Source organism: Streptomyces sp. NPDC126503 (genome assembly GCF_040302405.1).
Classification (GTDB): Bacteria; Actinomycetota; Actinomycetes; order Streptomycetales; family Streptomycetaceae; genus Streptomyces; species Streptomyces gulbargensis.
The window spans coordinates 113,409-170,041 of record NZ_JBEORS010000003.1; the positions used below are offsets into that span (position 1 = coordinate 113,409).

48 protein-coding genes and 1 pseudogene (2 of these 49 cut by a window edge) are annotated in these 56,633 nt (G+C 73.3%); 26 read left to right on the forward strand and 23 right to left on the reverse strand.

Features of this window, described 5'->3' with window-relative positions:
* From ABTY40_RS05685 to ABTY40_RS05700, 4 genes are all read right to left on the reverse strand, one after another.
* Positions 1-1,004: the 5' portion of a lysine N(6)-hydroxylase/L-ornithine N(5)-oxygenase family protein gene (locus tag ABTY40_RS05685; protein ID WP_352058329.1), read on the reverse strand. Its footprint begins 397 nt before the window's first position; the window shows 1,004 of its 1,401 coding nt (coding positions 1-1,004); the start codon lies at positions 1,002-1,004; its stop codon lies beyond the left edge, outside the window.
* A gap of 133 nt (positions 1,005-1,137) precedes the next feature.
* The gene (locus ABTY40_RS05690) at positions 1,138-1,812 is read right to left on the reverse strand and encodes a LysE family translocator (protein ID WP_352058330.1); all 675 of its coding nucleotides are present in this window, start codon (positions 1,810-1,812) and stop codon (positions 1,138-1,140) included.
* Positions 1,809-2,126, reverse strand: coding sequence for a chorismate mutase (locus ABTY40_RS05695; protein WP_352058331.1), 318 nt, complete (start codon positions 2,124-2,126; stop codon positions 1,809-1,811). Before ABTY40_RS05695 ends, ABTY40_RS05690 begins: the two co-directional genes overlap by 4 nt.
* Positions 2,127-2,231: 105 nt before the next feature.
* Entirely contained in the window at positions 2,232-3,470 is a 1,239-nt protein-coding gene (locus ABTY40_RS05700) for an MFS transporter (RefSeq protein WP_352058332.1), read from the reverse strand.
* 272 nt (positions 3,471-3,742) lie between these two features.
* Here ABTY40_RS05700 and ABTY40_RS05705 point away from each other — a divergent pair, with 272 nt between their 5' ends.
* From ABTY40_RS05705 to ABTY40_RS05715, 3 genes are all read left to right on the forward strand, one after another.
* A complete protein-coding gene (locus ABTY40_RS05705; RefSeq protein ID WP_352058333.1) occupies positions 3,743-4,723 on the forward strand; it encodes an Lrp/AsnC family transcriptional regulator in 981 nt (326 codons plus the stop codon).
* A 192-nt stretch (positions 4,724-4,915) separates the two neighbouring features.
* Positions 4,916-6,214 (forward strand): M20/M25/M40 family metallo-hydrolase, encoded by a 1,299-nt coding sequence (locus ABTY40_RS05710; RefSeq protein ID WP_352058334.1) that lies wholly within the window; start codon positions 4,916-4,918, stop codon positions 6,212-6,214.
* A gap of 245 nt (positions 6,215-6,459) precedes the next feature.
* Complete coding sequence (locus ABTY40_RS05715) at positions 6,460-7,779, forward strand: phospholipase D-like domain-containing protein (RefSeq protein WP_352058335.1); 1,320 nt, start codon at positions 6,460-6,462, stop codon at positions 7,777-7,779.
* A gap of 461 nt (positions 7,780-8,240) precedes the next feature.
* Here ABTY40_RS05715 and ABTY40_RS05720 read toward each other — a convergent pair whose 3' ends face one another.
* Positions 8,241-8,597 carry an STAS domain-containing protein gene (locus tag ABTY40_RS05720; RefSeq protein ID WP_352058336.1) on the reverse strand — a complete coding sequence of 119 codons (357 nt, stop codon included), beginning with the start codon at positions 8,595-8,597 and terminating at the stop codon, positions 8,241-8,243.
* The gene (locus tag ABTY40_RS05725; protein WP_352058337.1) at positions 8,594-9,922 is read right to left on the reverse strand and encodes a PP2C family protein-serine/threonine phosphatase; all 1,329 of its coding nucleotides are present in this window, start codon (positions 9,920-9,922) and stop codon (positions 8,594-8,596) included. Before ABTY40_RS05725 ends, ABTY40_RS05720 begins: the two co-directional genes overlap by 4 nt.
* Before the next feature lie 266 nt (positions 9,923-10,188).
* Here ABTY40_RS05725 and ABTY40_RS05730 point away from each other — a divergent pair, with 266 nt between their 5' ends.
* From ABTY40_RS05730 to ABTY40_RS05745, 4 genes are all read left to right on the forward strand, one after another.
* On the forward strand, positions 10,189-14,295 hold the full coding sequence (locus ABTY40_RS05730) for a SpoIIE family protein phosphatase (protein WP_352058338.1): 4,107 nt from the start codon (positions 10,189-10,191) through the stop codon (positions 14,293-14,295).
* Positions 14,295-14,591: an STAS domain-containing protein gene (locus ABTY40_RS05735; RefSeq protein WP_352058339.1), complete on the forward strand. Its 297-nt coding sequence runs from the start codon at positions 14,295-14,297 to the stop codon at positions 14,589-14,591. Before ABTY40_RS05730 ends, ABTY40_RS05735 begins: the two co-directional genes overlap by 1 nt.
* Positions 14,592-14,632: 41 nt before the next feature.
* Positions 14,633-15,541: an MEDS domain-containing protein gene (locus ABTY40_RS05740; protein ID WP_352058340.1), complete on the forward strand. Its 909-nt coding sequence runs from the start codon at positions 14,633-14,635 to the stop codon at positions 15,539-15,541.
* A gap of 118 nt (positions 15,542-15,659) precedes the next feature.
* Entirely contained in the window at positions 15,660-16,532 is an 873-nt protein-coding gene (locus tag ABTY40_RS05745) for an SCO4651 family lipoprotein (protein WP_352058341.1), read from the forward strand.
* A gap of 547 nt (positions 16,533-17,079) precedes the next feature.
* Here the strand turns inward: ABTY40_RS05745 and ABTY40_RS05750 are convergent.
* Together ABTY40_RS05750 and ABTY40_RS05755 are read right to left on the reverse strand one after the other, a co-directional pair.
* Positions 17,080-17,553, reverse strand: coding sequence for an ATP-binding protein (locus ABTY40_RS05750; protein WP_352058342.1), 474 nt, complete (start codon positions 17,551-17,553; stop codon positions 17,080-17,082).
* A gap of 415 nt (positions 17,554-17,968) precedes the next feature.
* Positions 17,969-18,787 (reverse strand): annotated as a pseudogene (locus tag ABTY40_RS05755) (class I SAM-dependent methyltransferase); the annotation flags it as partial.
* 343 nt (positions 18,788-19,130) lie between these two features.
* Here ABTY40_RS05755 and ABTY40_RS05760 point away from each other — a divergent pair.
* From ABTY40_RS05760 to ABTY40_RS05770, 3 genes are all read left to right on the forward strand, one after another.
* A complete protein-coding gene (locus ABTY40_RS05760; protein WP_352058343.1) occupies positions 19,131-19,412 on the forward strand; it encodes an STAS domain-containing protein in 282 nt (93 codons plus the stop codon).
* Entirely contained in the window at positions 19,409-20,344 is a 936-nt protein-coding gene (locus ABTY40_RS05765; RefSeq protein ID WP_352058344.1) for an anti-sigma factor RsbA family regulatory protein, read from the forward strand. Before ABTY40_RS05760 ends, ABTY40_RS05765 begins: the two co-directional genes overlap by 4 nt.
* A gap of 537 nt (positions 20,345-20,881) precedes the next feature.
* Positions 20,882-22,249 (forward strand): MFS transporter, encoded by a 1,368-nt coding sequence (locus tag ABTY40_RS05770; protein ID WP_352058345.1) that lies wholly within the window; start codon positions 20,882-20,884, stop codon positions 22,247-22,249.
* Between the two features lie 68 nt (positions 22,250-22,317).
* Here ABTY40_RS05770 and ABTY40_RS05775 read toward each other — a convergent pair whose 3' ends face one another.
* The 6 genes from ABTY40_RS05775 to ABTY40_RS05800 all read right to left on the reverse strand — a co-directional run bounded on the left by ABTY40_RS05775 (position 22,318) and on the right by ABTY40_RS05800 (position 29,180).
* Complete coding sequence (locus ABTY40_RS05775; protein WP_352058346.1) at positions 22,318-24,288, reverse strand: helix-turn-helix domain-containing protein; 1,971 nt, start codon at positions 24,286-24,288, stop codon at positions 22,318-22,320.
* A 95-nt stretch (positions 24,289-24,383) separates the two neighbouring features.
* Positions 24,384-25,220, reverse strand: coding sequence for a 3-hydroxybutyrate dehydrogenase (locus tag ABTY40_RS05780; RefSeq protein WP_352058347.1), 837 nt, complete (start codon positions 25,218-25,220; stop codon positions 24,384-24,386).
* A gap of 55 nt (positions 25,221-25,275) precedes the next feature.
* Complete coding sequence (locus ABTY40_RS05785) at positions 25,276-25,758, reverse strand: NUDIX hydrolase (RefSeq protein ID WP_352058348.1); 483 nt, start codon at positions 25,756-25,758, stop codon at positions 25,276-25,278.
* Between the two features lie 178 nt (positions 25,759-25,936).
* Positions 25,937-27,607, reverse strand: coding sequence for an apolipoprotein N-acyltransferase (gene lnt, locus ABTY40_RS05790; RefSeq protein WP_352058349.1), 1,671 nt, complete (start codon positions 27,605-27,607; stop codon positions 25,937-25,939).
* Positions 27,608-27,695: 88 nt separating this feature from the next.
* Positions 27,696-28,325 carry a hypothetical protein gene (locus ABTY40_RS05795; RefSeq protein ID WP_352058350.1) on the reverse strand — a complete coding sequence of 210 codons (630 nt, stop codon included), beginning with the start codon at positions 28,323-28,325 and terminating at the stop codon, positions 27,696-27,698.
* 54 nt (positions 28,326-28,379) lie between these two features.
* Positions 28,380-29,180 (reverse strand): glutamate racemase, encoded by an 801-nt coding sequence (locus ABTY40_RS05800; RefSeq protein ID WP_345284490.1) that lies wholly within the window; start codon positions 29,178-29,180, stop codon positions 28,380-28,382.
* A gap of 58 nt (positions 29,181-29,238) precedes the next feature.
* On the opposite strand from ABTY40_RS05800, the gene ABTY40_RS05805 reads away from it, so the two are divergent.
* The 5 genes from ABTY40_RS05805 (at position 29,239) to ABTY40_RS05825 (ending at position 35,685) form a co-directional block, all read left to right on the forward strand.
* Positions 29,239-30,417: a glycosyltransferase gene (locus ABTY40_RS05805; protein ID WP_352058351.1), complete on the forward strand. Its 1,179-nt coding sequence runs from the start codon at positions 29,239-29,241 to the stop codon at positions 30,415-30,417.
* Between the two features lie 328 nt (positions 30,418-30,745).
* Positions 30,746-31,270 carry a DUF6643 family protein gene (locus ABTY40_RS05810; protein WP_352058352.1) on the forward strand — a complete coding sequence of 175 codons (525 nt, stop codon included), beginning with the start codon at positions 30,746-30,748 and terminating at the stop codon, positions 31,268-31,270.
* Positions 31,271-31,434: 164 nt separating this feature from the next.
* Positions 31,435-32,259, forward strand: a complete 825-nt coding sequence (locus ABTY40_RS05815; RefSeq protein ID WP_352058353.1) for an MOSC domain-containing protein — start codon at positions 31,435-31,437, stop codon at positions 32,257-32,259.
* 116 nt (positions 32,260-32,375) lie between these two features.
* Positions 32,376-32,984, forward strand: coding sequence for an Rv1733c family protein (locus tag ABTY40_RS05820; RefSeq protein WP_352058354.1), 609 nt, complete (start codon positions 32,376-32,378; stop codon positions 32,982-32,984).
* A 253-nt stretch (positions 32,985-33,237) separates the two neighbouring features.
* Positions 33,238-35,685 (forward strand): right-handed parallel beta-helix repeat-containing protein, encoded by a 2,448-nt coding sequence (locus ABTY40_RS05825; protein WP_352058355.1) that lies wholly within the window; start codon positions 33,238-33,240, stop codon positions 35,683-35,685.
* An 18-nt stretch (positions 35,686-35,703) separates the two neighbouring features.
* Here ABTY40_RS05825 and ABTY40_RS05830 read toward each other — a convergent pair whose 3' ends face one another.
* Positions 35,704-38,187 (reverse strand): hypothetical protein, encoded by a 2,484-nt coding sequence (locus ABTY40_RS05830; RefSeq protein ID WP_352058356.1) that lies wholly within the window; start codon positions 38,185-38,187, stop codon positions 35,704-35,706.
* A gap of 133 nt (positions 38,188-38,320) precedes the next feature.
* Here ABTY40_RS05830 and ABTY40_RS05835 point away from each other — a divergent pair, with 133 nt between their 5' ends.
* Positions 38,321-39,148: a DeoR/GlpR family DNA-binding transcription regulator gene (locus ABTY40_RS05835; protein ID WP_352058357.1), complete on the forward strand. Its 828-nt coding sequence runs from the start codon at positions 38,321-38,323 to the stop codon at positions 39,146-39,148.
* Positions 39,145-39,582, forward strand: coding sequence for an SRPBCC family protein (locus ABTY40_RS05840; protein WP_352058358.1), 438 nt, complete (start codon positions 39,145-39,147; stop codon positions 39,580-39,582). The genes ABTY40_RS05835 and ABTY40_RS05840 overlap by 4 nt, the downstream gene beginning before the upstream one ends.
* A 630-nt stretch (positions 39,583-40,212) precedes the next feature.
* Here ABTY40_RS05840 and ABTY40_RS05845 read toward each other — a convergent pair.
* Positions 40,213-40,746 (reverse strand): flavoprotein, encoded by a 534-nt coding sequence (locus ABTY40_RS05845; protein ID WP_352058359.1) that lies wholly within the window; start codon positions 40,744-40,746, stop codon positions 40,213-40,215.
* A 396-nt stretch (positions 40,747-41,142) separates the two neighbouring features.
* Complete coding sequence (cds1, locus tag ABTY40_RS05850; protein WP_352058547.1) at positions 41,143-42,276, reverse strand: L-cysteine desulfhydrase Cds1; 1,134 nt, start codon at positions 42,274-42,276, stop codon at positions 41,143-41,145.
* A 215-nt stretch (positions 42,277-42,491) separates the two neighbouring features.
* Here cds1 and ABTY40_RS05855 point away from each other — a divergent pair, with 215 nt between their 5' ends.
* From ABTY40_RS05855 to ABTY40_RS05865, 3 genes are all read left to right on the forward strand, one after another.
* Positions 42,492-42,818 (forward strand): hypothetical protein, encoded by a 327-nt coding sequence (locus ABTY40_RS05855; RefSeq protein ID WP_345284514.1) that lies wholly within the window; start codon positions 42,492-42,494, stop codon positions 42,816-42,818.
* A 317-nt stretch (positions 42,819-43,135) separates the two neighbouring features.
* Positions 43,136-43,774, forward strand: coding sequence for an ATP-binding protein (locus ABTY40_RS05860; RefSeq protein ID WP_352058360.1), 639 nt, complete (start codon positions 43,136-43,138; stop codon positions 43,772-43,774).
* 79 nt (positions 43,775-43,853) lie between these two features.
* The gene (locus tag ABTY40_RS05865) at positions 43,854-44,456 is read left to right on the forward strand and encodes a GNAT family N-acetyltransferase (protein WP_352058361.1); all 603 of its coding nucleotides are present in this window, start codon (positions 43,854-43,856) and stop codon (positions 44,454-44,456) included.
* A gap of 50 nt (positions 44,457-44,506) precedes the next feature.
* On the opposite strand, the gene ABTY40_RS05870 is transcribed toward ABTY40_RS05865, so the two are convergent.
* The gene (locus ABTY40_RS05870) at positions 44,507-45,271 is read right to left on the reverse strand and encodes an SAM-dependent methyltransferase (protein WP_352058362.1); all 765 of its coding nucleotides are present in this window, start codon (positions 45,269-45,271) and stop codon (positions 44,507-44,509) included.
* Positions 45,272-45,551: 280 nt separating this feature from the next.
* On the opposite strand from ABTY40_RS05870, the gene ABTY40_RS05875 reads away from it, so the two are divergent.
* Both ABTY40_RS05875 and ABTY40_RS05880 read left to right on the forward strand, forming a co-directional pair.
* A complete protein-coding gene (locus tag ABTY40_RS05875; RefSeq protein ID WP_352058363.1) occupies positions 45,552-46,040 on the forward strand; it encodes an SRPBCC domain-containing protein in 489 nt (162 codons plus the stop codon).
* A 57-nt stretch (positions 46,041-46,097) separates the two neighbouring features.
* The gene (locus ABTY40_RS05880) at positions 46,098-46,409 is read left to right on the forward strand and encodes a DUF6332 family protein (protein WP_352058364.1); all 312 of its coding nucleotides are present in this window, start codon (positions 46,098-46,100) and stop codon (positions 46,407-46,409) included.
* Positions 46,410-46,473: 64 nt separating this feature from the next.
* On the opposite strand, the gene ABTY40_RS05885 is transcribed toward ABTY40_RS05880, so the two are convergent.
* The 3 genes from ABTY40_RS05885 to ABTY40_RS05895 all read right to left on the reverse strand — a co-directional run bounded on the left by ABTY40_RS05885 (position 46,474) and on the right by ABTY40_RS05895 (position 49,839).
* Positions 46,474-47,244, reverse strand: a complete 771-nt coding sequence (locus ABTY40_RS05885) for a hypothetical protein (protein ID WP_352058365.1) — start codon at positions 47,242-47,244, stop codon at positions 46,474-46,476.
* Positions 47,228-48,463, reverse strand: coding sequence for a hypothetical protein (locus ABTY40_RS05890; protein WP_352058366.1), 1,236 nt, complete (start codon positions 48,461-48,463; stop codon positions 47,228-47,230). The genes ABTY40_RS05885 and ABTY40_RS05890 overlap by 17 nt, the downstream gene beginning before the upstream one ends.
* A 143-nt stretch (positions 48,464-48,606) precedes the next feature.
* Positions 48,607-49,839, reverse strand: coding sequence for an ROK family protein (locus ABTY40_RS05895; protein ID WP_352058367.1), 1,233 nt, complete (start codon positions 49,837-49,839; stop codon positions 48,607-48,609).
* Between the two features lie 161 nt (positions 49,840-50,000).
* Here ABTY40_RS05895 and ABTY40_RS05900 point away from each other — a divergent pair, with 161 nt between their 5' ends.
* Positions 50,001-51,236 (forward strand): MFS transporter, encoded by a 1,236-nt coding sequence (locus tag ABTY40_RS05900; protein WP_352058368.1) that lies wholly within the window; start codon positions 50,001-50,003, stop codon positions 51,234-51,236.
* Positions 51,237-51,383: 147 nt separating this feature from the next.
* Entirely contained in the window at positions 51,384-52,151 is a 768-nt protein-coding gene (locus tag ABTY40_RS05905) for a maleylpyruvate isomerase family mycothiol-dependent enzyme (RefSeq protein ID WP_352058548.1), read from the forward strand.
* Positions 52,152-52,289: 138 nt separating this feature from the next.
* Here ABTY40_RS05905 and ABTY40_RS05910 read toward each other — a convergent pair whose 3' ends face one another.
* Complete coding sequence (locus ABTY40_RS05910; protein ID WP_352058369.1) at positions 52,290-52,787, reverse strand: hypothetical protein; 498 nt, start codon at positions 52,785-52,787, stop codon at positions 52,290-52,292.
* A gap of 431 nt (positions 52,788-53,218) precedes the next feature.
* Positions 53,219-54,571: a geranylgeranyl reductase family protein gene (locus tag ABTY40_RS05915; RefSeq protein ID WP_352058549.1), complete on the reverse strand. Its 1,353-nt coding sequence runs from the start codon at positions 54,569-54,571 to the stop codon at positions 53,219-53,221.
* Between the two features lie 346 nt (positions 54,572-54,917).
* On the opposite strand from ABTY40_RS05915, the gene ABTY40_RS05920 reads away from it, so the two are divergent.
* Both ABTY40_RS05920 and ABTY40_RS05925 read left to right on the forward strand, forming a co-directional pair.
* On the forward strand, positions 54,918-56,282 hold the full coding sequence (locus tag ABTY40_RS05920) for a dipeptidase (RefSeq protein ID WP_352058370.1): 1,365 nt from the start codon (positions 54,918-54,920) through the stop codon (positions 56,280-56,282).
* Positions 56,283-56,391: 109 nt separating this feature from the next.
* Positions 56,392-56,633: the 5' portion of an MBL fold metallo-hydrolase gene (locus tag ABTY40_RS05925; RefSeq protein ID WP_352058371.1), read on the forward strand. It continues 475 nt past the right edge of the window; the window shows 242 of its 717 coding nt (coding positions 1-242); the start codon lies at positions 56,392-56,394; its stop codon lies off the right edge, out of view.

Below are 56,633 nucleotides of genomic sequence, written 5' to 3' on the forward strand. Positions count from 1 at the left end.
GAGGAGTATCCGGTCGCGAGGATCACGGTGTCCACCACGGCGGTGTGCTCCTCGCCCGGCTCGATCCCGCTGAGCAGAGCCTCGTAGCCCGAGTCCAGCCGGCCGAGCCGTTCGAGCCGGCAGCCGGGCAGGACCGCGTGGCCGAACGCGGTGTCCTCCAGGTAGTCCAGCTCGTACAGGCGGCGGTAGATGTCGGACAGCAGGTCCTCGCTGACGCCGTCGCTCGTGTAGCGCAGGACGTCGAGCAACCGGGCCCGGACCGGCGGCCCCGCGCGGTGGAAGCGCTGCACCGCCCCGGGGGTGTACCAGTCGTTGCTGAAGGCCGAGTCGTCGAGCGGGGGCAGGCCGATCCGGCCGGTGGCCCACATCAGTTCCGACGGCAGCGCCCCGGGCGCGGAGAGCAGGTGGTGCACGATCTCGGCGGCGCTCTGGCCGCCGCCGACCACCAGGACCCGCGCTCCCCCGGTACGGCGCGGCGCCTTCAGGAAGTCGTGGGCGTGCAGGACGTCCGGGCCGAGGAAGGGGCGCGTGTGCGCCGGCACATGGGGGCGTTGGCCGTGTCCGAGTACGAGGTTGCGGGCCCGCCAGGTCGTGTCGGGGGTGTGGATCCGGAAGCCCTCGGGGACACGCTCGACGGCGTGGACGTCCTGGCCGAAGTGGACCGACCCGACCCGGTCGGCGGCCCAGGCGAAGTACTGCTCGAACTCCTTGCGGTGGACGGCGCTGCGGGAGCTGACCAGGAAGCGGTGGATGCGGCCGGTGGTGACCAGGTAGTTGAGGAAGGAGTGCGGATTCGTCGGCGAGGAGAGGCTGACGAGGTCTTTCCAGGGAGAGACCTGGAGCTTGGCTCCGGGGAGCATGAGGCCGGGGTGCCACCGCATCGCGGTGTCACGTTCCAGAACGGCGAGGCTGAGTCCGGGAATCTCGGTGGCGAGGGCGGCGAGGCTGAGGTTGGAAGGGCCACAGCCCACGGCTATGACGTCGTACAGGGGGTGTGCGGACACGTTCCCCTCCGATCCGAAGGTGCGCTGGCGGGCGGCTCGGCACGACGGTGTGCCGAGTCGCTGCGGTGATGCGGTGTGCATGCGGGCAGTGCGGTGTCTCGGTGGGCGAGAGGTCGAACCGCTGACTCCTCGGTCAGGAAGTCAGGACGATGACGAGGGCCAGGGCGATGAGGACCAGGCCGGTCGCGGCATGGAGCGCGCGTCGCGCGGCGGGACGCCGGAAGAAGGCCTGGAAGGAGCCGACCGCGAGGGAGACGGCGGTGAACCAGAGGAGCACCATGAGGACGGTGACCACGCCCAGCAGGGTCTTGTCCGCCCACGTCGAACGGTCCGTCAGGAACTGCGGCAGCAGCGCGACGAGGAACACGATCGACTTCGGGTTGAGCACGTTGGTGATGAGGCCCTGGCGGAAGGCCGCCCACCGTACGTCGTTCCGCCCGGAACCGGACCGGGTACCCGAACCGGCGTCGCGCTCGGTACCGCTGTCGCCGTCGACGAGCGCACCGGCGTCCGTCGTGCGGGCCGCGAGCAGGGAACGTACACCGAGGTAGCAGAGGTACGCGGCGCCCGCCAGGGTGATCACCCGGAACACCGTGGGTGAGGCGGCGAGCGCGGCACCGACGCCCACGACGGCGGCGACGGTGTTGACCGCCATGCCCGCCGCGACACCGGCCGCCGCCCCCAGTCCCGCCGGCCGGCCGCGGAGCGCGGCGAAGCGGCTGACGAGGGCGAAGTCGGGCCCCGGTGACATGGCACCGAGCAGGGCCACGCCGGCGTAGGCCGCCACCACCTCGAAACCGATCATCATGCGCGGCGCTCCCCCGCTGCCTCGTCGGCGGTGCTCCGACGGGCGCCCGGCAGAGCACCACGGCAGGTGGTGAGCACGAGATGCGCCAGGGCCGTACCGGCGGAGCCGAGGAGGTCGGTGTAGCGGCCGATGACCTCGTTCTCGCGGCTGAGCTGGGTGCGCGGTCCGCCGACGTCGAGGCGGATCCGCTGGATGCGGCGGGAGTGCTCGCGCCTCTCGGCCACGAGCCGGCTGATCTCCGTGTCGATGGTGTCGATCCGGGAGCGCAGGGCCGTGATGTCGTCCTGCGCCTCGGTGGTCAGGTCGAGGGGCATGGGTGTCTCCGATGCGAGTACGGCTGGCGGGCGGGGGCGGAAGAGTCGCCGGAGAGGGACGGCAGGAGGGTGCTCTTGGCGTGCGGGTGCCGTCGGACCGGTGGGTCAGGCGCCGAGCGGACGGTTGCCCGGTGGTACCAGGGCGGGCCGGTCCGGGGCCAGGCGGAAGCGTGCGACGAGGAAGGTGAGCGCGCACAGCAGGGTGATGTAGGCGGGGAAGGCCACACCGGGGGCGTGGTCAGTGGCCCACACGCTGACGTACGGCGCCGTGCCTCCGAAGGCGGCGACGGTCGCCGCGTACGGCAGTCCGATGCCGGTGCCCCGGGCGCCCTTCGGGAACAGTTCCGCCATCACGAGCGCCGCCGTGGCACCGTAGCCGCTGAAGAGGAGCAGGCCGGCGATCTCGGCGCCGAGCAGGCCGCCGAAGGACACGCCGGCGAGGGCGTGGAGCGGGATGCACGCGAGGGCGAAGCCGCCCGAGAAGGTCATCACCATCCGTCGCGGTCCGATGCGGTCGGCGAGGACGCCGACGAACGGCAGTGCGGCCAGGAGGACGACTTGGGCGATGGTCGTGGCGAGCAGCGCGCTGCCCCGGTCGACGCCCGCCTGCGCGGCGGCGTGAGCGGGCAGGCCGACGATCCAGGTGTAGTAGACGACGGTGGCGCCCGCGGTGATGCCGCACAGGGTGAGCGCCGCACCGGCGTTGCGCCTCAGCGGCGCGAACATGCCTTCGCCTGTGGCGGTTCCACGGGCCTCCGGGGCGAGGGTCTCGTTCATCCCGCGCCGCAGTACCGCGAGCAGCAGGGCGGCGACGCCGCCGACGAGGAACGGGATCCGCCAGCCCCAGGACGACATCGCGTCCGCGTCCAGGACGAGGGCGAGGAGCGCGCCGAGTCCGGAGGCGAGGAGGGTGCCGGCGAGGTTGCCGATGTAGAGGAAGCTGGAGTAGAGGCCCTTGCGTCCCGGGGGAGCGGACTCCACGAGATAGGCTGCGGCAGCAGCGAACTCTCCGCCGGCGGAAAGGCCTTGGGCGAGACGGGCCGTGACGAGGAGGACGGGTGCCAGGACCCCGATGGTGCCGTGGTCGGGCGTCAGGCCGATGAGGAGGCTGCCCGCTGCCATCAGCGCGATCGACAGGAGCATGGCCGTGCGCCGGCCGCGCCGGTCGCTGAGCGCCCCCATCAGCAGTCCGCCCACGGGGCGGGCCACGAAGCCGACCGCGAAGACCGCCAGCGAGGAGAGCAGTGCCGTGCCGGCGCTTCCCGCGACGAAGAACTGCGCCGCGAAGAACGGGGCCATCAGCGCGTAGACGTTCCAGTCGTACCACTCCAGGGCGTTGCCCACGGTCGCGGCGAGGAGATTGCGTCTGCCGGGCGCCGTGCGGGTCGTACCTAAGTCACCGCCATGGCCCGCGGGAGTGTCCGTCGGGTCTTTCCTCGCTGGTGGGACAGGTCCGGCCCCCATGCGCGTCGTCTGTTCCACAGTTTCCCCCTCAGCACTGTGCGTTACGTCGCCCACTCTGACAGTGTTGAATTGAACCGTCAAGTGAGTAGCGTTCATTGCGTGATTCAGACATCATGGAGACACATATGACGGGTAACGACAATGCCAGGGACATGGATCGGCGTATCGCCGCCGCCCTCCAACTCCACGGTCGCGCCCCCTGGGACCAGATCGCGCAAGTCCTCGACCTCCCCGAGCGCACCACCGCACGGCGGGGCCAGCGGATGCTCGAAACCGGGCAGGTCCGTGTGGTCGGACTGCTCGACACCCAGCTGATCGGCCGGCCCGCCCCCGTACTGCTGCGGCTGCGCGTCGAGACCGGGCACGCCTGGAACATCGCCGAGACCTTCTGTCGCCTCACCGAGACCCGGACGGTGCTGGCGCTCCTGGGCACCTTCGACCACTTCGTGGAGGTCATCCCCGAGAGCCACGACAGCCTGCGCACCCTGCTCTTCGACGGAATGCCGCCCCAGGTCCGCAGTTCCTCGTCCCACCCGGTCCTGCGCTTCTACACCGGCAGCCACGAATGGAACACCGGCACGCTCACCGCCGCCGAGGAATCGGCCCTGCGCCAGCCTTCCCGCGCCCCCTTCGGAGCACGGCGCGGTGAGGTGCGCCCGCACCCCGACGAGCTGCGGATGGCCGAGCTCCTCGCCCAGGACGGCCGCATGTCCACCACCCGGCTGGCCGCCGAACTCGGCGTCAGCCAGGCCACCGCCTCCCGCCGGCTCTCCTCGCTCCTCGAACAGGACGTCATCCGGGTCCGCGCGGACGTCGCCCCCTCGCTCTTCGGGCTCACCACCGAGGCACTGCTGTGGCTGAACGTCGACTACCGCCATCTGGACACCGTGGGACGCACCCTGGCGGAACGGCCCGAGGTCATCACCCTCGTCTCGATCACCGGTGAATACCAGATCTGCGCCCACGTCGCGGTCCGCGATCCCTACCACCTCCAGGACTTCCTCACCGGCGTGGTCGGCAACCTCGACGGGGTCGGCGAGATCGACGTGACCGTGCTCCTCGAGGTCTTCAAGCGCGGCGGGTTCACGGTCGCCGCCCCGAAGGACCGGGCGGACGCAAGCCCGGACGCCTGACCGACCGCCGATCGGGGCATGCCACCCGCGACGCGCCGCCCATCGCCGTGCCCGTTCCCGTACGACTCCGGCGAAAACCACCCCTCACGCGCCGGAGCAGCCCAACGTACGAGTGCGGCGCCCTCGAACTCCGCTCCTGCCACCCCGTACCGACCCGTACCGACGAACCACCACCCGAAGGAGAAACGGAACATGACCTCCCCCGAGGAGCCCTCCGCCTCGCGCGTCGTGCAGTACTGCTCCGAGCTGATAAGCATCGACACCACGGTCGGCCACCAGCCGGAGCGGAAGGCCGCGGAGTACGTCGCCGAGCGGCTCGCCGGGGTGGGCCTGGAACCGCTGATGCTCGAAGGCGCCCCCGGACGCACCAACGTCATCGCCCGTATGCCGGGCCGCGAGCCCGGACTCGCCCCGCTGCTCGTCCACGGCCACCTCGACGTCGTCCCCGCCGACCCCGCGGACTGGAGCGTCCACCCCTTTTCCGGTGAGATACGCGACGGCTACGTCTGGGGACGCGGGGCCGTGGACATGAAGGACATGATCGCGATGATCCTCGACGTCGTGACCACGATGCGCGCTGCCGGCCAGACCCCCCGCCGCGACGTGATCCTCGCGTTCGTCGCCGACGAGGAGGACGGCGGCACCCACGGCGCCGCATGGCTCACCGAGCAGCACCCCCACCTCTTCGCGGACTGCGAGACCGCGATCGGCGAAGTCGGCGGCTTCAGCGTGCCCTCCCCCTCCGGCCCCCTCTACTTACTGGAGACAGCGCAGAAGGGCGCCTTCACCCTGGAACTGACCGCGAACGGTCTCGCCGGGCACGGCTCCATGCTCAACGAACGCAACGCCGTCCAGAGCCTCGCCCGCACCGTCGCGGCCATCGCCGACCATCCCTTCCCCCTCCTCCTCACACCCACGACCCGCGAGTTCCTCGACCGGCTCGGCGAAGCCTTCGGCCTGAGCGACACCCGGAACGACCCGGAGCAGGCGCTGGCAGCCGTCGGGGAGATCGGCAGAATCATCGGGGCCACCCTGCGCCACACCGCCACCCCCGTCGCCCTCAACGCCGGCGGCGCCCCCAACGTCATACCGGCGCACGCCCACGCCCGCATCGACTGTCGTAGCGTGCCCGGCCATGAGGAGGAATTCCTCGCCGAACTGCGCCGCCTGATCCCACCGGGGATCACCTCGGAGGTGGTACCTCGCGGAAGCGGTCACGAGTACGCCCTCGACGAGAACCTCGCCGGCACCATCACCGCCGCCCTCCTGGCCGAGGACCCCACCGCCCAGCTCGTCCCGTTCTGCATGTCCTCGGCGACCGACGCCCGCCACTTCTCACGCCTCGGCATCCGCTGCTACGGCTTCGTCCCCCTCCGCCTGCCCCCCGGCGGAGACTTCGTCTCCATGTTCCACGGCATCGACGAACGCGTCGCCGTCGACTCCCTGACCTTCGGCACCCGAGTCCTCCACCGCTTCCTCAGCACGTACTGAGCCCGCCCACGCCCACCGACGACGGCCTCCCATCGGGACAGCGCGGGGCGCACGGACCGCTCGACGACCACTTCCCCCGGGGCGCATGAGCGTTCCCTGGGGAGCGGTCGGTCCCGACCCTGTCCTGACGCCCGCGCGGACGAGAACGGTGACGGCATCGTCACCACCACCGAGGGGCTGCCGGCCCACAACCTTTCGCCGCGCGCAGAAGTCGTACCCGTGTCTCATATCCGGAAGGGATCTCCATGCGTACCCGACACAAGGCGCGCCCCGTCGCCCTGGCAGCGGCGTTCCTGGCGTCCGTGTTCACCGTATCCGCCACACCCGCGGGCGCCGAGACCGCGCCTGCGACGGCGGGGGTGACCACGCAGGCCGTCTTCAACAACCCGATCGGCACCGTGGCTGAACAGCGGGCCATCGTCGACAAGCAGATCGAGCTGATCGGCGGCGCTCCGGCCGGTTCGCTGATCCGCCTGTCGTACTACTACCTCAACGACCCGGACCTCACTGACGCCCTGATCGCCGCACACGACCGGGGCGTGCGCGTACAGGCGATCTTTGACGAGAAGGCGCTGCACGAGGAGTACGCGCCGATCTACAGCCGGCTGGCGGAGAAGCTGGGATCCGACCCGGCCGGGCCGTCCTTCCTCATGACCTGCGGCACCGGCCGCGGCTGCGTCGGCACCCGCGTGAACAACGGCGTGGTGGCCATCAACCACAACAAGTTCATGCTGTTCACCGAAACGCAGGGCACCGAACGGGTCGTCGTGCAGTCCTCGGCGAACCTGCACGCGGGGCGCGACGGCCGTCTGGGATGGAACAACGCTCTCGTGCTCGCCGGCAATGACGCCGTCTACGACGCTTACGAGGGCTACTTCGAGGATCTTCGCGCGCGGATTCCGAACAACGACTACTACAAGACCGGCCGTCCGCCACTCGCCTCGGGCAACGCGAAGATCCACTTCTTCCCGCGCGCCGAAGCGCCGGGGAAGGACTTCTACGGCGATGCCGGCGAAGACACCATCGCGACCATCCTCAACAACGTCCAGTGTCACGGCAACTCCATGGTCGGCACCACCGATACACACCGCACCCGCATTCGCGTCAGCATGACCGCCTTCGCCCGCCCTTACCTCGCGTCGAAACTCAACGAGCTGGATGCCGCCGGCTGCTACGTAGAGGTCGCGCTGACCTACTCGCCGCCGAAGGACGACGGTAAGTACAGCTTCGCGGAGGACTCCCTCAACCGACTGCTCGCGAAGACGAGCAGCCCTTACGGCGGCGTCATCACCAAGTACTACTGCGGCCAGGACTCCACCTGGATCCATGACAAGTTCCTGCTGATCGAGGGTAAGTACTACAACACCCCGGACCGCAAGATCGTGTGGACCGGCAGCCACAACCTCACCACCAACTCCCTGCGCCAGAGCGACGAAACCTTGCTCCAGCTCGAGGCCCCCGCCATCCACGACGCCTACGTCACGCAGTACAACAAGCTGCGAGCCGCGACCACCCACCAGCCGGCCAACGGCACTCCCATCGCCTGCCCGCGCACCCCGGTGTAGACCGGAAGCAGTCGTCGGCCATCGCTGACGGCAGCCGATCCGGAAGCGCCCCGGAAGCCGAAGTCGAAGATCCGCAGTGGGAGTGACATCCCGGCCAGAGGCAGCGGCCGGTGTGCGGACGGCGGGTCGTCGCGATTCACGGACGTCCCGCCCTCCGGGCCGTTCGGCCTTCTTCGCGGGCGCATGGACCAGGCCACAGCCGAGACGAGGCAGTCCGTCGCCGGGCGGGCCAGAACTGCAACAGATACTGCTCTACGCCCTCACCGGTGCCTTCCAGCTCCGACAGCGCCGCTGCCGCGGCGCGGCCGCGGCAACTGGCCCACCACTGGAGGATTCGATCTCCGCCTCGGCCTGTTCGTCGCAGCCGCCGGAGCCCGCCGCCGGCGGGACAGCGTCCCACACTGGCACACCGTAGAACCGGCAGAGCTCCTCCACCGTGCCACCGTTCACGTAGTGCCCACTCAGGACGGCTGGCGCGCGACGGCCTGTTCGACGGTGGGCTGGAACGTGAAGATCTGGTCGAGTCCGACGACCTGGAAGACCCGCATGAGGTCGGCGTTGAGTCCGGCCAGCGTCAGACGGGATCCGCCCCTCTGTGCGTGCTGGTAGGCGATCACCAGCACGGTGATGCCGGTGGAGTCGCAGTAGGTGAGGTCGGTGAGGTCGAACACCACGGAGTCGTCGGGGCCGAAGGATGTCTCCTCGATGGCCCTGGTGACCTCCGGCGCGGTGTGGTAGTCGAGTTCGCCGGTCACCTTCAGCAGGGTGGTGCCCGTCGGGTGGGTGGATCGAGTGATGGTGAGGGTGTGGTCGGTCACCGGTTCTCCTGAGCTGGCGAGGGGTTGCGCGGGGAGGGAACGGACAGGGCGAGCAGCGCTGTGTCGTCGCTGACTCCGGTGCCGAGATCCGTGAAGAGCGTGTGCACCGAGGCGAGCAGGCCGTCGGCTCCCTGGGCGCGACGGCCGGACAGGTGGGCGGTCAGGCCCTCCTCGCCGAGCATGCTGCCGTCCTGGGTGCGGGCTTCGGTGAGTCCGTCGGTGTAGAGCAGCAGGGCGTCCCCGGGGGCGAGCCGCGTACGGGCCTCGACGAACCGGGGGTCGGGAAGCAGGCCGATCAGCTGTCCGCCGGTGGTGGACACGGAGTCGACGGTGCCGTCGGCCCGTACCGCCAGGGCCGGGGGGTGACCGCCGCCGGCCAGGGTGACGGTGAAGGAGCCGTCGGGTACGGCGTCGAGGATGCCGAACACCGCGGTGCAGAACCGAGGACTGCCGCCCTGGTACTCCCCCTTGAGGACCGTGTCGAGGTTGGCCAGGGCGGTGCGGGGGTCGGGGTCGTAGATGGCGGCGGCACGCAGGGTGTAGCGGGTCAGGGAGGTCAGGGCCGCAGCGTCGGCGCCCTTGCCGCAGACGTCGCCGAGGAAGAAGCCCCAGCGGCCGTCGGCGAGGGGGAACAGGTCGTAGAAGTCGCCGCCGACCTCGTCGGCCGAGGCGGTGTGATAGGCCGCGGCCGCCTGCAGTCCGGGCACCGTGGGCAGGGCCGGGGGGAGCAGGGTGCGCTGCAGGGTGCGGGCCAGTCGTTCGGCGTCGGAGCGCCGTTGCCGTTCGGAGGCGACGGTGCGCATGGCCGACAGGCGCAGCTCCAACTGGTCCATGACGAGGGAGGCCAGGTCCCGCAGCGTTTCCAGCTGGTCGGCGTCGGGATCGCGGGGCTGGGTGTCGAGGACGTTGACGGTGCCGAGGCGGTGTCCGTCGGCTGTGGTGATAGCCGCGGCGGCATAGAAGCGGATGCCGAGGGGACCGTGCACCAGGGGGTTGGTGGCGGTACGGGGGTCGGTGAGAGCGTCGGTGACGACGTACGGCTGATCGTGGAGGATGGCGGAGGCGCACAGGCCCGGGTCGCGGCCGATCTCACCGGCGTCCTTCAGCCCGTGAGCGGCCTTGATCCACACCCGGTCGCTGTCCACGATGGTGACCATGGCCATGGGGACGCCGAAGATGCGAGCGGCCAGCGAGGCGATCTTGTCGAAACGCCCGTCGGCCGAGCTGTCCAGTATCTGGTAGCGCCGGACCGCCGCCAGCCGCTGCCGCTCATCCGGCGGGGAGGGTTCGGTGTCCGGAAGGACGGACCTCTGCGCCAACGCCATGCGATGTGCCGCCCCCCGTCGACTACCGTGACCCGCCGGCCCGAAGCGCGGCTGTCTTATCCTACGGATCGCGTCAGGGAATGTGCCGGGCCGGCCGGTACGCGCCGCCGCGGAACGTGCCGCGTACCCCCACCGATGCCAGGGATAGGTTCGGCATCAGGGGCAAAGAGGGACTGACGTGAGCGAAAGGGTGGCCAGTGACGCGTTCGGAGGGTGCTGAGCCTGTGGTGCCGCCGACCACCGGGATCCCTGTGTTCGGCGCGGACATGAACATCGGCCGGGATCTGGCCGCTGTGGACTGGGCGGCGACCCCCCTGGGCGATCCCCGGGACTGGCCGCAGAGCCTGCGGACGGCGGTGAGCATCCTGCTGTCCTCGAAGTTCTCCATGTGGATGGCCTGGGGTCCGGAGCTGACCTTCTTCTGCAACGACGCCTACCGGCGCGACACCCTGGGCCACAAGTACCCCTGGGCACTGGGCCGTCCGGCGGGCGAGGTGTGGGCGGAGATCTGGGACGACATCGGCCCCCGCATCGACACCGTGCTCACCACCGGCGAAGCGACCTGGGACCAGGGGCTGCTGTTGTTCCTGGAACGGTCCGGTTACCCGGAGGAGAGCTACCACACCTTCTCCTACAGCCCGCTGCGGGACGACGCCGGTGACGTGGTCGGGATGCTGTGCGTGGTGAGCGAGGACACCGAAAGGGTCATCGGGGAGCGCCGGATGACCACCTTGCGTGACCTCGGTTCCGATCCCAGCGTGGTGCGCACGGAGCAGGAGATGCTCGATTTCGCCGGTACGCAGCTCGGGAGCAACCCGTACGACCTGCCGTTCACGCTCACCTACCTGTTCGACGACGACGGTGACGCCCGTCTCGCGGCCTCCACGGGCATCGCGGCGGGGCACCCCGCCGCTGTGCCGGTTCTGGGCCCGGACGACGAGGGGACGGTGTGGCCGGCGGCTGCCGCCGCTCGCGGGGAGTCGGTGCTGATGGCGTTGGGCGGCACCGCGTTCGCTGATCTGCCGACGGGGGCGTGGCCGAAGGCCCCCGCCCAGGCGCTGGTGGTGCCGTTGCAGCAACAGGGCGGTGCGCCGTACGGGTTCCTGGTGGCCGCCCTGAACCGCTACCGGCCCCTGGAGGAGGGTTATCGCGGCTTCGTGGAGCTGGTGGCCGGGCATGTGGCGGCGGGAATTTCGTCGGCCCGCAGTTACGAGGCCCAGCAGCGGCGGGCGGAGGAGCTCGCGGAACTGGACCGTGCGAAGACGACGTTCTTCTCCAACATCAGCCACGAGTTCCGCACGCCGCTCACGTTGATCATGGGGCCCGTGCAGGAACTGCGGGACCGGCTCACGGACGCCGACCCCCGTGTCCGCGAGGAGCTGGAGGTCATCCACCGCAACGGGTTGCGGCTGGGCAGGCTCGTCAACAGCCTCCTGGACTTCTCCCGCATCGAAGCCGGGCGGATGCAGGCGACGTACGAGCCGGTCGACCTCGCCGTCGTCACCGCGGAGCTGGCCAGCGTGTTCCGTTCGGCGGTCGACAAGGCCGGGCTGCGCTTCGACGTCGACTGCGCCGCTCTGCCGGAGCCGGTGTACGTCGACCGGAGCATGTGGGAGAAGGTGATCCTCAATCTGCTCAGCAACGCGCTGAAGTTCACCTTCGACGGCTGGATCCGTGTGGCGGTCCGCGCCGAGGGGGCCCAGGCCGTCGTGCGCGTCGAGGACACCGGGATTGGGGTCGCCGCCGAGGAGATGCCCCGCCTGTTCGAGCGGTTCCACCGTATCGAGAACGCCCGCTCCCGCTCGAACGAGGGCAGCGGCATCGGTCTGGCGCTGGTGAAGGAACTGGTCGGCCTGCACGGCGGTGACATCACCGCGCGCAGCACCGAAGGCGAGGGCACCTGTTTCACCGTCCGGCTGCCGTTCGGCTCCGCGCACCTTCCCGCCGGTGCGCTCGCACCGGCCGCGAGCTCCGCCACCACGGTGTCCACGAGCGCCGACCCGTACGTGCAGGAGGCCCTCCGCTGGCTGCCCGGCGAACCGAACGGAACAGGCGGCCTCGACGCGGGCGTGTCGGCCGGCACTCCCACCCCCGTATCCCCCTTCGCCTCGCCGGCACGGGTGCTGATCGCCGACGACAACGCCGACATGCGCGAATATCTCATGCGGCTGCTGACCGGAGCTGGGTACCAGGTCCATGCCGTCGCCGACGGCATGGAGGCTCTGGATTCCGTCCGGCTCCAGCCGCCCGACCTGGTCGTCAGCGACGTGATGATGCCCCGCCTGGACGGCCTGGCCCTGGTCGCCGCGCTGCGCACCGACCCGCGCACCGCCGCCGTGCCCGTCCTGCTGCTCTCGGCCCGCGCCGGGCAGGAGGCGTCCATCGAGGGTCTGCAGGCCGGCGCCGACGACTATCTCGTCAAGCCGTTCGCCGCTGCCGAACTCCTCGCCCGCGTCCGGGCGAACGTGGAACTCTCACGGCTGCGCAGCCACCACGCACGCTGGCGCACCGCCCTGGTCGACTCCCTCCAGGAGGCCTTCTTCGTCTGCGACGAGGACGGTGCCGTCATCGAGATCAACAGCGCCTTCACCGACATCCTCGGTTACGGTCCCGAGGGCCTGCCCTACGCACCGACCCATCCCTGGTGGCCGGACGCCGACACGGATCCCGAGGCACACCGGCAGGTCGGCGAAGCGTTCGCCCAGCTCATGGGCAACACCAAGGGCTCCTACACCGTTCCCGTCACCCATCGCGACGGGCACCGGCTGTGGGCGACCGCCACCTTCAACCAGGCCCAGGACCCCGACACCGGCCGCACGGTGATCGTGGGCACGTTCCGGGACGTCACCGCCGAGCACTACGCCATCCAGCGGGAAAGCGCCCTGGCGGCCCTGAGCACGAGCCTGTCCCAGACCACCAGTCTGCCGGAGGCACTCCACGCCGCCCTGCGGGAACTGCGCACCCTCTGGCGCGCCCGGACGGTTCTGGCCGCTGTCTTCGACGGCGGTGACGAGCCGTCCCTGACGGCCACGGACCCCGACGCCACCTGGGACGCTCTCGCCGGGTGGGAGCGCGACTCCATCACCGCCCTCCGTGAACGCACCGCGCTCAGCCCGGCCGCCGAGGGAACCGGCGCAGGTATCACCCTGGAACACCCCGACGGCCCTCTCGTCCTCTGGCTCGACCTCGGGGAGAAGCGGCCGTTCAGCGACCAGGACCAGCTTCTGCTGTCCCTGCTGGCCGGGCACCTCGCGCAGGTCCTGACCCGGGCCCACCAGATCGACCAGCAGCGGGAGACCGCCCTCGCCCTGCAACGCGCGATCCTGGGCCCCTCCCGCCTTCCCGACGGTTTCGCGGTCCGCTACGAACCCGCCGCGCAGCCCCTGGAGGTCGGCGGTGACTGGTACGACACCGTGACCCTGCCCGACGACCGCATCGGCATCGTCGTCGGCGACTGCGTCGGCCGCGGTCTGGAAGCCGCCACCGTCATGGGGCAGCTCCGCAGTGCCTGCCGCGCTCTGCTCCTGCAGGACCCCAGCCCGGCTCGCACCCTCATGGCGCTGGACCGCTTCGCCGCGGGCGTCCCCGGTGCGAAGTGCACCACCGTGTTCTGCGGGGTCCTCGACCCCGAAACCGGGCACCTGACGTACTCCAGTGCCGGTCATCCGCCCGGCATCCTCGTGCACGCCGACGGCACCACGCACCTCCTGGAAGGCGGGCGCTCCACCCCGCTCGCCGTCCGGCCAGGAAGGCCGCGCCCGCAGGACGAGCGCACCGTGCCCGCGCGCGCCACCCTGATGCTGTACACCGACGGCCTGGTCGAACGCCGCAGGCACCCGCTCACCACGGGGATCGGCCAGGCCGGTGAAGCCGTCCAGGACGGCCGGGAGGTCCCGGTCGACGAGCTGGCCACCCAGGTCATGGACCGCTTGGCTCCCGTGGGCGGTTACGACGACGACGTCGCACTGCTGCTCTACCGCCACCCCGGCCCGTTGGAGATGACCTTCCCCGCCGAGTCCTCCCAGCTCGCTCCCGTCCGCAAGGCCCTGCGCAGCTGGCTGGACCGGTGCGACCTGCCCCCGCGTACCGTGCAGAACGTCCTGGTCGCGGCCGGCGAGGCCTGTGCCAACGCCATCGAGCACGGGCACGGGCACCGCGACGCTCCCGGTGACACCGTACGACTGCGCGCCGAGGCGTTCGCCGACGATCTGCGTCTGACCATCGCCGACACCGGTCGCTGGAAGACGCCGCAGCCCGAGCACAACACCCACCGCGGCCGCGGCATGACCCTGATGCGTTCGCTGATGCAGCAGGTCACCGTCACGCCCGGCCCGACCGGTACCACCGTCAACCTGCACACGAGGATCGCCTGATGACCACCCCGCTCACCCTCACCTCCGGTCGGCGCCCCGACGGCCGTCCTGAGCTGGCCCTGACCGGCGAGATCGACATGAGCAACATCAGCGTTCTCACCGACGCTCTGGAGACGACTCCCGGGGCCGTCGTCCTCGACCTCACGGCGGTGGAGTACCTCGACAGCGCGGGCCTGAGCGTGCTGTTCGCCCACGCCGATCGCCTGGAGGTCATCGCGACTCCCCTGCTGGCGCCGGTGCTGACGATCTCCGGTCTCGTGGATGTCACCACCGTCCACGGACTGTCGCCCCGGTGACCCGGACCGGCAGCCACGGGCGGGACGCTGCACGCCGGGGGGTGGTCGCGAGGACGGACGATCGCAGGGAACGCCCGGTCGGAGAGATAGCCCATGGTGATCACCTGTGTCTGGCGTTCGCCGACGACGCCGAGCAGCAGCGGGTGATCACGGCCTATCTGAGGACGGGCCTGCGGCGCGGGGAGCGGGTGATGTACTTCGCCGACCAGCGCGCTCCCGGCCGGATACTGGACTGGCTCCGCGCGGCCGGAGTCGATCCCGGACCGGTGACGCACAGCGGTCAGTTGACGGTGACCACGGCCGAGAAGAGCTACCTGGCGACGGGCTCCTTCGACGCGGACGCGATGGTCGGCACGCTGCACAGGGAGGTCGCCCGGTCCCTCGCCTCCGGCTTCACCGGCTTCAGGGTGAGCGGAGAGATGAGCTGGGCCTTGCGCGGTGTGCCGGGGGCGGAGCGGCTGAACGAGTACGAGACGAAGGTGAGCGAGGTGTTCGCCGGGCAGCCCGCGTCGGCGATCTGCCAGTACGACGCCCGCCGGTTCTACCCGGCCGCCCTGCACTTCTTCGACCACTGCCACCCCGCGACCGTACGGCCCGAACCCCTGCACACCAGTACGTCGTTACAGATCGTGCCCTCGTTCCACGGCGGGAAGCGAGCGCTGCGCGTGGTGGGCGTCGTGGGCCACCAGTCCGCCGGTGCGCTCGCCTCGGCGCTGGAAACCGCCCTCGGCTGGCCGGGCGACATCACCGTGGACATGGGCGCCATGGAGTTCCTCGATCTCGCCGGTGTGCGGGCGCTGGTCCGCATCGCCGAGCAGCTGCCGAGAACGCGGCGGCTGCACATCGTGAACCTGGATCCGATGCTCAGCCACGTCTTTCAGGTAGTCGGCTGGGACCAGATCCCCTCTCTCACCGTCAGCGCGCGGGAAGCCCCCGACGGAACTCGGTAGCAACGTCACGGATCTGGCTATTGACGACCGGTGTGTTCCCCGTCGCCCGGGGCACCCGGATCACCGGACCGGTGGCCCGTGACGCGGCCCCGGCAGTCGGTGAGGAGAGGGCGTTCCTATGCGGAGCAGGGACATGAGGGCCGGCGTGATCGTGGGTGCCGCGGTCGCCGGGAGCATGGTGCTCTCGGGGTGCGGAGACGACGACGGGACCCGGACCCAGGGGGGTGGCGCGCGGGCGAGTGCCGGCGCGAGGGTCGACGCCCAGGAGCAGGGTACGACGGCGGTCCGGGCCGCTTACGACAAGACGGCGGAAGCCGAATCGGCACGGATGACGCTCAAGATCAGGGTCGCCGCGGGCGGCGAGACGGTCACGTCCGACGGGAAGGGGGTCATCGATCTGGACGAGGGGGACAGCATGATGACCCTGACCGTCCAGGGCAGGACCATCGAGCAGCGGGTGGTCGATCAGGTCTTCTACCAGAAGGTCCCCGGACAGAAGACTCCCGGGGCCAAGCCCTGGATCAAGATCGATCTGAAGAAGGCCGCCGCGCAGCAGGGCGTGAACGACCAGCGGATCAGCGACCCCGCCCAGATGGCCGCCTACGCCAAGGCGATCACCGACAAGGACGTCACGAAAGTCGGCTCCGAGAAGATCGGCGGTGTCGACACGACGCACTACCGGGTCTCGGTCGATGTCACCGAGCTTCCCGGAGGCGCCCGGATGCGCGAGCAAGCCGGCCCGGAGCTCCCGATGGAGGTCTGGCTCGACGACGAAGGCCGACTGCGCCGCCAGCAGATCGACATGACCGTCAAGGCCCCGGCCGCCGCGTCCGCCGAGCCGAAGAGCAGCGCGTCCCCCCGGCAGCTGAAGATGAGTACGGTGATGGACTTTTCGGACTTCGGCACCGAGATCGACGCCGAGGCGCCGCCCGCCGACCAGGTCGCGGACGTGACGGACCAGGTTCTCAAGGAGAACCGCAAGCGGAGCTGAGCGGCACACCCCTCGCTCGCCGCTGTGCCGGTGACCGCCGGGGGGAGAAATGGCTGACCTCCCCCCGGGAGAGGGTCCGCAGCCCCTCCCCCGGGCTCCGGAGATGATGACCACGAGTCCTGACGTGACCCGCGGGGGCGCTCACCGGCTCGGGGAGGACCTTTCGCCGTGGGCGGAGACCTGCGACTGGATCGTGAAGGTGACCGCACCGGCCCTCTCGAACCGCAGGGTGAACGTCATGACGTCGCCGCCCCTGATCACCTCTCGGACATCCCGCGAGAGGAGGTGTTCTGGCCCTCTCCAGTTTCACGAGTTCGTTCAGCCGCACTTCCACCCCGTTCGGGAGAGGTGCGCCGCCGGAGTCGACGATGTCGACCGGATCCGGGTTCGGAGTGCCGGCGCCCACCAGCCTGTCCGCCTCATCGCCTCCCTTTCCCCTCTCACCAAGCCCCCGTCCCCACCCCGCCGGCCTCGCTCTGCCACACAAACCGAAGGGGGCCGATCGCACCGTTCCGCGCCTCCGGCCGGCGGATCTCCGCCCGGCGGATCAGAATCGGCGGCCCGCCGGATCACCGCCGGGATCGTCGGCCAGCACGATCATCGCGCTGATCCGCTTGCCCACCGGTTCCCTGTGGACGGCGAAGCTGTGGCTGACAGCCATGACGATCTCCAGGCCGTGCTGGCCGATCCGGGACGGATCGGGCCCGAGGATCGCGGGCGGAGTCGGGTTGCCGTCCCACACCGTCACTTCGATCGCACCACCGGTGACCTGCAGATTAACCATGCAGGGTCCGGGTGCGTACTTGCGGGCGTTGGTCACCAGTTCACTCACCACGAGCTGCACCGTGCTCATCGCGCGTGCGGACACCGGCAGACCGTGCAGGGCCTGCACATCGGTCAGAAAGCCACGGGCCAGATCGCGCGCGAGCGCGATGTCCTCACCCTCGTCGAACGCCGCGGACACCGACACCACGTCGTCGACCAGCGAAAGCCCGCTGTCGCCACCTGCTGACTGCTTCATACCCGGCCCGCCTCGCACCCGTGTCCACACATCTTCCGCCCCGCCTACCCCCGAAACCGCACATCAGACGCACGCGTCACAGAGACGTGAACAGGGCGGCGACCGCCCCGCAGGCCCGTCCGCCCTGCCGTGGTGGCTGTCGAGGAAAAACGGCGCCTCGGTTCGCTAGTTCCCGAACGCCCTGCCTGCCGCCTGGATCACATGGGAAGGGCGGCTCACCTGATCACCCCGGCGACACGGCCGCCTATTCGAACGGGTTCGTTCGCCCGGTGAGGGGTGTCCGCGCCTCATCGGGCCGGTCGACGTCGGACTCATGGAGCCCTGGTGGCGACACCGGCTGGAGCGGCCGGGGCTTTTGCCGGTCGGCCTCGATGACGCTCGGCTCGGCGGGTCCGGTTACCTGCACGGCGCTGACGGCCAGCAGGCCGTACAAGAGGGGGATTCGCGGCTCGGGCAGCCGCCACCAGCCGGAGTCCGTACGGACCATCTGCGGCCAGCGCGGCCAGGGAAGCTCGTCGCTCTCCCGCAACCGCCGGACGTCCATTCCCGCGTCCGTCAAAGCGTTCACGACCTCGCCGATTCCGTGCATCCACTCGTAACTGTCCGTGGCGCCCTCGACGGCCGGGCCGTCGGTGTAGGTGTAGGTGGCATCCCGGTGTACCGGACCGGAGCCCCCCAGGTAGTCGTGGCGCAGCAACAGCTCCGGTCCCTCACCCGGAGCGGGTTTCGGGCCGAGCGCGTTGAGAAGCGGGTGGAACTCCACGACGTACAACCGCCCGCCCGGCCGCACAAGGCCGGCCACGACATCCGCCCACCGGTGGAGGTCCGGCAGATAGCACAGGGCACCCTTGCCGGTGTAGACGACGTCGAACCGCCGGCCCTCGAGCGCCGCCACGGCGTCATACACGTTGGCCTGGACGTAGCTGACGTCGAGGCCCGACTTCGTGGCGAGGTCCCGCGCGGCCGCGACGGACTTCGCCGAGAAGTCCAGGCCGACCGCCCGGGCTCCACGCCGGGCGAAGGCGAGCGTCTCCGTGCCGAGGTGGCACTGCAGGTGGAGCACGTCCCGGCCGGACAACTCGCCGAGGTCCTCCCACTCGAACGCGGCGAACCAGCGCTCCGGATTCAGGTCCTCGTCCAAGCCGTAGAACCGGCTGGTGACGTGGACCGGAGTGCGGGCGTCCCAGTTCGCCTGGTTGGCGCGCATCAGCCGCGCGTGCTCGGCGGAGGTCATGCCGACATCCAACCGCGCCCCGGCCGCGCGCGGGGGAGGAAAACCGGAAAAGTGCCGTGCCGGGTGTCGATTCGGCCGGTTCCCGTTCGCCGGTGGCGTGCAGGAAGCTGATGAGAACCAGGAGGAGGCGCGGGGCCGGCCTCACCGAAACCGCCGCTGCTGGCGCCCACGTACAGAACCCGGCGTTCCGCGCCTGGATACACTGCCCCATCGGGTGGGATCCTCCTCCGCCTGTGCGGGGACGGCGGCAGGCGGCTTGATGTGAAGGAGTCCGAGCGTGGCCTCACATGCGGTGGGCGGGCCCCCTACTGTGCCCGGGAGGGCGGCGTTGGAGGTGAGCCCGTTGCCCGGTCGTTCCGGTATACGAGCCCGCGGTGAGATCAGCGCCCGCACTCGCCCGTCTTGGGAGCAGGCCCTGTCCGAGCTGGCCCGGCGGCACGCGGACGTGTCGTACGTGGAGCTGTCGGATGTGGCCTTCGTCGACGTGGCCGGGGTGACCGCGCTGGCGGTCACCGCCATGAGCCTGACCGACGGTAGGGTCGTGGTCGAGAATCCCCCGCCGCAGCTGCCGCGGGTTTTGGAGATGTTCTGGCCGGGCCTGGACCGGATCGAGGTGGCTCTGTGACGAGCACGGTGACCACCCACGAGGCGTTCGTGCACCCTGCCCTTTTCTACCGCACCGAGCAGGAGTACACGCGGCAGACGGTGACCTTCCTGCGCGAGGGCCTGACCAGGGGCGAGCCGATGGCCGTGGCGGTGCCCGGCCCCAACCTGGAGCTGATCAAGGCAGGTCTGGGCGGGGACGCCGAGGGCATCCTGTTCCTGGACATGACCGAGGCCGGCCGCAACCCGGGGCGGATCATCCCCAAGGTGCTGCGCGGATTCGCCGACGCCCACCCGAAGGGGCGTGTGCGGATCATCGGAGAGCCGATCTGGGCCGGGCGCAGCGCGGTGGAGTACCCGGCGTGCGCCCAGCACGAGGCGCTGATCAACGCCGCGTTCGAGGGCCGGGCCGTGACGATCCTGTGCCCCTACGACGAGGAGCGGCTGGATCCCCAGGTCATCGCCGACGCGCGGGTCACCCACCCGACCCTCATCAGCGGGGATGGGCGTGAGTCGGTCAGCGACGCCTACGACTGGCAGGCGGTCGTCGACCGGTACAACCAAGCGCTCGTACCCGCACCGGACGCCGCGACCTTCTCCTACAGCGCAGAGGACCTTCCGGCGGTCCGCCGGTTCGCTCTCGCTCAGGCGACGCGGCTGGGCCTGGCCGGGGACCGGCTGATGGACGTGGAGCTGGCGACCGCGGAACTGACGACCAACAGTGTGGTCCACGGCGGAGGCCGCGGGACTCTCGCCATCTGGACCGAGCAGGAGCAGCTGGTGTGTGAGGTCCGCGATGGGGGCCGGCTGGCCGATCCGCTGGCCGGCCGCCGCCCGCCGGAGCCCGGCCAGTTGGGCGGCCGGGGCCTGATGCTGGTCCACTACGTGACCGATCTGGTGCGCATGCACACCGGTGACGACGGCACGACCGTGCGCTTCTACCTCAACTTGTGACAACGCTCGGGCGGCCACCTGTCCGGGTGGCCGCCCACCCGCCCCGCTCGTCCTGACCACGTCCGCGACCGACCACCGCCCCGGTCGGTTCGCCAGGCGTGGACGAGACCGATCGGATGACGGACGAGCCGGGCGACCTGCTGCCACTGCTCACCTCTGGTGAGGCTCGCGCCGCCACGGCGCTCCCCGGGCACCTCCCACCCGGTGCGGAGCTGCCGCCGGAGGCTGCCGTGAGGCGAGCTGTGAGGCGAGCTGCAAGGCCGACTGCTCCGCCGTGTCCCGTCCCCGTGGGTTCCACTCTCCGCGGTCAGCACCACGTCAGCACGGCGGCCTCGTATCATCGCGAACCGTGCAACACGGACAGGTGCTGCTTCGGCCGCTCCGCAGCCCTCCGTGAGCCCGTGCGGCAAGGCCATGGCGATCGGGCGCATGCGAGGGTGCCGAACTATGGGGTCCCACCACATACGCCTCTGACCTGCGTCTTCCTACGGTGTGGCGACACGCAAACGTCCCCGTATCCGCCTGGAAGTGGTGCACATGGCCGCCGCAAGAACCACCCCCACCCCGCCCGGCTCCCTCAAGCGCATCGTCGCCGCGAGCCTCATCGGGACCACCATCGAGTGGTACGACTTCTTCCTCTACGGGTCCGCCGCCGCCCTCGTCTTCAACAAGCTGTTCTTTCCCGACTCCGATCCGCTCGTCGGGACGCTGCTCTCGTTCCTGACGTACGCCGTCGGGTTCGCGGCCCGGCCGCTCGGGGCGCTGGTGTTCGGGCACTACGGCGACCGGCTCGGACGGAAGAAGCTGCTCGTGCTGAGCCTGCTCCTGATGGGCGGGGCGACGTTCGCGATCGGGCTGCTGCCGACGCACGCCACCGTCGGATCGGCCGCGCCGCTGCTGCTCACCGCGCTGCGGCTGGTGCAGGGCTTCGCGCTCGGCGGCGAGTGGGGCGGGGCCGTGCTGCTGGTGTCGGAGCACGGGGACGCGAAACGGCGCGGGTTCTGGGCGTCCTGGCCGCAGACCGGGGCGCCCGCGGGGCAGTTGCTCGCGACCGGGGTGCTGTCGGCGCTGACCGCGCTGCTGTCGGAGTCGGCGTTCGTCTCGTGGGGCTGGCGCGTCCCCTTCCTGCTCTCCGGGGTGCTGGTGATCGTCGGTCTGTGGATCCGGCTGTCGGTGGACGAGTCGCCCGTCTTCAAGGCGGCGCTCGCCGCCGCCGAGGAGCGGAAGGCGGCGGCCGGGGCGGTCGAGAAGATGCCGCTGGTCGCGGTGGTGCGCCATCACTGGCGTGACGTGCTGATCGCGATGGGCGCCCGCATGGCGGAGAACATCTCCTACTACGTCATCACCGCGTTCATCCTGGTCTACGCGACCACGCAGGTCGGCCTCTCCAAGCAGACGGCCCTGAACACCGTCCTCATCGGCTCGGCCGTCCACTTCGCCGTGATTCCGCTCTGGGGCGCCCTGTCCGACCGGCTCGGCCGGCGCCCGGTCTACCTGATCGGCGCGGTCGGCGTGGGGCTCTGGATGTTCCCGTTCTTCGCGCTGATCGACCGGGGCACCTTCGGCAGCCTGCTGCTCGCCGTCACCGTCGGCCTGGTCCTGCACGGCGCGATGTACGCCCCGCAGGCCGCCTTCTTCTCGGAGATGTTCGCGACGCGGGTGCGCTACTCCGGTGCCTCGATCGGCGCCCAGTTCTCCTCGGTGGCGGCGGGCGCGCCGGCCCCCCTCATCGCGACCGCGCTCCTCGACGCCTACGGCGGCCCGACCCCGATCGCCCTGTACGTGATCGCCGCCGCGCTGCTCACCGTCGTGGCCGTCGCCTGCGCCCGGGAGACCCGACACAGTGACCTCGCCGGGGACGACGAGGAGGTCGCGGCCGGCCGGCCCGTCCGCGCCGAGGTCTGACCGGCGGGACACGCTCCGGGGCCCCGTGGTCCGCTCGCGGCGAGCGGACCACGGGGCCCCGCCGTGCGTCAGGGGGCGGGTGCGGAGGACGCGAGGGCGTGCAGGCGCAGGGCGAGCTGGATCTCCAGGGCGCGGGCCGGTGACTGCCAGTCGGGGCCGAGGAGCCGGCCCACCCGTTCCAGGCGCTGGGCGACCGTGTTGACGTGGACGTGGAGGGCGTCCTTGGTGCGGGCCGGGCTCATGCCGCTCGCGAAGTACTCGTCCAGGGTGCGCACCAGGTCGGTGCCGCGCCGCCGGTCGTAGGCGAGGACCGCGCCGAGGGTGCGGTCCACGAAACCGTCGATGTCCCGGTTGTCGGCGAGGAGCAGCCCGAGGAAGCCGAGGTCCTCGGCGGCGGCGCCCTGGCCCTGCCGGTGCAGGAGCCGGAGGGCGTCGACGCAGCGTCGGGCCTCCGCGTACGCGCCGGCCACGCGGTCCGGGTGGTCGAGCGGCGCGGTGACGGGGGCGGAGGCTCCGACCGTGACCGGTTCGCGCAGGGTGCCGCCGAGGTGCCGGGCCGTCTGGCGGGCGAGGTCGGCGGCGCTCTCACCGGGCCCGAGCGGCAGCAGCAGGACCGTACCGCCGTCGCGGGCGGAGGCGAGTCCGTGGCGGGTGGCCGCCAGGTGGGAGGCGGCCGACCACAGCCGCTGCCGGTCGGCGCCGTCCTCTCCCGTGCCGTCGCGGCCGGCGGCCGGCGTGCCCGGGCCCGGGCGGCTCCCGGGGTCACGGGCCACGGCGTCGGCGGCGGGTCCGGTGCCGGCCCGGTCGACGCGGGCGGCGAGGACGACGTGCGGGGCGGTGCTGTCGGTACGGAGGCGGGCGGCGCGCTCGCGCAGGAGGCGCCGGTCCCGGTCGGGGGCGTCCAGGAGGTCGTCCAGGAGTTCGCCCCGTACCCGCTGTTCGGCCTCGCCGGCCGAGCGGCGGGCGAGCAGGAGCAGGGAGGTGACGAGCGCGGCGCGTTCGAGGGTGCGTTGGTCGACGGGGTCGAGGTCGGGCTGCCCGCGGAGCACCAGCGCGCCGAGGTGCTCGCCGCCGGCGGCGACGGCGGCCACCCAGTCGTCGCCCTCGCGGACGGCGTGGCCGCCGGCACGGCGCTCGGCCGCGGGGCCCGCCGCCGTGCCGGTACCGGTCTCGATGAACTCGACGGTGCCGCCGAGGACTTCGGAGACGGCTTCGGCGACGTCGTGGACGCCTCCGCCGCGCAGGACCAGTTCGGAGAGGCGGTCGTGGACCTCGGAGGCCCGCTCGATGACGCCGCTGTGCTCCCGGATGATGTCGTTGGCCCGTTCCAGTTCGGCGAGGGCGGATCGGGTCTCGGCGAGGAGGTTGGCCGTGTCGATGGCGACGGCGGCGTGTGCGGCGAAGGAGCCGAGCAGTGCGACCTGTTCGCGTTCGAAGACCCTCGCCCTGCGGTCGGCGGCGAAGAGGACGCCGATGACCTGGCTGCCGAGGGTGAGGGGGACGCCGAGGATGGCGACGAGACCCTCGTCCCGGACGGCCGTGTCGATGGTCCGGGTGTGCTGGAAGCGGGCGTCGTCGAAGTAGTCGTCGGTGACGTAGGGGCGGGCGGTCTGGGCGACGAGGCCGCCCAGTCCTTCGCCCATGCCCAGCCTGAGCTGCTGGAACCGGGCGGATACCGAGCCCTCGGTGACCCGCATGTAGGTGTCCCCCGCCGCCGGGTCGTTGAGGCTGAGGTAGGCGACCTCGGTGCCCAGGAGCGCGCGGGCGCGCTGGACGATGGCGCGCAGCACGGCGTCGAGGTCCCGGAGTCCCGCGAGGTCGTGGGCGGTGGCGAAGAGGGCGGAGAGCTCCGCCTCGCGGCGTCTGCGGCCCTCCAGTTCGGCGCGGACGCGCAGGGCGAGCTGCTTGGCCTCTTCGAGTTCGGCCAGCGCCTCGGGGCCCGCGCCGCTCGCACGGGCGAGGAGCACGGGCCGGTCGTATGCCTCCGGTGCGGCTCCCCGGGCGAGGAGTTCCAGGTAGGAGACGTGAGCGTGGGACATGGACACAGGGATACCTGCCGAACGTGTGGTCGCACCACCCCTGTGGACAGCCTTCTCGCAGGCACCGGTCCCATGGGGGCCGGGGGGCGGTGGTGTCAGTGCGCGGTCCAGCCGCCGTCGAGGGTGAGCGAGGTGCCGGTGATGAACGAGGCCTGGGGGGTGCAGAGGTACAGGACGGCCTCGGCGACCTCCTCCGGTTCGATGAGCCGCTTGAGCGCCGAGTCCTTGAGCAGGACGTCGGAGAGGACCCGCTCGGGCGGGATGCCGTGGGCGGCCGCCTGGTCGGCGATCTGCCGCTCGACCAGCGGGGTGCGGACGTAGCCGGGGTTGACGCAGTTGGAGGTGACGCCGTGGGGCGCCCCTTCGAGGGCGGCCGTCTTGGACAGGCCCTCCAGACCGTGTTTGGCGGCCACATAGGCCGACTTGAAGGCGGAGGCACGTAGTCCGTGGACCGAGGACAGGTTGACGATCCGCCCCCAGCCCTGGGCGTACATGTGCGGCAGGGCGCCCCGGATGAGCCGGAAGGGGGCCTCCAGCATCACGGTGAGGACGGTGTGGAAGACGTCCGGCGGGAACTCCTCGATGGGCCGGACCAGCTGGAGTCCGGCGTTGTTGACGAGGATGTCCGCGCCCGCGGCGGCCGTCTCGGCGGCGTCGAGGTCGGTGAGGTCGAGCAGCAGCGGTTCGACGGCACCGGTGAGCCCGGCGGCCCGTTCGCCGAGCGCGTCCAGGCCTTCGGCGCTCCGGTCGACGGCTCTCACCCGGGCCCCGGCGGCGGCGAGGCGCAGGGCGCAGGCCCGCCCGATGCCCCCGGCGGCGCCGGTGACGAGCGCGGTGCGGCCGGTGAGGTCGAGGGCGAGGCCGGCGGCCCGGGGCAGGGAGGTGGCGGCGGTGTCCGCCGGGGGGCCGGGGCGGGTGACGGGGGCGCTCATGCTCCGCACCCTATGAAGGGGCCACTCCCCCACCGATGTGTGCCAGACCTACAGTTCAGTCCGATGCTGTGGTGCGGAACCATGTGGGTTCATCGGCGAGCGCCTTCTCTATGCGGTGGTGGGAGAAGCGCTTCATCTCCGGCAGGGCGTCCACGTCGAACCAGCCGACCTCGGTCGACTCCTCGTCGTTGACCCGCGCCTCGCCGCCGACGGCCCGGCAGCGGAACGTCACGTCCATGTACTGGCAGATGTCGCCGTTCTCGTAGACGACGGGCTTGCGGAGGGTCTCCACGAGGACGATCCGCTCGGGCACGCAGTGCACGGCCGTCTCCTCGTACACCTCGCGGACCGCGCAGTCGGCGGGCTGCTCGCCGGGCTCGACGATGCCGCCGACGAGCGCCCACATGCCGTTGTCGGCGCGGCGGCCGAGCAGGACGCGGCCCCGGTCGTCGAGGACGACCGCCGTCACCCCCGGCAGGAAGAGGAGCTGGTTGCCGGCGGTCTCGCGCAGCGCGCGGATGAAGTCAGGGGTGCCCATGGCTCCCGACCCTAGAGGACGGCCGCGGGCGGTCCCGCGGCCGGCCGTGCACACCGCTCTCCTCCGGTTCCCGGCTCGGTGGCGGCCCTGGCACGGCCGGTGCTCCGAGGCGGTTCTCCCCGGAGCCTCGCGCAAGGTCTCGGTCGGAGTCCCACCCGGAGCGTCCGCACGGCGGTCGTCAGGCGGCGGTGCGCCGGCCGCGGGACCGGAGGCCGCGCGCCGTGGCCCAGCCGAGGCCGGCCGCCGCGACGGCCGCGAGCAGGGCCTCGGGCAGGGTTCCGAGGCGGGTGGCGGGGGTCAGGGAGGAACGCAGCGGCACCTTCTCGACCAGGACGTCGGGGGTGAACATGGCCGTGCGGGCCACGATATCGCCGTCGGGCCGGATGACCGCACTGACCCCGCTGGTCACCGGGACGACCACGGACCGGCTGTGTTCCACGGCCCGCACCCGCGACATGGCGAGCTGCTGGTACGTCATCTCGCTGCGCCCGAAGGTCGCGTTGTTGCTGGGGACGGTGATCAGCTGCGCGCCGTGGGTCACCGTGTCGCGCACGGCCCAGTCGAAGGCCGCCTCGTAGCAGGTCGCGAGACCGACCCGGGTGCCGGCGAGGTCGAAGACGCCGACCTTGTCGCCGGGGCCGAAGTCGCGGCGTACGCGGTCGACGTCGCTGTTGAAGATCCGGACGAAGGACCGCATCGGGATGTACTCGCCGAAGGGCTGGACGTGCCTCTTGTCGTACGTGGCGACGGGGCCGCGCCGGGGGTCCCACTGGATGAGGGTGTTGCGGAGCTTGCCGGTCTCGGGGGCGACGACGGCCCCGACGACGGTGGGGGCGCCGATCGCGCGGGCGGCGCCGTCGATGACGGCGGCGGCGTCGGGGTTCGCGTACGGGTCGATGTCGGAGGAGTTCTCGGGCCACAGCACGAAGTCGGGCCGCGGCTTCCGGCCCTCCCGTACGGCCTGGGCGAGTTCGTGGGTGCGGGCGGCGTGGTTGTCGAGGACGGCGCGGCGCTGGGCGTTGAAGTCGAGGCCGAGCCGGGGCACGTTGCCCTGGACGGCGGCGACGGTGGCGGTGCCGTCCTCGGCCGCGTCGTCGACGAGGGGCAGGGCGGCGACCGCACCGGTGACGGGGAGGAGGACGGCGAGCGCGGCGGCGGCGAGCGGTCCGCGCGCGCCGGCGCGGGGGCGGGCGCCGCTCGTGGCGTCCGGGCTCCCGTCGGCGGCCGGGTCGTCACCGCCGGGCGCCGCGGGCTTCCGGCGGGCGTGGAGCAGGCGGGCCGTCTCGTACAGGCCGAAGCCGCAGAGGGCGACGGCGAAGCCGAGCACCGGAGTGCCGCCGACGGCGGCGAGCGGGAGGAAGAGGCCGTCGGCCTGGCCGAAGGCGATCTTGCCCCAGGGGAAGCCTCCGAAGGGCACCCGCGCGCGGGCCGCCTCGGCGAGGATCCAGACGCCTGCGGCGAAGACCGGCCACCACGGGAGCCGGGAGACGGCCGCGATGCCGAGCCCGGCGGCGGCGACGAACAGGGCCTCGACGGCGGCGAGCGCCAGCCACGGCACCGGGCCCACCTCCTCGCCCGTCCAGACGAGGAGGGGCAGCAGGAAGCCGAGGCCGGCGAGCTGGCCGAGACCGAACCCGGCGCGCAGGCGCCGCCCGCGCAGGGTCCAGCCGAGCAGGGCGAAGGCGGGCACCGCGAGCCACCACAGGGTGCGCGGCGGGAAGCTCAGGTAGAGCAGGAAGCCGGACAGCGAAGCCGCCCCGGGCCGCAGGAACCACCGCCACCGGGAGACCGGCGCGGACGGGCTGCTGTCGGCTGCGGACGCGGGGGTGGTGGTGATGGTGGTGCTCACCTTGCGGAGTGTACGGGGCGTGCCTGTCGACACGGCCGGCGTGGGTGACGCCGCTCCCGTACGGGCCGGGCGGCCGGTCCGTCCCGGCTCAGGCGCCCGTCGGGGTGACGGGCGGGGGCGGAGGGGCCGAAGGGGGGCGGAGGTGGCCGCGGATGACACGGACCGCCGATTCGGCGTCGTCGACGGTGACCGTGAAGGTACGGCCGTCGCCGAGGCGCAGGACGAGTCCCTCGCCCCGTCGGACGACCACGGCGGTACCCATCTCCGGGCGCCACCGGTAGCCCCAGCCGCCCCACTGGCGCGGGGTGACGCGCGGGGCGAACTCGGCGCCGACGACGTGGGAGAGGAGGATGCGGCGGCGCGGGAGGCCGATGTGGCCGCAGCGCACCTCCATGGCCCGGTGGTCGACCTTCACGGCGACGTGGACGAAGGCGAGGGTGCCGAACAGGACGAGCAGACCGGCGGCGACGCAGCCGATCACCGCCATCAGGAGCGCGGCGACGCCGGAGGTCCAGGGCGACTCGACGGCCAGGGTGATGCCGAGGGCCATGCAGGCGGCGCCGGCGAGGGCCGCGATCCACTGGAAACGGTTGGTGGCCCGGCCGGTCCAGACGGGGGGCGGGCGCCCGTCGTCACCGCCGGCGCCCGCCCCGCGTGCCGGGACCCGGCGGCCCGGGGCGTCGCCGCCGGCGCGGCTGTGTCCGGTGTGCTCCGTCATGGGGGCAGCGTACGCAGGGCAGGGCCGTACGGCGCGGCGGGGCGCGAGCGGCGGTCAGGAGGAGTGCGCTGCCGCCTTGGAGGCGAGGAGCCGCCCCTCGGGGTAGGTGAGGGCGGTGGCGGGCAGGTCGCCGGGGCGTCCGCTGAGGAGGACGGAGAGGGTGCCGTCGGCGGGGGCGCCGGGTTCGGGCGCGGCACCGATCCGGCGCAGTGCCTGGGCGGCGACGGCGCCGGCCGAGCCGTGGAAGACGATCGGCGGCAGGCCCCCGGTGCGGCGCGGGGTGAGGGCGGCGAGGATGCGGTCCTCGACCAGCTCGTAGTGGGTGCAGCCGAGGACGAGGGCCCGGATGTCCGGCGGGGTGAGGGCGGCCGCGGCGGCGACGGCCCGGTCGACCGCCTCGGCGTCGGCGTGTTCGACGGCGTCCGCGAGCCCGGGGCAGGGCACCTCGGTGACCTCGGCGCCGTCGGCGAAGTCGCGGATCAGCCCGCGCTGGTAGGCGCTGCCGGTGGTGGCGGGGGTGGCCCAGATGGCGACCTTGCCGCCGCCGGCCGCGGCGGGCTTGATCGCGGGGACGGTGCCGATGACCGGGATGCGGGGTTCCAGCTCGGCGCGCAGGGCGGGCAGGGCGTGGACCGTGGCGGTGTTGCAGGCGACGATGAGGGCGTCCGGGCGGTGCGCGGCGGCGGCGCGGGCGACGTCGAGGGCGCGGGCGGTGAGGTCTTCGGGAGTGCGCGGGCCCCACGGCATGCCGTCGGGATCGTTGGAGAGGAGCAGCGCGGCGTCCGGCCGCAGCCTGCGCACCGCGGCCGCCGCCGGGAGCAGGCCGATTCCGGAGTCCATGAGCGCGATCTTCACCCGGTCACCCTAGCCGATGGGCCCTACGCGGCCATCGATCTGGTGCAGACTGCGGCGAATGAGCATCTTTGCCTGGTTCGCGCTGTCGTCGCTCGCCGTCTGGGTCTGGCTGCTGCTGGGCCGGGGGTTCTTCTGGCGGACGGACCAGCGGCTGCCTCCGGAGGGCGCGGCCCCGGAGCGGTGGCCCCGGGTGGCGGTGGTGGTGCCGGCGCGGGACGAGGCGGCCGTGCTCCCCCGGAGCCTGCCCTCACTGCTCGGGCAGGACTATCCCGGCGAGGCGGAGGTCTTCCTGGTGGACGACGGGAGCACGGACGGGACGGGACGGCTGGCTGCGGAGCTGTCCGTCCGGCACGGGGGTCTGCCGCTGACGGTGGTGTCGCCGGGCGAGCCGGAGGCCGGGTGGACGGGCAAGCTGTGGGCGCTGCGGCACGGGATGGCGCGGGCCCGCGCGCGGGGACCGGAGTTCCTGCTCCTGACGGACGCGGACATCGCGCACCGGCCCGACAGTCTGCGGCGGCTGGTGGCGGCCGCCACGGGCAACGACCTCGACCTCGTGTCGCAGATGGCGAAGCTGCGGGTGACGAGCGGCTGGGAGCGGCTGGTCGTGCCGGCGTTCGTCTACTTCTTCGCCCAGCTCTACCCGTTCCGCTGGATCAACCGGGAACGGCCGCTGGCCACGGCCGCGGCGGGGGGCTGTGTGCTGCTGCGGACGGAGAGGGCGGTGGCGGCGGGGGTGCCGGACGTGATCCGGCGGGCGGTGATCGACGACGTGTCGCTGGCGCGGGCCGTGCGCCGGGCCGGGGGCCGGATCTGGCTGGGGCTCGCGGACGGGGTGGAGAGCGTCCGCCCGTATCCGGGGCTCGCGGACCTGTGGCGGATGGTGGCGCGGAGCGCGTACGCGCAGCTTCGGCACCGTCCGCCGCTGCTCGTGGGGACGGTGGCCGGGCTGGCGCTGGTGTATCTGGTGCCGCCGGTCGCGTCGGTGACGGGTCTCGCCGCCGGTGACGGGGTGACGGCGGTGGCGGGCGCGGCGTCGTGGGCGGTGATGGCGGGGACGTACGTGCCGATGCTCCGCCACTACGGGCTGTCGGCGTGGCGTGCTCCGCTGCTTCCGTTCACCGCCCTGCTCTACCTGCTGATGACGGTGGACTCGGCGGTGCGGCACCACCGGGGCCTGGGGGCGGCGTGGAAGGGGCGGACCTATGCCGGAGAATACGCTTTCCGCCACGGTGAGTAGTGCGGCCCTTTCGGCGCGTACGCACGCGCCCGCGCGCGGGTGATTGTCTTCGAGCATGCCCATGATCATTTCAACGCCGCGCCCGGGCCGCATTTCCGCCGGGACCAATTCTTTATGCGTTCTTCATGCCGGGCACACCAGGGTGACACACCGTCGGCCGACCCGCCGGTAACCCCCTCCCAACTCGGCGTTTACGCGATCTTGGGACAGCCGGCCGCCCGTTTTTGTCACGTTCGCTCGGATTGGGGATCCGGGCGCGCGAGAAGCCCGTCAAATAACCGCCAAACCAGGCTCCCCAACCGGCACATCGTGGGCTTAACTTATGGCCATGACCTCCCCCCGCTCCTCTTATGGAGGCGGTTACCACACCGCGCCGTCCTTCCCGGACACCCCGATCTACGACTCCCTCGTCGCGGAGCGGGGCACGCCTCAGATCGCCCCGATCCGAGTGCCCGCCGCCTACGACTCCGGCAGCGGCTTCGCCGGAAACAGCTTCTCCGGAAGCGGGTCCCACCTGCCGGCGCTCTCCTCCGCGCTGCCGGCCCTTCCCCCGGCCCCGCAGCCCGCTCCCGCCTACGGCGGTGGCGGCTACGGCTACCCGCAGCCTCAGATGGCACCGCAGATGGCCCCCGTGCCGCTGCAGCACGCGCCCGCGCCGTACATCCCGCAGCAGTCGGCTCCCCCGCGCGGCTACCCCGGTGGCCAGGCCCCCCAGCCGCCCCGGCCGGTCCCCGCGGGGTACGAGGCGATGCGCCCCGCGGCGCCGCGCCCCGTCCCGGCCCAGGTCCCCGCACCGGCCCCCGCGCCGTACCAGGACCCGTACAACCGCCCCTATCACGGCGGGGGTTACTGACAGGGCGCACACCCGGGCGCGTCCGGCGGGTGCCGGACGCGCCCGCGCCTCGCGGCCCGTCACCGCCCGCCGTCCCTCGCGGCCCCAACCGCCCCGGCCGCGCTTCGTACGCCTTTTCGCCCGTCGGCCCGCGGTGCTGAGGGGACGGCTGGCAGGATGGGCGCATGTCGCATCCCGCTGTCCGCTCGCTCCACGTCCACCCGGTGAAGGCGCTGCGCGCCCTGGCGCGCGACGAGGCCGAGGTGCAGCCCTGGGGCCTCGCGGGCGACCGGCGGTGGGCCGTCGTGGACGGTGACGGCAAGGTCGTGACGCAGCGCCGGCACGCCCGCATGGCGCTGGCCACGGCCGAACAGGGGCCGGACGGCGGGATCGTGCTGTCCGCGCCCGGCCGCGCAGCGCTGGCGGTGGGCGTGCCGGCGCCCCGGTCGACCGTGACGGTGGACATCTTCGACACGGCCGTGGAAGCCGTACCGGCCGGCGCCGCCGCCGACGCCTGGTTCTCCGACTACCTGAAGGACCGCGTCCGCCTGGTGCACCTGGACGCGCCCGAGCACCGGCGGCCGATCGAGCCCGGGTACGCGCGGCCCGGCGAGACCGTGAGCCTCGCCGACGGCTACCCGCTGCTCGTCACCACCACCGCCTCCCTCGACGCCCTCAACTCCCTCCTCGCCCGGGGCGACCACGCCGACGAGGGCCCGCTGCCCATGGACCGCTTCCGGCCGAACCTGGTCGTGGAGGGCACGGACCCGTGGGCGGAGGACGGCTGGACCCGGATCGCCGTCGGGGAGGTCGCCTTCCGCGTCGCCAAGCCCTGCGGGCGGTGCGTCGTCACCACCACCGACCAGGCCACCGCCGCCCGCGGCAAGGAGCCCCTGCGGACCCTCGCCCGCCACCGCAGGTTCGACGGCCGGCTGGTCTTCGGCCAGAACCTGATCCCGGACACCACCGGCACGATCCGCGTCGGCGACCCGGTGACGGTCCTCGGCTGACCCGGACGCGGCCTGCACAGCACCCTCACCCGGTTTCCCTCGCGTCCGGCGGGCGCGGAGACGGCCCCGGAGGCACACTCGTGAGGAGGAGCGGCCGAGAACGAGGGGGTCCCGAGGTGCGCGCGGCCACCGGACTCTGGCGCTGGCGGCACAACCCCCTGCGCCGGACCACCGATCTGATCGAGGCGTGGACCGCCCTGGTGGCGCTCGTCCTCCTGTGCGTCGCCGTACCGCTGGCCGGCTGGGCCGCCGGCTCCTCCGCGCAGGCCTCCCTCGACCGCACGCTGCGTGCCCAGCGGGAGCAGCGGCTGCCGACGACGGCCCGCGTGGTGCGGCCCGCCGACCGGCCCGCGCACGGGCCCGGTTCCGGGGACGGCTCCAGCGAGCAGCGGGCGCGCCGGCCGGTGGTGGCGCGCTGGACCGCGCCCGACGGCTCGGAACGTACCGGCACGGTGACCACCGTCCGGGGCTCCACCGCTCCCGGTGACGTCCTGCCGATCTGGACCGACCGGCGGGGCGCCCCCGTCGCGCCCCCGATGCGGGCGGACACCGCCCGCGCCCACGCCGTCATCGGCGGGCTGATGGCCGCCGTCCTCGCCGGTCTGGCGGTGGAGGTGGCCCGGCGGACGGTCGTACGGGGCCTGACGCGGCTGCGGTTCGCGAAGCTGGACCGGGCGTGGGCCGAGGCCGGTCCCGACTGGGGGCGTACGGGCACGGGCAGCTGATCCGGAGCCTCCGGGCCCGGCGCGCACGAGGAACCGGCGGACGACCGGAGCCCGCGCGCCGGGCCTGGCCGCGCTCCAGGGCGGACCGCGTGCCGGGGCGCCCATGCTCCGGGGCCGCCCGGGCGCCCTCCCGTGCATGCCCCGCGCCACCCGTGGGGGTGGGCCCCGACGACCCGTCAACCCCCCGGCGCCCGGCGCGCTACGGTGGGCACCGGTTCAGCGACGAGTCACGAGGCGGGGGCAGGGCACACCCATGGCACAGGGCACGGTCCAGGTGACGCACACCGGCACGTCGCGGTGGCGGCGCCGCACGGGCGAGTACCCCTCCCTCGCCGCGGCCCTGGAGGCCGCGGGGGACGGCGACGTCCTCACCGTCGCGCCCGGCACGTACCGGGAGAACCTGGTGGTGCGACGGGCGGTCACCCTGCGCGGCGCCGACGGCGGCGCCGGTCCGGTGCGGATCGCCCCGCCGGACGGGGTGCCGGTGACGGTACGCGCCTCCGTGACCCTCCAGGACCTGCACATCGAGGGACAGGACATGGCGGCGCCGGCGGTGCTCGTGGAGGACGGCACGCCCGAACTCCTGGACCTGCGTATCACGACCCGTTCCGCCGCCGGGATCGAGGTACGGGGCAGCGCCCGGCCGACGGTGCGACGCTGCACGGTCGACAACCCGGCCGGCGTCGGCATCGCCGTGGTGGACGGGGCGGGCGGCGTCTTCGAGGAGTGCGAGGTGGTCTCCGCCGGCCAGGCAGGGGTCTCGGTGCACGGCGGGGCGCATCCGCGCCTCGAACGCTGCCGGGTGCACCACGCCTCCGGCGCCGGGATCGCCGTCACCGGCGAGGGCAGCGGCCTGGAGGGCGTGGGCTGCGAGGTGTACGAGATCAAGGGCGCCGGCCTGCGGATCGCGGCCCGCGCCACCGCGCACCTCACCGACTCCTCGGTCCACCGCACGACGGCGGACGGCATCACCCTGGACACCGACGCCGTGCTGACCCTCTCCGACTGCGACATCCACGACGTGCCCGAGAACGCGGTCGACCTGCGGTCCCGGTCGGTCCTCACCCTCACCCGGTCGACCGTGCGCCGCTTCGGCCGCAACGGCCTGTCCGTGTGGGACCCGGGCACCCGGGTGGACGCCAACCAGTGCGAGATCCACGACAGCACGGGCGACTACCCGGCGGTCTGGGTAAGCGACGGGGCCACCGCCGTGCTCGACGCCTGCCGCGTCCACGACGTACCGGACGCGCTCTTCGTGCTCGACCGGGGCTCGCGCGTGGACGTGGTCGACAGCGATCTGTCGCAGGTGCGGAACACGGCGGTGTCCGTCAGCGACGGGGCGACCGCGCAGCTCGACGACTGCCGGATCCGGGAGGCGTCCACCGGCGCCTGGTTCCGCGACCACGGCAGCGGCGGCACCTTGAACGGCTGCGCGATCGACGCCGTGCAGACCGGGGTCATCGTCACCAAGGGCGCCGACCCGACGATCGAGCGGTGCGTGGTGACGAACCCGGCCGAGGCCGGTTTCTACGTGTCGGCGGAGGGCCGTGGTTCCTTCGTCGCCTGCCGGGTCACGGGCAGCGGCGGCTACGGCTTCCACGTGACGGACGGCTGCCGCACCACGCTGCGCCGCTGCCGTACGGAGCGGTGCGCGCGCGGTGGTTACGAGTTCCCGGAGGAGGGCGTGGTCGCGGAGGAGTGCACCGGAGACGAGAGCGCGGTCCGCTCCTCCGCGCCGGACGGCGGGCCGGTCGGGACCGGCCGGGCGACCGCGACGGGCGGAGCGGTCCTGACGGGTGCTCCGGCGCAGGCCGGGCTGCTCGGTACGGTGCCCGGCCCGCGTACCACCGCTCCGGCGGCGGAACCGGCCGCCGCCCCGGTGGCGGAACCGCGCCCCTCGAAGGACGTCCTCGGCGAACTGGACGCGCTGGTGGGCCTGGAGAGCGTCAAGCACGAGGTCCGGACGCTCATCAACATGATCGAGGTGGGGCGGCGGCGCCAGGAGGCGGGGCTGAAGGCCGCCTCGGTCCGCCGCCATCTGGTCTTCACCGGCAACCCCGGCACGGGCAAGACCACGGTGGCGCGCCTCTACGGCGAGATCCTGGCCTCCCTCGGCGTCCTGGAGCGGGGGCACCTGGTGGAGGTCTCCCGGGTGGACCTGGTCGGCGAACACATCGGCTCGACGGCGATCCGTACGCAGGAGGCGTTCGACCGGGCGCGCGGCGGGGTGCTGTTCGTGGACGAGGCGTACGCGCTGTCCCCGGAGGACTCGGGGCGCGATTTCGGGCGCGAGGCGATCGACACGCTGGTGAAGCTGATGGAGGACCACCGGGACGCGGTCGTGGTGATCGTCGCCGGCTACACGGCGGAGATGGAGCGGTTCCTCACCGTCAACCCGGGGGTGGCCTCGCGTTTCTCCCGGACCATCACCTTCGGCGACTACGAGCCCGAGGAGCTGCTGCGGATCGTGGGGCAGCAGGCGGACGAGCACGAGTACCGGCTCGCGCCGGGGACGGACGAGGCGCTCCTGACGTACTTCGCCAAGCTGCCGAAGGGCCCGGCGTTCGGCAACGGGCGCACGGCCCGCCAGACCTTCGAGTCGATGGTGGAGCGGCACGCGGGCCGGGTCGCCGCGCTCACCGAGGCGAACACGGACGACCTGACGCTGCTGTATCCGGAGGACCTGCCCGATCTGCCCTGAGGTCCGGGACCGGCCGGGTCACCGCGGCGGTTGGGGCTGGTCGGGCGGCTGCGCCCGGGGGTGGCCGGGAGGACGGCCGGAGTGGTCCGCGCGCTCGGCGGGGTCGCGCTGCCGGGGGACGCCCGGCAGCAGCCGGTCGAGCAGGGCGGTGCGCCGCTCGGCGAAGGCGGGATCGGCCTGGTAGTCGGAGTGGCCCAGGATCGGTTCCGGCAGCGGGTACTCGTGGGTGCGTCCGTACGCCACCGGATCGAGGAGGACGGGCGCGTCGACGGCGGGTCTGCCGTCCTCGGCGGGGACCAGGACGGGCCCGCCGATGGGATCGGTGGCCCGGTAGAGGTTGTGCCAGCAGTCGACGGTGCGGTGCAGTCCGCGCAGTGCCTCGGGTCCGAAGTAGGCGGGGAACCAGCGTCCGTACAGCCGTTCCAGGGGCGAGCCGTAGGTGAGGAGCGCCACCCGGCCCCGGGTCGTGGGCGGCAGTTGCCAGACGGCGGCCGCCGCGAGGACGCTGCCCTGGGAGTGGCCGGAGATGACGAGCCTGCCGCCGGTGCGCCGGGTCCAGGAGCTCATCCGCCAGGTGAGGTCGGGCACGGCCCGCTCGGCGTAGCAGGGCGGGGCGAAGGGATGGGCGGCGCGCGGCCAGAAGGTGCCGACGTCCCACAGGATGCCGATCGTGCGGCGGGCCGAGAGGTCCCGGTAGGCCCGGCGGCCCCAGGTGACGAAGAGGAGGAAGCCGAAGCCGACCATCCAGGACCCCAGGGCCTGGGTGGCGGAGGCGAGGGAGGCGACGGCGGGGTGCGCGCCGTCGAAGGCGCGGCCGGGCACGTTGCCGCTGGCCCAGGCCCCGGCCACCGACGCGGCCCCGAGGAGCAGGGCGGTGGCGGAGACGACGCCGACGAGCACCGGCGCCGCGTCCGTGAGCGAGGCGCGGGCCCGGCAGACGGCGATCCGCGCCGTACGGACCGGGTCCGGCCGCTCGTCCCCGCGCTCGGCGGCGTAGTCCTCCTCCACGACGGCCCGCAGCCGCCGGGCGGCGCACGCGGTGCGGACGGCGAGGACCGCGGCCGGCACGGCGAGCAGCAGGAGCAGGACGGGGATGACCGAGGCCTGCCAGCTGAGCAGCACCGGCGGGCCGATCAGCGGGCCCTCGCCCATGCCGGGGGTGGCCGGCCCGTCGAGCCAGTCGGCGACGCGCTGGGCGACCCCGCCGGACATCACCCCGCCGAGCGCGCAGGCGAGCATCGCGACGGCGGGCCCGCCGAGCCCGCCGAGCACGGTCCTGGACCGGACCCCTGCGGTGCCGGGGTCCGGGGCGCCCGTGCGCGGGAGGCCCTTCCGGGGCGGCCGGCGCAGCAGGAGGGCGACCACGCCGAGGGCGACGACCAGGCCGCCCTGCGCCAGGGTGAGGGAGCCGAAGAAGGCGTCGCCGGGCAGGGTGCCGGAGGAGACGCTGCCTGGGCGGGACCAGGCGGAGTACAGGGCGGCGAGCACCAGCAGGGCCAGCGAGGCGCCGGGGAGCCAGGTGACGAGGGCCCGCTCCAGGCGCAGGTCGAGGCGGTGTTCGCTGCGGCCCCGGCGGCAGACGACCCGGACGACGACCACCGCCAGCACGGCCAGGGCCGCCTGGAGGGCGACGCCGAGGGCCGCTCGCGCGCCCGTGTCGTGACGGCCGGGCGCCGCGAGGAGGGCGGCGGTGACCGTGAGGAAACCCGCGGCGGTGTGCGCGGCACGGAGCCGGGCGACGATGCGCCGCCCGTACCAGAACCCGGGGCGTCCGAGCGGGGGCCGCGGCTCCGGGCCCCTGTGCGATGCCGGGTCCGTACCCGGGGACGGCGTTTCGGGGACGGGGGCCGGGGCCGGCTCGTCGTGGCCGGTGGGCGGGCGCTGGGCCTCGTAGGCGCTCCACGTGCGGTGCGAGAGGTACCAGAGCAGGCCGACGAGGGCGGTGGGCAGCAGGGCGGCCGCGGCGAGCCGGCGGCCCGGCTGCGACCACCAGCCGCCCCGCTCCACGGAGAGGAATCCCAGCCAGGAGTGGGCGTCGGCGCAGGTGGCGGCGCCCGCGCACTGCCAGGCCGTCAGATCGAGCGCGACCTCGCAGGCCGCGGCGGTGAGCAGGACGGTGAGGGTGAGGGCGACGAGCCGGACGAGGACCCCGTAGAGCCGGACGAGACCGGGCCGGCGGCCCCGGGCGGGCGGGCGCATCCAGTGCGCCAGGTTGACCACCATGAACGGCAGGAGCAGCAGCCATAACGCCCGGGCGCCGTCGCCGGAGGTGAGGTTGGACCAGCAGTACGCCTCCGGTACGGGCCCGGCCGCGTACCGCTCCGGGCGCAGCTCCGCGTCCCGGTCCTCGGCGCGCCGGTACACGGCGGCGGTCCGGTCGCCGGTCACCCGCACGGTCCTGGGGTCGTCGAGCATGTCCTGGGGGGTGGCTCCGCCGACTCCGTGCACGAGGAGTTCGAGCGCCGCGCCCCCGCTGTCCGGGGCTGGTGTGGCAGGGGACACTGAGGGACTTCCTCTCGTGGATGGGAGGATGCGACGTCGGGAACAGGATCGCGGAGTGCCGTGCCCGCGCGCACGCCTCTCACCGGATCCGACGCCCATCCCCTTGTCTCCTGCGGAAGGACCGGCCCCGGCGGTGACTGACAACCAGAACCTCCTCGCGGAGCAGCGGCGCGCCCTGATCCTCGACGAGGTACGGCGGCGAGGCGGCGTGCGGGTCAACGAGCTGACCCGCCGGCTGAGCGTCTCGGACATGACGATCCGCCGGGACCTGGACGTCCTGGCCCGGCAGGGCATGGTGGCCAAGGTGCACGGCGGCGCCGTGCCGGTCGTCGAGGCGAGCACGCACGAGCCGGGCTTCGAGGCCAAGTCGGTCCTGGAACCGAGCGCCAAGGACGAGATCGCCCGCGCCGCGGCGGCGCTCGTGGCGCCCGGCTCGGCCGTCGCGCTGTCCGGCGGGACGACCACGTACGCCCTCGCGCGTCATCTGGTGGACGTACCCGATCTGACGGTGGTGACAAACTCGGTGCGGGTCGCCGACGTGTTCCACGAGACGGGGCCGGCCGGGAGCGGCGGCGAGGTCCGGCGCGGGGCGCCGACGGTCGTCCTGACCGGTGGCGTGCGGACGCCGTCGGACGCGCTGGTCGGTCCGGTGGCGGACCGGGCGATCCGGTCCCTCCACTTCGACCTGCTGTTCCTGGGCGCGCACGGCCTCTCGGCGGAGGCGGGGCTGTCCACGCCGAACCTGGCCGAGGCGGAGACGAACCGGTGTCTGATGCGCTCGGCCCGCCGGGTGGTGGTGGTCGCCGATCACACCAAGTGGGGGACGGTCGGCCTGAGTTCCTTCGCCGGTCTGGACGAGGTCGACACCTGGGTCACCGACCGCGGGCTTGGGGCGGACCTCCGGGCGGAGGTCCTGGAGCACGTACCGGGACTGGTCGTGGCCGGCGAGGAACAGGCGTGACCCCGTTCCGGATCGGGCGGGCCGTGCCCCTGCCGCCGGAGGAGGTCTGGCGGCGCCTCACGGACTGGCCGGAGCACGGCCGCCGGGTGCCGCTGACCCGGACGAGCGTGCTGACGACCGGCGCGAACCGGGTGGGGACGCGTTTCACCGCGCGGACGGGGATCGGGCGGTTGGCCTTCGACGACCCGATGGAGGTGACCCGCTGGGAGCCGCCCGCCGGCGGGCGGCCGGGGGTGTGCCGGCTGGAGAAGACCGGCCGGCTGGTGCGCGGCTGGGCGCTGATCGAGGTCGCCGGGCTGCCGGGCGGCGGCTCCCGGGTGGGGTGGACGGAGGAGCTGTCCGTGCGCGGCCTGCCCCGGTTCCTCGCCCCGGTGCCGGCGGCGGCGGGGCGGCTGCTGTTCGGCAGGGCGCTGGACGGGCTGCTGCGGGGCTGAGTCCGGGGCGCCGGCGCCGCGTCGACGCGGGACCGGGCGTCCCGGACGCGCTCGGCAGGGCGCGCGGGGAGCGCACGCCGGCGCCCGGCACGTGCGCGTTGACCCGCCGCCACCAGCGTGTCGGCGGGCGGGCGCCGAAGCCCTCTTCGGCCGGCCGTGCCGGGGCTGCGCGAGTTCCTCGAACTGGGTCAGTCCAGGAGCGGATTCGAGACGGGGGAAGGAGAAGAGGCCGGCTCCTGACCCTTCCCGAGACCACCCACTCCGACATCAAAGACGTCCTGCGGGACGCAGAGGACGAAACGGAGGCAGCGGCCTTCTCCTGACCACCGGTTCGGCGCCGGGGGCGGCTTCGTCCGCGTCGGCGTCTTCCCACCCGCTCGGGTCATGGCTGCCGAGGCGTCGCGCCCGCCGTTCCGTGAGGTGCGCCCACCTGGCCGCCTCGACGGCGGCCAGGTGGGCGGCGGCCCTCGCGGAGCGTGTGTGGTCGGCGGCTCCCCCGGGCAGCCCCACTCTCGCCCGTCGTCACGCCCGAGCGGTACGGCCGTTCACCGCAGGGCGACCGCGACCCCGGTACTGAGGGCCGCCACGAGGAGCTCCGCGCCTGCCGCCCCGGCGTCGCCATGGCCCGGGTCAGGCCGAGCGGACAGCGTCCAGGGCAACGCGCCACGGGTACTCGGCCGGGTTCCCCTCACCGGGGCGGTGCGGCACGAACCCGCCCGGGCCGTACAGCACGTGCACCCCGGCGCCCCGGAGGGTGCCGATCGACCGCTCGAACTGCGGATGCTGGACCAAGGCCGCGCTCACGCACGGCACGACCGCCATCGGGATCCCCCTCCCGACGGCCTCCGCCACGACCCCGACGACCCACTTGTCCGTGATCCCCAGAGCCGCCTGGTTGACCGTGTTGAAGGTGGCAGGGGCGACGAGGATCGCGTCCGCCTGCGGCCAGACGTCGGGCAGGCCGGGCATCAGGTAGTCCCAGCGCACGGGGTGCCCGGTCAGGGCGGCGAGCCCGTCGAGGGAGTCGGAAAGCCAGCGGGCCGCGGTGGGCGTGAGACCGAGACAGACGTCCCAGCCGTCCGCCTGCGCGTCCTCGATGACCGTCGCGATGTCGAAGACGGGCGGGGCTGCCGAGCTGAACAGGTACAGGGTCCGGGTGCTCATGTCTCCCGACACTACGCAACGGCCGTCCATCCGGACGGAGTCGGGGGCGGAGGCGAGTTCCGTTCCAGGCGCCGGACTCTCGGATGTTCTGCGGCACCCCCGTTCCCAGCCCGGCACCTTCCCCCACCTGCCGGCGGACTGCCATGGAGGCGTGACTACGTCAGGTCCGGTCGGGCCCCGTGTCCTGGCGCACCAGCTCACGGCGCAACGGGTGCGGGGTGGTCTTCGGTCCGCATGGCCTCCCGGGCGGGAGCTGCGCGGGATCCCTCCGGCCGAACTCGACGCGTCCGCGAACTGCACGGAGAGAGCGCATGCGCGACCGGTGCGTGGACGTGCTCCCCCGCGCGCCGGAAGGACCCGGGGCGCGGACGGGTCAGGGCCGGGGACCTCCGGGACTCACGTCGGCCAGGCACCCGTCGCGAGGAAGGTCTCGATCGCGGCGGCGTACGGGGTGATGTCGAGCCCCTGCTCGGCCAGCCAGGCGTCCGAGTAGTACTTGTCGAGGTAGCGGTCGCCGGGGTCGCAGATCAGGGTCACGACGCTGCCGGTGCGGCCCTGCGCGACCATCTCGGCCACGATCTTGAACGCGCTCCACAGGCCCGTGCCGGTGGAGCCGCCGGCCTTGCGGCCGATGGCGCCCTCCAGGGCGCGGACGGCGGCGACGCTGGCCGCGTCGGGCACCTTCATCATCCGGTCGATGGCACCGGGCACGAAGCTGGGCTCCATGCGCGGCCGGCCGATGCCCTCGATCCGCGAGCCCCGGTCGGCGGTGGCGTGCGGGTCGCCCTGGGTCCAGCCGTCGAAGAAGCAGGAGTTCTCCGGGTCGGCGACACAGATGCGGGTGTCGTGCTGCATGTAGTGGACGTAGCGCGCGATGGTCGCGGAGGTGCCGCCGGTCCCGGCGGTGGCGACGATCCACGCCGGCTCCGGGTACCGCTCGAGCCGCAGCTGCTGGTACATGGATTCGGCGATGTTGTTGTTGCCGCGCCAGTCCGTGGCGCGCTCGGCGTAGGTGAACTGGTCCATGTAGTGGCCGCCGGTGCGCTCGGCGAGCGCCGCGGCCTCCTCGTACATCGTGCGCGAGTCGTCGACGAAGTGGCAGCTGCCGCCGTGGAACTCGATCAGGCGGCACTTCTCGGAGCTGGTGGTGCGGGGCATGACCGCGATGAAGGGGACGCCGACGAGCTTGGCGAAGTACGCCTCCGAGACGGCGGTGGAACCGCTGGAGGCCTCGATGACGGGCCGGTCGGGCCGGATCCAGCCGTTGCAGAGCCCGTACAGGAACAGCGAGCGGGCGAGGCGGTGCTTGAGGCTGCCGGTGGGGTGGGTGGACTCGTCCTTGAGGTAGAGGTCGATGCCCCACCGTTCGGGGAGCGGGAAACGCAGGAGGTGGGTGTCGGCGGAGCGGTTGGCGTCCGCCTGGACCTTGCGGACGGCCTCCTTCAGCCAGGTTCGGTACGCCGGATCGCTGCGGTCGACGTCGATGGTGGGCGTCGCCGTGCAGGTGTCGGTGGCCGCCGCCGCGGTCATCGGTGGCGCAGGGGTCGCGCTGTTCCGTGTGGTGTTCATCCGTCCCACTCCTCATGTGTGGCACCGGGGGTCTCCCGACGCCGACGATACCCCTCTCACCTGGGCAAACGTTGCCTTTGGGGCTCCATAGGGATCACTTGTGGGCGGGGTACTGGTGCGGTCGCGGGGAGCCCGGCACACTGGTATCCGCAACCGGGTGAAAGGGGCGGATCGGTATGGCGAAGCCCGAGTTCAGCGCGAGGGGCGTACGGATCGCGCGGTGGCCGCGCTCGCTGACGCGTGCGGGGGAGGTACGGATCGAGGACGGGCGGCTCGCACTGCTGACGAGTTATGGCAGCGAGATCGACAGTGCCCCGGTCACGAAGGTGCGGGCCGGGCGCCCGTGGTTCGCGAAGTCGGACGAAGCCGTGGCGACCGTGAACGGCACGCGCTACCGGCTGACGATGGACCGGGCGGCGACGGACGGCGGCGACGCGGCGGAGGCGGAGCGGTCCGGGCGCTTCCTGGCGGCGCTGAGGCGGGCGGCGGGCAGGAAGTCCTGAGGCCCGGCCGTACGGGGTGGGCGGGAGGGCCGCCCAGGCCTGACGTCCCGGTCCCGCGCCGTCCCTGGGGCGCGGCACGGGGAGCTCCGGCCCGCGTCCGTCTCGTGCGGCCCGGGGGGCGGGGTGACGGGTGAGCCGCCGGGGGCGCCGGCGCGGTGCTCGTGGCCGCGAGTTGCGGCGGGGTGACGGGTGGTTCACGCTGGAACCACCTCACCGAGGGTTCACCGGCGGTGACAGAGCGTTCCGGTCGCCGCCTGCTGTACGCATGACAGATCCGAATCTTCGTCTTCTTACGACAACTTCGGGGAGTCGCCGCCGTGATCAGCGAGCCGAGCAGGTACTACGCGGTGGAGCTTCACGCCCTGCCGTCGCGGATCGGACAGATCCGCCGCATCGTCTCCGCCCATCTCCGCCACTGGCATCTCGACGCCCTGGTGGAACAGGCCGCGCTCGGCGTGACCGAGCTGCTGTCCAACGTCCACCGGCACGCGGAGCCCGACAAACGCTGCACCGTCGAGCTGGAACTCCTGCTCGACCGCCTCACCGTCTCGGTCCGGGACAACGACCCCCGGATCCCGGAGCCGATCGGCTTCGCGACGGGATCCACCGTGGGTGCCGGACTTCCTCCCACCACCACCGGACGCTTCGCGGGACTCGACGGCTTCGAGGAGCTGGCCACCTCCGGCCGGGGCCTCGCCATCGTCGGGGCCGTCAGCGAGAGCTGGGGCGTGCGCCCGTGCGGCGCCGACGGCAAGGTCGTGTGGTTCACCCTCACGGCCCCCGCCGCCCCGGCGCCGTCCCGCGCCCGCGCCGAGGCCGCCCAGGACCCCGGCAGCCCGCTCGCCGAGAGCCCCTTCGTCTCGTACGGCCGCTTCCCGGGCGTGCCTCTGAGCACCCCGGCGGCGCCTCTCAGCAGCCCCCAGGACCCGGCCCGCGCACCGGCGGCGGTCCGCTGACCGAGGGGCTCGGGGAACCTCACGCCACCGCTCGGTCCCGGCGGGCCGGGCGGGCCGGCGTGCGTGGCACGATGCGGCGATGCACTCCCCTTCCCCGATACCGCCCGTCGTGCCCGCGGGCCGGATGGCCGCCATGGAGCAGCCGGTGCTCGACGTCCCGGGCACCGGCCTCGAGCTGCGCCCGTGGCGCCCCGCCGATGCCGGCGCCCTGATCGCCGCCGCCCGGGACCCCGCGATCCACCGGTGGAACCGGTTGCCGGTGGAGACGCCCGAGGAGGCCCGGCGCCGGATCGACCGCATGCGCGAGCGGTGGCACGCGGAGCTGAGCGCCCTCTGGGCCGTCGCGCGACCCGGTGGGGAGGCCATCGGGCTGATCGGGTGCGGAGACATCGACCTCGCCGGTGGCAGCGGCGAGATCCTCTACTGGCTCCTCCCCGCCGCGCGCGGCGGGGGCGTCGCGGCGCAGGCCACGCGGCGCGTCAGCGCGTGGGCGCTGGACGACCTCGGGCTGCACCGGCTGCGGCTGTGCCACTCGGTGGGGAACCCGGCGTCGTGCCGGGTGGCCGGCAAGGCCGGTTTTCTCCTCGAAGGCACCATGCGCGGCGCGCTGCTCCACGCGGACGGATGGCACGACCAGCACCTGCACGCGCTGGTCGCGGGCGACCTCCGCCCGGACGCGTGACGGGCACGGCCCGGTCCGGCTCCCCCTCGTGACGGGGGCTCAGGAGGCTGTCACACGGTGGCGACGAGCGTGAGGTAGGCGATGCCGAGGACGTCCCGGTAGCCGTCGAGCCAGCTGGAGCGCTGGCGGTCGACCCGCTCGCGGGTCTCGGCGGCGAGGGGATGGCCGGGGTTGGCCGCCAGCCACAGCTCCGTGTCGTAGCGGTAGCCGGACTCGAACTCGTCCCACTCGTCCCCGCTCGCCCGCTCGATCCACGCGGGCCGGAAGCCGGCCTCGACGGCCAGGTCCACGAGCGCGCCGAGGGAGAGGTGGTCACCGGTCCGGGCGCCGGGCCACATGGCGGCCAGCTCGGCCTCGGTGGGGGTGCGTTCCCAGAATCCCTCGCCGAGGACGACCCGCCCGCCGGGGCGGACGAGCCGTCGCAGTTCGCGCAGGGCGGCGGCCGGGTCGTGCGGCTGCCCGGGGTCGCAGAGGGCCTGACTGGACCCGAGGCAGAGGACGGCGTCGACGGGGCCGCGGTCGGTGCCGAGGGCGGACTCCTCGACGAAGGTGACGCGGTCGGCGAGTCCGCGCTCGCGGGCCAGGACCCGGCCGCGGGCGAGGTCCTCCGCGTCGATGTCGATCCCGGTGCCCTTGGCACCCGGGGCGGCTTCGAGGACGCGGAGGAGCAACTCCCCCCAGCCGCAGCCGATGTCGAGGACGTCGGCGGGCGCGGCGGCGGCGAGCCGGCCGATGAGCCGGGTGGCCCGCGCCTCGGAGAGCGGGCCGTGGAAGGTGAGGCCGCCGAGGCGGGGAGGAGGACTGGAGTCGGTCATGATCCGGAACGCTAGCCGGTGAACGGGCTTTCGCGCGCGGGTTTTCCGGGGGCCGGGCCGACCGCGGGCGAGGGACTCGAGGACGGCCGGGGGGCGGCCGAGGCGGGGACTCCCGGGGCGGGAGGTTCGGGGGGCCGGGCCTCCCGGGGCGGGGCCGGCCGGGGCAGGGGGCCCGGGGCCCGGGGCCAGGGAGATCCGCGAGCGGGGCCGGCCGGGGCGGGGGGCCCGGGGCCAGGGAGATCCGCGAGCGGGGCCGGCCGGGGCGCCGTAGCCTGGCGGGATGTACTCCACCCGCGCCTCGCGCCGCGTGGCGGCCCCGCCGTCGGCCGTCTACCGGGCGCTCCTGAACCCCTCGGCGGTCGCACGCTGGCGGGTGCCGTACGGGATGACCGGCGAGGTGCACGTCTTCGAGGCCCGCGAGGGAGGCGCCTTCCGGGTCTCGCTCACCTACGGCGCGGACACGCCGGACGGCGCCGGCAAGTCGGGCCCGCGCACGGACACGTACCACGGCCACTTCGTGGAACTGGTCCCGGACGAACGGGTCGTGGAAGCGGTCGAGTTCGAGAGCGACGATCCCGCCCTCACCGGCACGATGACCCTCACGTCCCTGCTCGTCCCCCTCCCGGACGGAACCGAGGTGCGCGTCCTCCACGAGAACGTCCCCGACGCGGTCCCCGCCGCCGACAACGAGACCGGCCTGCGCATGGCCCTGGACCGTCTCGCCACCCTGGTCGAGGAGGGGAGCGGCACCTCGCGGGCCTCCGTGTGAGGCAGGCTCCGGACGCCCGTGGGCGACAGCCCGCGCCCGTGGTGGGAGACTTCCGCCATGACGACGGGACGGCGGAGCCAGGCAGAACGGGACGCGATCACGGTCGAGATCGGCTACGCGCTGTTCAGCGCGTGCTTCCTCGCCGCCCTCGTCTTCGCCGCGATCGCCGGTCCGGCCGCGGTCTGGGAACTGCCGCACCCCGTCGAGAAGTCGCTGGTCGTCGTGGGGGCGGGGATCTCCGGCGTGCTGGGGGTGCTCCGCGTCGTCCACGTCCTGTGGCGCCACGGGCAGCGCCCGGAGAGGCTGTCCCCGGGGGGCGAGGGGACCCGCGCCGGGAAGGACGCGGCCGGCGGGGAACCGGGGGCGTGACGGGGGCTCCCCGGCCCCGCACCACGGTGCCGAGGGCGGCTCGCCGGCGCGCGGGGAAGCGCGGTCAGACGGGGGGCAGGAGATCGCTTTCGCTGACGGTGCAGTTCAGGGGCGGATAGGTGAAGTCCGTCTCCTCGTTCTCGCGGCGTCGCAGCCGGTAGAACTCGCGCCTCTGCTCGTCGTCGGCCGGCACGAGACGCGCCCCTCCGGGGAGGTACGGGTGTCCGTCGCGGAAGTCGACGACGGTCCTCGACGTGCGGAACGTGACTCCGAGCCATCGGTTCTCCCCCGCCCGGCGGGAGGAGTCCAGGACGATCCTGTGCCTGAGTCGTCCGTTGGTGCCGACGGAGAACGCGACGACACCGTGGTGGTCGAGGGGGATCTCGAACGTCCCTCCCCCGGGCTCCTTCGACTCGAAGATCAGCTTCCTCGGCGGGTCCGGCTCGGGACGTTCGTAGCAGGAGAAGAGGGCGATGTACGACCCGTCGGCCAGATCGAGGGCCTGGTCGGAATGAGCACCCATGGTCGTGTACGCGTGCGTGTACACCTCGATGAGGGCGTTGTTGAAGCCGACGGGAATCGCCGCGCGGTCCTGAATCCGTCGCGCCAGCCGTTCGTGCACCTCGCGGAACCGCTGTGCCGGGCTGCCGTAGCGCGTGGTCGTGCGGACGAGTGGCACTCCGCCCGTCTCGTCGGGCCTGGTGAGTACGGCGCCTCGTCGGCCTTTTCCCACGTCCTCCCAGCGGACCGACGCGAACAGTTCGGGGAAGAGACTCTCCTCGGCGGGCAGGGCGTACGAGAGGATTCCGTCCCGGGCGCTAGACGAGGGGGGCAAGGTAGTCTCCCGTGTTCATGCTGAAGCGGAACGCGTCGCCGTAGTCGATGAAGGACGCGGTCCTGTTCTCCTCGGCGTACAGCCTGCGCAGCTCGTTCATGCCGTCCGGCGTGGGCGGCCCCAGTTCCACCGTGCCTCCGGCCGCCTTGAGGAAGGTGCGGCCGTCCTTGTGAACGGCTTCCGTCTTCGAACAGCGCACGACGTATCCGAGGCGGGTCGGAAGCCTCTCGGCGTCCAGGGCCGAGGGCCGGACCTCGTGCGTGTACAGGCGGTTGGTGGACAGCGGCATGAGGAACACGGAGCCCGGGTGGAGGGTCAGCGTGAACCGCGGGGGCAGCGCGAGCCCGTCGCTTTCCGCGGCGGCCTGTTCCTTGAGCCGGAAGTGGAGCCGGGTGAGCGCGCTGATCCCGTTCACGCCGTGGTCGAAGGGGTCCTCCACCAGGGGGCTCACCTTGTCGAGTCCGTCGTAGAAGGTGCAGAAGGCCATGATGCCGTTGGCCGGCATGTCCTTGGTCTTGTCGGCGTGGGCCGAGATCCTGGCCTTGGACTGCTTGCGCTCCGGCGTGGCGCGGGTGTTGTGGTAGATCTGCGCCAGGACGTGATTGAGCGGTGCCGGGTCGCGGAAGACGGTGGCGGCCTCGCGGTTCAGAGCCTCGACCACGCGCGTGTCGGTCGGGCGGAAGTTCTCGGTCGGCCCGGAGAGATTCGTGGAGCACCGGAGCAGGCGGAAATGCAGTGCGTCGCCGTCGCGTGTGACGGGCGTCAGATAGATCCCGCTGCGATGTGCCGTTCCGGGTTTGGTGGACTCCGTGAGGGACTGGAACGCGTGCTCGGCACGGATCCGTCCGAAGTGATCGTCGCCGGGTGCGAAGAAGCGGCGGTAGTACACGCCGGCACCGTGGACGCGGAGGGGAAGGCGGCCCGGGCCGACGGCGGTCCAGGGCCCGCCGGCCTCCTCGTCGTCACCGGCGGGTGACGGCTCCCGTACGACGAACACCCGGTCGGCCTCCGCCAGTCGGCGGCTGTCGACCGCGGACGCGTCGCCCCACACGTAGACGGTCTTCCGCGCGAGGCCGGGCAGTCGGGAGGCCAGCTCCTCGGGTGTGACGAGGGTCCCGAGGAAGTCCCTGACCAGCTCGTGGTCCCGCAGCGGCGCAGGCGCAACCAAGACGGTGTTCGCCTCGTCGACGCGGGCTTCCGGCGGCTGTGCGGTGCGCATGAAACGGCCCCCCGTTCGCGGATCCTGATGACGACCCCACCATGGACATGGCGACGGCCCGTACTTCACCCCGCGTCGCGCAGCGCGGGCGAAGGAGCCGGACCGGTGAACCGAGATGGTCTCACGGGTCCCGGCGCGGGGGCTTACGGGGTGGCCGGTTCGCGCCCGAGGGCGGTGAGGGGGTCGTCGAGGACGGGCTGCCAGGCCAGTTCGGCCGCGCCGACGAGGCTGTTGTGGTCGAGGGTGCACGGCAGGATCGGCACTCCCCCGCTGCGGCCCCACAGACTGCGGTCGGCGACGACGGCACGCAGGCGTTCGGGGTCGGCGTGCAGGAGTTCGCGGTGCAGGCCGCCGAGGATGATCCGGTCCGGGTTGAGGATGTTCACCAGGCCGGCCAGGCCGAGACCGAGCCGGTCGATCAGTTCCTCGGTGGCGGCCCGTACCCCCGGATCGTCGGGGCTCGTGCGCAGCAGGTCGCGCGCCTGCTGGAGCAGGGACACCTCGGGGCCGGGGTCCTTCCCGGCGACGGTCAGGAAGGCCAGCGGGTCGGTCTCGACGTCGAGGCAGCCGCGGCTGCCGCAGTGGCAGGGGCGCCCCTCGGGGTTGACGGTGAGGTGTCCGACCTCCAGGGCGAGGCCCGCGCTGCCGGTGTGGAGACGGCCGTCGAGGACGAGCGCGCCGCCGACGCCGCGGTGGCCGGTGGCCACGCAGAGCAGGTCGCGGGCGCCCCGGCCGGCGCCGTGGCGGTGCTCGGCGAGCGCGGCGAGGTTCACGTCGTTGCCCGTGAAGGCGGGACCCTCGATGCCGGCGGCCCGTACCCGCTCGGCGAAGATCTCCCGGACGGGCGCTCCGGCCGGCCAGGCGAGGTGGAGCGGGTTGAGCGCGGTCCCCTCGGGTTCCGCGACGGCGGACGGCGCGGCCAGACCCGCGCCCACGCAACGGCGTCCGGTCTCGCGCAGCAGCGCCGCGCCCGCGTCGACGACCGCCCCGAGCACCTGGGCGGGGTCGGCGGAGACGGTGACGCAGCCGGGCGCGGTGGCCACGAGGGTGCCGCCGAGGCCGACGAGCGCGGCGCGGAAGCCGTCGGCGTGGACCTGGGCGGCGAGGGCGACGGGCCCCTTCTCGTCGACGGCGAGCCGGTGGGAGGGGCGGCCCTGCGAGCCGGCGGCGGCGCCGGGGTTGGAGTCGACCCGGATCAGGCCGAGCGCTTCCAGTTCGGCGGCGACGGCTCCGGCGGTGGCCCGCGTCACCCCGAGCTCGGCGGTCAGAACGGCCCGGGTCGGCGCCCGGCCGGTGTGCACCAGTTCCAACGCGGGCCCGAGGGCGCCGCGCCCCCTGTCCAGCCGCGTGCGGGTCGTCGTCGCCTTGCCGTTCATGGAGGCGAGTCTCCCATGATCGGACGCCCCCGCGGTCCGGGCGGGTGGGGGTCCCGGTGGGGCGGGGCGCGGCGCCGGCGGCTCGGCCCCGTGGTCCCGTACCCGCGTCCTGGCCGTCCCGCCGGTTGAAAGCGGAGCCCCGGCACCCCTATCCTGAGTTTGTGCCGCTACTAAACAAAGTACGGACGGCCGCCTCGGGGGGCTTCGGCGGAGACACCGCCGCCCGCTCCCTGTCCCGCCTCCGCCTCGCCCTGACCCTGTTCTTCGCCCTCGACGGCTTCCTCTTCGCCGGCTGGGTGGTCCGGATCCCCGCCGTCAAGCAGCAGACGGGCGCGACGGCCGGCGACCTCGGCCTCGCGCTGCTCGGTGTGTCCGCCGGCGCCGTGGTGACCATGACGCTGACCGGGCGGCTCTGCCGCCGTCACGGCAGCCACGCCGTCACCGTGGCGACCGCCGTCCTCCTGTCGCTCTCCGTCGCGCTGCCCGCCCTCACACGGTCCCCCCTCGCGCTCGGCCTCGTCCTGCTCGTCTTCGGCGCCGCCTACGGCGGCATCAACGTCGCGATGAACAGCGCCGCCGTCGATCTGGTGGCCGCCCTGCGCCGGCCGGTGATGCCCAGCTTCCACGCCGCCTTCAGCCTCGGCGGCATGGTCGGGGCCGGGATCGGCGGTCTGCTGGCCGGCGGCCTCTCCCCCACCGCCCACCTGCTCGGGCTCACGGTCGCCGGGCTCGCCCTGACGGCCGCCGCCGGACCCGTACTGCTGCGCCACCCCTCCCCCGCCCCTCCACAGGCGCTGCCGTCCCAGCCGGACGCGCGGCCCGGCGCGCCCTCGCCCTCGCCCGCGGCCCGTCGCACCGTGCTGGTGTTCGGGGTGATCGCGCTGTGCACCGCGTACGGGGAGGGGGCGCTGGCCGACTGGGGGGCGCTGCACCTCGCGCAGGACCTGCACGCCCACCCGGGCGTGGCCGCGGCCGGATACTCCGTCTTCGCCCTGACGATGACCGCCGGGCGGCTGTCCGGCACGCTGCTCCTGGAGCGGTTCGGCCAGACCCGCACCCTGGTGGCGGGCGGGATCACCGCCTCCGCCGGCATGCTCCTCGGCGCGCTCGCGCCGACCGTGTGGGCCGCGCTGCTCGGCTTCGCGGTGACCGGCCTCGGGCTCGCCAACATCTTCCCGGTCGCCGTCGCCCGCGCGGGCGCGCTCGCCGGGCCCGGCGGGGTGGCGACCGCCTCCACCCTCGGCTACGGCGGGATGCTGCTGGGCCCTCCGTCCATCGGGTTCCTCGCCGAATGGTTCTCCCTGCCGGTGGCGCTCACCACCGTCGCCGCGCTGGCCGCCGGCGCCGCGGTGATGGGCTACGGAGCGCGCAACGCGGGCGCCTCCCCGGCCGCTTGACCGCCCCGTCCGCCCCCGCGGCCCCGCCGTCCCCGCCCGTGTCCACCCCCCGGGACGGATTGCGGCAAGCCTCTTCCCCTCGGTGCCACGGCTGTCAGAATCCAGGCCATGGACATGATCGACGAAGGCACGGTCCCCGAGGGGACGATGAAGGTCACGGAGCACATCGACGCGCTGGACGCGGCGGGGCGGGCCCTTGCGGAGGCCGCCGCCGAGGCGGGGCCCGACGCGGCGGTGCCGACCTGTCCCGGGTGGCGGATCCGGGACCTGCTGCGGCACACCACGACCGTGCACCGCTGGGCCACCGCTTTCGTGGCCGGGGGACTCACCTCGTTCGAGCCCGCCGGAAGTGAGCCGGAGCTCGACGGCGACGCCTTGCTCGCGCACTACCGGGAGGGACTTGACGGCCTCGTCGCGGCCCTCCGCGCGGCGCCGGAGGGCCTGGAGTGCTGGACCTTCCTGCCGGCTCCGTCGCCCCTGGCGTTCTGGGCGCGGCGGCAGGCGCACGAGACGACCGTGCACCGCGCCGACGCCGAGTCCGCGCTCCCCACGGGCCCCGGGATGGTCGATCCGGTCCTCGCGGCGGACGGCATCGACGAGCTGCTGCGCGGTTTCCACGCCCGGGACCGCAGCCGCGTACGGACTCCCGAACCGCGCACCCTGCGGGTACGCGCCACCGACACCGGCGACGTGTGGACGGTACGGCTCTCCGACGACACGCCCCGCACGGAGCGGACCGCCGTGGAACCGGGGGCCACCTTCGGGGAGCCGGCCGCCGACACGGAGCTGAGCGGCACCGCCGACCTGCTCTATCTGTACCTCTGGAACCGGCTGCCCGCCGACGCCGTGACTCTGACCGGGGACCCTGACCTCGCCGACCTGTGGCGCGAGACGTCGGCGATCACCTGGTCCTGAGTGTTCGGGGGCGGGGCGAGCGCGAAAGCGGGCCCCGCCGACCGGCGGGGCCCGACCGGGAGTCCGTGAAACCGGCCGGCCCGGCGTGCGTCCGGCCCCCGCCACCGCCGGGCCCCTCTCCGCCCTGGAGGACCGCGCTCAGCAGGACGCGGCGCGCTCGGAGTCGGTGACCGCCTTCGTCAATTCGGCGAGCTGCGGCTTGAGCTGGTTGAGCCGCCCCTCCGTGGACATCCGGTCGTCGTCGAGCGCGTCCACGGTCTGGTTGAACTTGCCGTACACCTTGTCCAGCCGGCCGGTGTCCACCGCGGCGCCGCCGGTCTCCTTGGCGCTTTCGCGGATGTCCTCCATGTCTCCGCTCATGTCCTCGCGGAGGTCCTCGATGTCCGCGTAGCTCGACGACGGGCCGAGCCGGGACATCTCCGACGCGTGCCCCTTCAGACCGGCCAGGTCCTCACAGACGGCGGGGCGCGAGGCGGCGCCGGTCGTGGTCGGGTCCGAGGCGGCGTCCCCATTCCCGTCGTCGCCGCAGGCACTGAGCGTGAGGGCGGCGAGGGCGGTGGCCGCCAGCAGGCCGGCGCTCGCGGAACGCCGCCGCCGGACGCGCGCGGGACGGGTACTGGTCGTGTACGTGGTCATGCGACTGCCCTTCGATGACGCAGAGCCGCTGACGTGCGGCGGGTGTGGGTTGCGAGTGTCCGCGAAGGGCGAGAACAAACATCACTTCGGCCGACAGCCACCCCTACGGGGCACCCACCACCGCCGTTCCCCACCCACCCGGCCGGAACTGTCGGTGACGAAGGGAGTGCTCGGGGCCGGGGGCCGGGCGCTCCTCCCGTACGGAGGTGGGCGCCGGGCCGCCGACAGGGCGTTGGGCGAAGAGGGTGGCCCGGGCGGGCCCTGCGCGCCTCGACGCGCGCCCGCGTACGCCGGAGCGCCGACGCACGGCGAGAGGGACGCCGCGCGCCCGCGTACGCCCCGCCCCCGCCTCACGTCGCCCCCTGAGGGCGGCACCGTGTGTCGCGTGGCCCGCTGACGCACGCGAGCCGGTCGGCAGACCCGCGCCCGCCCTACGCGCTCTCGCCCGTGCCCGCCTGGTCCGGCCGCCCCGCGTCGCCCGTGGCCCCGCCGCCCTGCCCCTTCTCGAGGCTTTCGCCGCTCTCGCCGTCCCCGCCGCTCCCGGTCTTCTCCGCGCCGTCCTGCGCGCGGGGCGGGACCCCGCGCCCCGCCGGCCCGTAGCCCGCCGAGGTGTCCATGCGGCGGTCGAGGAGTTCCAGGGCCCGGCGGGCCAGCCCGTTGGAGCGGACCATGCCGCCGAGGGTGGCCGCGCCGCGCGTGATGTCGGTGAACGCCTTCCAGGCCGGCCGCACCCCGGTGATGACCGCGTGCAGGAGCCCCGGGCGCCGCTCGAAGACGGCGAGCATCCGGCGCCCGACCGCCATCTCCACGCCGAGACCCGCCTTGATGGCGAAGGCGTAGTTGAGCGCCTGCCGGCGGGCGTCCACCGCGTCGTTCGCCTCGGCCACCCGCACCGCCCACTCGCCCGCGAGCCGGCCGGAGCGGAGCGCGTACGAAATGCCCTCACGGGTCCACGGTTCGAGCAGGCCGGCCGCGTCGCCGCAGACGAGGACGCGTCCCCGGGACAGCGGCGAGTCGTCGGTGCGGCAGCGCGTCAGGTGGCCGGAGGAGATCGCGGGCTCGAAGCCGGCGAGGCCGAGCCGGGCGATGAAGTCCTCCAGGTACCGCTTGGTGGCCGCGCCCTCGCCGCGGGCCGAGATCACGCCGACCGTCAGCGTGTCCCCCTTGGGGAAGACCCAGCCGTAACTGCCGGGCATGGGGCCCCAGTCGATGAGGACGCGGCCCTTCCAGTCCTCCGCCACCGACGGCGGGACGGGGATCTCCGACTCCAGACCGAGGTCGACCTGGCCGAGCTTCACCCCCACGTGGGCGCCTATCCGGCCGGCGCTGCCGTCGGCGCCGACCACCGCCCGCGCGAGGACGGTCTCGCCGCCCGCGAGGACGACGGCGACGGTACGCCGGTCCGGGACCGCGGGCCCGTGCTGCTCCACCCGGGTCACGGCGACCCCGGTCCGCAGCTCGGCGCCGGCCTTGCGGGCGTGCTCCACGAGCTGGGCGTCGAACTCGGGCCGGTTGACGAGGCCGAACAGCATCCGGCGCGAACGCCGGGTCCGGGTGAACCGGCCGTCCATCGAGAAGGTGACGGCGTGCACCCGGTCCAGCAGGGGCAGTTCGAAACCGGGCGGGAGCGCGTCACGCGACGGACCGATGATGCCGCCGCCGCAGGTCTTGTAACGCGGCAGTTCGGCCTTCTCCAGGAGCAGCACCCGGCGCCCGGCGACGGCGGCCGCGTAGGCGGCGGAGGCGCCGGCCGGACCGGCGCCGACGACCACGACGTCCCAGATCCGGTCCGCGGACGGCCCGGGCGCCGCGTCGGTCCCCTCCGCGTCGGCTTCCGCCGCGTCCCCCCGCTCCTCCCCCGGGTCGGGGATCGGGCCGGGCGCCGGATCGGACGTCGGACCCGCGGGCTCGGCAGCCACGGGATCGGTGTGCTCCGGACCGGTGTTCTCTGCGTGCTCGCTGCTCACGGTGTGCTTCTGCTCCTGATCCGACCGGTGGTCTGCTCTGTCCGCATCCTACGTCTCGGTAGCCGGGGCCCCACCGTAGGATCGGCGGTGCGTTCGACGTACCACGACATACGCCGAACGCCCTCCATCCCGTCGTAACGTCGCACCCACCAGGAGCGTGCCCATGACCTCCCATCCGATCGCCGAGACCGTCCGGTCCCTGATGCCGCGGGCCAAGGCCGAGCTGGCGGAACTGGTCGCCTTCGAGTCGGTGGCGGACGAGGCCGTGGCCCCCCGCAGCGAGTGCGAGGCCGCCGCCAACTGGGTCGCCGGCGCGCTGCGGGCCGAGGGCTTCGAGGACGTCGCCCTGCTCGACACCCCCGACGGTTCGCAGTCGGTGTACGGCATCCTGCCCGGCCCGGCCGGCGCGCCGACCGTGCTCCTCTACGCCCACTACGACGTGCAGCCGAAGCTGGACGAGTCCGCCTGGCTCACCCCGCCGTTCGAGCTGACCGAGCGCGACGGCCGCTGGTACGGGCGCGGCGCCGCCGACTGCAAGGGCGGCGTCGTGATGCACCTGCTCGCGCTGCGCGCCCTGAAGGCCAACGGCGGTGTGCCGGTGACGGTCAAGGTGATCGTCGAGGGCTCGGAGGAGCAGGGCACGGGCGGCCTGGAGCGGTACGCGGAGCAGCACCCCGAGCTGCTGGCCGCCGACGCGATCGTCATCGGCGACGCGGGCAACTTCCGGGTGGGGCTGCCGACGGTGACGGCGACCCTGCGCGGTATGACGATGATCCGGGTGCAGATCGACACCCTGCAGGGCAACCTGCACTCCGGGCAGTTCGGCGGGGCCGCCCCGGACGCGCTGGCCGCGCTGATCCGGGTGCTGGACTCGCTGCGCGACGAGACCGGGGCCACGGCCATCGACGGTCTGCCGCGCGACACGGTGTGGGAGGGCCTCCAGTACCCGGAGGAGGACTTCCGCCAGGACGCCAAGGTCCTGTCCGGCGTGGACCTGCCCGGCACCGGTACGGTCGCGGACCGGATCTGGGCCCGGCCGGCCGTGACGGTCGTCGGTATCGACTGCCACCCCGTGGCCGGCGCGACGCCGTCGATCCCGTCGACCGCCCGCGCGCAGATCAGCCTGCGGGTGCCGCCGGGCCAGGACGCGGCGGAGGCGACGAAGCTGCTGTACGCCCACATCGAGAAGCACACCCCGTGGAACGCGCGGGTGAGCTTCGAGCAGGTCGGACAGGGCCAGGCGTTCCAGGCGGACACGTCGAGCCCGGCGTACGCGTCGATGGCCGAGGCGATGCGGATCGCGTACCCGGGCCAGGAGATGCAGGCGGCGGGCATGGGCGGGTCGATCCCGCTGTGCAACACGCTGGCGTCGCTGTACCCGGAGGCGGAGATCCTGCTCATCGGTCTGAGCGAGCCGGAGGCGCAGATCCACGCGCCGAACGAGTCGGTCTCGCCGGAGGAGCTGGAGCGCCTGTCGGTGGCCGAGGCGCACTTCCTCGTCAACTACGCCCGCTCGAAGCAGGCCTGACGAATTGTCGGGCGGCGGGGACGACGCCGGCGCGGTTCCGCGCAGGGCGAAGCTCGCCGAGAGCGTAGAACCGGGGGGCGGGCCCGCGCGGACGCGTAGGTTCGCCCCCATGGAACTCACCAGGATCACCCCACGGCTGCATCTGCTCGACTTCTCCATCGGCCAGGCCTATCTGTGGCGGGACGGCGGGCCGGAACCCGGGGCCACGGGCGCGGAGCTGACGCTCGTGGACGCCGGCTGGGCCGGTTCCGCGGACCGGACGACGGCGGCGATACGGGCGGCGGGCCTGGACCCGGACGCGCTGCGGCGGATCGTGCTCACCCACTGCCACCGGGACCACGTGGGCGCGGC

What these genes read in the sequence shown, in the direction of transcription:
- ABTY40_RS05845 (WP_352058359.1), bottom strand. Translation starts at nt 40,746, where the DNA reads ATGAGCACCCGGACCCTGTACCTGTTCAGCTCGGCAGCCCCGCCCGTC.
- ABTY40_RS05780 (WP_352058347.1), bottom strand. Translation starts at nt 25,220, where the DNA reads ATGAGCGCCCCCGTCACCCGCCCCGGCCCCCCGGCGGACACCGCCGCC.
- ABTY40_RS05890 (WP_352058366.1), bottom strand. Translation starts at nt 48,463, where the DNA reads ATGCGCACCGCACAGCCGCCGGAAGCCCGCGTCGACGAGGCGAACACC.
- ABTY40_RS05805 (WP_352058351.1), top strand. Translation starts at nt 29,239, where the DNA reads ATGAGCATCTTTGCCTGGTTCGCGCTGTCGTCGCTCGCCGTCTGGGTC.
- ABTY40_RS05865 (WP_352058361.1), top strand. Translation starts at nt 43,854, where the DNA reads ATGCACTCCCCTTCCCCGATACCGCCCGTCGTGCCCGCGGGCCGGATG.
- ABTY40_RS05690 (WP_352058330.1), bottom strand. Translation starts at nt 1,812, where the DNA reads ATGATGATCGGTTTCGAGGTGGTGGCGGCCTACGCCGGCGTGGCCCTG.
- ABTY40_RS05715 (WP_352058335.1), top strand. Translation starts at nt 6,460, where the DNA reads ATGCGTACCCGACACAAGGCGCGCCCCGTCGCCCTGGCAGCGGCGTTC.
- ABTY40_RS05705 (WP_352058333.1), top strand. Translation starts at nt 3,743, where the DNA reads ATGGATCGGCGTATCGCCGCCGCCCTCCAACTCCACGGTCGCGCCCCC.
- ABTY40_RS05770 (WP_352058345.1), top strand. Translation starts at nt 20,882, where the DNA reads ATGGCCGCCGCAAGAACCACCCCCACCCCGCCCGGCTCCCTCAAGCGC.
- ABTY40_RS05855 (WP_345284514.1), top strand. Translation starts at nt 42,492, where the DNA reads ATGGCGAAGCCCGAGTTCAGCGCGAGGGGCGTACGGATCGCGCGGTGG.
- ABTY40_RS05745 (WP_352058341.1), top strand. Translation starts at nt 15,660, where the DNA reads ATGCGGAGCAGGGACATGAGGGCCGGCGTGATCGTGGGTGCCGCGGTC.
- ABTY40_RS05710 (WP_352058334.1), top strand. Translation starts at nt 4,916, where the DNA reads ATGACCTCCCCCGAGGAGCCCTCCGCCTCGCGCGTCGTGCAGTACTGC.
- ABTY40_RS05785 (WP_352058348.1), bottom strand. Translation starts at nt 25,758, where the DNA reads ATGGGCACCCCTGACTTCATCCGCGCGCTGCGCGAGACCGCCGGCAAC.
- ABTY40_RS05750 (WP_352058342.1), bottom strand. Translation starts at nt 17,553, where the DNA reads ATGAAGCAGTCAGCAGGTGGCGACAGCGGGCTTTCGCTGGTCGACGAC.
- ABTY40_RS05875 (WP_352058363.1), top strand. Translation starts at nt 45,552, where the DNA reads ATGTACTCCACCCGCGCCTCGCGCCGCGTGGCGGCCCCGCCGTCGGCC.
- ABTY40_RS05905 (WP_352058548.1), top strand. Translation starts at nt 51,384, where the DNA reads ATGAAGGTCACGGAGCACATCGACGCGCTGGACGCGGCGGGGCGGGCC.
- ABTY40_RS05695 (WP_352058331.1), bottom strand. Translation starts at nt 2,126, where the DNA reads ATGCCCCTCGACCTGACCACCGAGGCGCAGGACGACATCACGGCCCTG.
- ABTY40_RS05910 (WP_352058369.1), bottom strand. Translation starts at nt 52,787, where the DNA reads ATGACCACGTACACGACCAGTACCCGTCCCGCGCGCGTCCGGCGGCGG.
- ABTY40_RS05815 (WP_352058353.1), top strand. Translation starts at nt 31,435, where the DNA reads ATGTCGCATCCCGCTGTCCGCTCGCTCCACGTCCACCCGGTGAAGGCG.
- ABTY40_RS05880 (WP_352058364.1), top strand. Translation starts at nt 46,098, where the DNA reads ATGACGACGGGACGGCGGAGCCAGGCAGAACGGGACGCGATCACGGTC.
- cds1 (WP_352058547.1), bottom strand. Translation starts at nt 42,276, where the DNA reads ATGACCGCGGCGGCGGCCACCGACACCTGCACGGCGACGCCCACCATC.
- ABTY40_RS05895 (WP_352058367.1), bottom strand. Translation starts at nt 49,839, where the DNA reads ATGAACGGCAAGGCGACGACGACCCGCACGCGGCTGGACAGGGGGCGC.
- ABTY40_RS05725 (WP_352058337.1), bottom strand. Translation starts at nt 9,922, where the DNA reads ATGGCGTTGGCGCAGAGGTCCGTCCTTCCGGACACCGAACCCTCCCCG.
- ABTY40_RS05730 (WP_352058338.1), top strand. Translation starts at nt 10,189, where the DNA reads ATGAACATCGGCCGGGATCTGGCCGCTGTGGACTGGGCGGCGACCCCC.
- ABTY40_RS05920 (WP_352058370.1), top strand. Translation starts at nt 54,918, where the DNA reads ATGACCTCCCATCCGATCGCCGAGACCGTCCGGTCCCTGATGCCGCGG.
- ABTY40_RS05810 (WP_352058352.1), top strand. Translation starts at nt 30,746, where the DNA reads ATGACCTCCCCCCGCTCCTCTTATGGAGGCGGTTACCACACCGCGCCG.
- ABTY40_RS05870 (WP_352058362.1), bottom strand. Translation starts at nt 45,271, where the DNA reads ATGACCGACTCCAGTCCTCCTCCCCGCCTCGGCGGCCTCACCTTCCAC.
- ABTY40_RS05735 (WP_352058339.1), top strand. Translation starts at nt 14,295, where the DNA reads ATGACCACCCCGCTCACCCTCACCTCCGGTCGGCGCCCCGACGGCCGT.
- ABTY40_RS05825 (WP_352058355.1), top strand. Translation starts at nt 33,238, where the DNA reads ATGGCACAGGGCACGGTCCAGGTGACGCACACCGGCACGTCGCGGTGG.
- ABTY40_RS05795 (WP_352058350.1), bottom strand. Translation starts at nt 28,325, where the DNA reads ATGACGGAGCACACCGGACACAGCCGCGCCGGCGGCGACGCCCCGGGC.
- ABTY40_RS05775 (WP_352058346.1), bottom strand. Translation starts at nt 24,288, where the DNA reads ATGTCCCACGCTCACGTCTCCTACCTGGAACTCCTCGCCCGGGGAGCC.